General features: G+C 62.6%; 48 protein-coding genes and 1 pseudogene (1 of these 49 running past the window's edge). 17 read left to right on the top strand and 32 right to left on the bottom strand.

Annotated features, from left to right (window positions below; all coding sequences use genetic code 11):
* The 4 genes from BFP99_RS24715 to BFP99_RS24700 all read left to right on the top strand — a co-directional run.
* Positions 1–658: lipocalin family protein (locus BFP99_RS24715; protein WP_305118801.1), on the top strand; the 658-nt coding region annotated here is incomplete at its 5' end.
* Between the two features lie 137 nt (positions 659–795).
* The gene (locus BFP99_RS24710) at positions 796–1791 is read left to right on the top strand and encodes a hypothetical protein (RefSeq protein ID WP_065948443.1); all 996 of its coding nucleotides are present in this window, start codon (positions 796–798) and stop codon (positions 1789–1791) included.
* A 2-nt stretch (positions 1792–1793) separates the two neighbouring features.
* Complete coding sequence (locus BFP99_RS24705) at positions 1794–2171, top strand: hypothetical protein (RefSeq protein ID WP_065948442.1); 378 nt, start codon at positions 1794–1796, stop codon at positions 2169–2171.
* A gap of 117 nt (positions 2172–2288) precedes the next feature.
* Positions 2289–3800: a hypothetical protein gene (locus BFP99_RS24700; RefSeq protein ID WP_065948441.1), complete on the top strand. Its 1512-nt coding sequence runs from the start codon at positions 2289–2291 to the stop codon at positions 3798–3800.
* A gap of 60 nt (positions 3801–3860) precedes the next feature.
* Here the strand turns inward: BFP99_RS24700 and BFP99_RS24695 are convergent, their stop codons facing one another.
* The 16 genes from BFP99_RS24695 to BFP99_RS24620 all read right to left on the bottom strand — a co-directional run bounded on the left by BFP99_RS24695 (position 3861) and on the right by BFP99_RS24620 (position 20972).
* The gene (locus BFP99_RS24695; protein WP_065948440.1) at positions 3861–4958 is read right to left on the bottom strand and encodes an SMP-30/gluconolactonase/LRE family protein; all 1098 of its coding nucleotides are present in this window, start codon (positions 4956–4958) and stop codon (positions 3861–3863) included.
* Positions 4955–5632, bottom strand: a complete 678-nt coding sequence (locus BFP99_RS24690) for a sterol desaturase family protein (RefSeq protein WP_065948439.1) — start codon at positions 5630–5632, stop codon at positions 4955–4957. The genes BFP99_RS24695 and BFP99_RS24690 overlap by 4 nt, the downstream gene beginning before the upstream one ends.
* Positions 5633–5721: 89 nt before the next feature.
* A complete protein-coding gene (locus tag BFP99_RS24685) occupies positions 5722–6585 on the bottom strand; it encodes a LysR family transcriptional regulator (RefSeq protein WP_027606159.1) in 864 nt (287 codons plus the stop codon).
* Between the two features lie 127 nt (positions 6586–6712).
* Complete coding sequence (locus BFP99_RS24680; protein ID WP_051429361.1) at positions 6713–7192, bottom strand: DUF2846 domain-containing protein; 480 nt, start codon at positions 7190–7192, stop codon at positions 6713–6715.
* Between the two features lie 118 nt (positions 7193–7310).
* A complete protein-coding gene (locus BFP99_RS24675) occupies positions 7311–8705 on the bottom strand; it encodes an amidase (RefSeq protein WP_065948438.1) in 1395 nt (464 codons plus the stop codon).
* The gene (locus BFP99_RS24670; protein WP_065948437.1) at positions 8698–9969 is read right to left on the bottom strand and encodes a Zn-dependent hydrolase; all 1272 of its coding nucleotides are present in this window, start codon (positions 9967–9969) and stop codon (positions 8698–8700) included. The genes BFP99_RS24675 and BFP99_RS24670 overlap by 8 nt, the downstream gene beginning before the upstream one ends.
* A 13-nt stretch (positions 9970–9982) precedes the next feature.
* A complete protein-coding gene (locus tag BFP99_RS24665; protein WP_065923779.1) occupies positions 9983–10678 on the bottom strand; it encodes an ABC transporter ATP-binding protein in 696 nt (231 codons plus the stop codon).
* Positions 10678–11427: an ABC transporter ATP-binding protein gene (locus BFP99_RS24660; protein ID WP_065923780.1), complete on the bottom strand. Its 750-nt coding sequence runs from the start codon at positions 11425–11427 to the stop codon at positions 10678–10680. Before BFP99_RS24660 ends, BFP99_RS24665 begins: the two co-directional genes overlap by 1 nt.
* Positions 11424–12434, bottom strand: a complete 1011-nt coding sequence (locus BFP99_RS24655) for a branched-chain amino acid ABC transporter permease (RefSeq protein WP_065923781.1) — start codon at positions 12432–12434, stop codon at positions 11424–11426. The genes BFP99_RS24660 and BFP99_RS24655 overlap by 4 nt, the downstream gene beginning before the upstream one ends.
* A 1-nt stretch (position 12435) precedes the next feature.
* Positions 12436–13296, bottom strand: a complete 861-nt coding sequence (locus BFP99_RS24650; protein WP_065923782.1) for a branched-chain amino acid ABC transporter permease — start codon at positions 13294–13296, stop codon at positions 12436–12438.
* Between the two features lie 67 nt (positions 13297–13363).
* Positions 13364–14566 carry an ABC transporter substrate-binding protein gene (locus BFP99_RS24645; RefSeq protein WP_065923783.1) on the bottom strand — a complete coding sequence of 401 codons (1203 nt, stop codon included), beginning with the start codon at positions 14564–14566 and terminating at the stop codon, positions 13364–13366.
* 123 nt (positions 14567–14689) lie between these two features.
* Positions 14690–15460 (bottom strand): FadR/GntR family transcriptional regulator, encoded by a 771-nt coding sequence (locus BFP99_RS24640; RefSeq protein WP_065948436.1) that lies wholly within the window; start codon positions 15458–15460, stop codon positions 14690–14692.
* Positions 15461–15567: 107 nt separating this feature from the next.
* The gene (locus BFP99_RS24635; protein ID WP_065948435.1) at positions 15568–16317 is read right to left on the bottom strand and encodes an alpha/beta fold hydrolase; all 750 of its coding nucleotides are present in this window, start codon (positions 16315–16317) and stop codon (positions 15568–15570) included.
* Between the two features lie 108 nt (positions 16318–16425).
* Entirely contained in the window at positions 16426–17838 is a 1413-nt protein-coding gene (locus BFP99_RS24630; protein ID WP_065948434.1) for an efflux transporter outer membrane subunit, read from the bottom strand.
* Positions 17831–19801: a MacB family efflux pump subunit gene (locus BFP99_RS24625; RefSeq protein ID WP_065948433.1), complete on the bottom strand. Its 1971-nt coding sequence runs from the start codon at positions 19799–19801 to the stop codon at positions 17831–17833. The genes BFP99_RS24630 and BFP99_RS24625 overlap by 8 nt, the downstream gene beginning before the upstream one ends.
* A gap of 1 nt (position 19802) precedes the next feature.
* The gene (locus BFP99_RS24620) at positions 19803–20972 is read right to left on the bottom strand and encodes an efflux RND transporter periplasmic adaptor subunit (RefSeq protein ID WP_065923788.1); all 1170 of its coding nucleotides are present in this window, start codon (positions 20970–20972) and stop codon (positions 19803–19805) included.
* 346 nt (positions 20973–21318) lie between these two features.
* Here BFP99_RS24620 and BFP99_RS24615 point away from each other — a divergent pair, with 346 nt between their 5' ends.
* The 4 genes from BFP99_RS24615 to BFP99_RS24600 all read left to right on the top strand — a co-directional run bounded on the left by BFP99_RS24615 (position 21319) and on the right by BFP99_RS24600 (position 25493).
* A complete protein-coding gene (locus BFP99_RS24615) occupies positions 21319–21801 on the top strand; it encodes a sigma-70 family RNA polymerase sigma factor (RefSeq protein WP_065923789.1) in 483 nt (160 codons plus the stop codon).
* 119 nt (positions 21802–21920) lie between these two features.
* Positions 21921–23258 carry a lysine N(6)-hydroxylase/L-ornithine N(5)-oxygenase family protein gene (locus BFP99_RS24610; protein ID WP_065948432.1) on the top strand — a complete coding sequence of 446 codons (1338 nt, stop codon included), beginning with the start codon at positions 21921–21923 and terminating at the stop codon, positions 23256–23258.
* A gap of 184 nt (positions 23259–23442) precedes the next feature.
* Positions 23443–24663 carry a putative DNA modification/repair radical SAM protein gene (locus tag BFP99_RS24605; protein WP_027606175.1) on the top strand — a complete coding sequence of 407 codons (1221 nt, stop codon included), beginning with the start codon at positions 23443–23445 and terminating at the stop codon, positions 24661–24663.
* On the top strand, positions 24660–25493 hold the full coding sequence (locus BFP99_RS24600; RefSeq protein WP_065923791.1) for a TIGR03915 family putative DNA repair protein: 834 nt from the start codon (positions 24660–24662) through the stop codon (positions 25491–25493). Before BFP99_RS24605 ends, BFP99_RS24600 begins: the two co-directional genes overlap by 4 nt.
* Before the next feature lie 52 nt (positions 25494–25545).
* Here BFP99_RS24600 and BFP99_RS24595 read toward each other — a convergent pair whose 3' ends face one another.
* From BFP99_RS24595 to ctlX, 7 genes are all read right to left on the bottom strand, one after another.
* The gene (locus BFP99_RS24595) at positions 25546–26043 is read right to left on the bottom strand and encodes an Lrp/AsnC family transcriptional regulator (protein WP_053138651.1); all 498 of its coding nucleotides are present in this window, start codon (positions 26041–26043) and stop codon (positions 25546–25548) included.
* Positions 26044–26048: 5 nt separating this feature from the next.
* Positions 26049–26879: an ABC transporter ATP-binding protein gene (locus BFP99_RS24590; protein ID WP_065948431.1), complete on the bottom strand. Its 831-nt coding sequence runs from the start codon at positions 26877–26879 to the stop codon at positions 26049–26051.
* A gap of 3 nt (positions 26880–26882) precedes the next feature.
* Positions 26883–27596 (bottom strand): ABC transporter permease, encoded by a 714-nt coding sequence (locus BFP99_RS24585; RefSeq protein ID WP_065923793.1) that lies wholly within the window; start codon positions 27594–27596, stop codon positions 26883–26885.
* Entirely contained in the window at positions 27593–28294 is a 702-nt protein-coding gene (locus BFP99_RS24580; RefSeq protein WP_027606180.1) for an ABC transporter permease, read from the bottom strand. The genes BFP99_RS24585 and BFP99_RS24580 overlap by 4 nt, the downstream gene beginning before the upstream one ends.
* A 137-nt stretch (positions 28295–28431) precedes the next feature.
* Positions 28432–29211 (bottom strand): ABC transporter substrate-binding protein, encoded by a 780-nt coding sequence (locus tag BFP99_RS24575; RefSeq protein WP_065923794.1) that lies wholly within the window; start codon positions 29209–29211, stop codon positions 28432–28434.
* A 257-nt stretch (positions 29212–29468) separates the two neighbouring features.
* Entirely contained in the window at positions 29469–30515 is a 1047-nt protein-coding gene (locus tag BFP99_RS24570; RefSeq protein WP_065948430.1) for an ornithine cyclodeaminase, read from the bottom strand.
* Between the two features lie 11 nt (positions 30516–30526).
* Complete coding sequence (ctlX, locus tag BFP99_RS24565) at positions 30527–31453, bottom strand: citrulline utilization hydrolase CtlX (RefSeq protein ID WP_065948429.1); 927 nt, start codon at positions 31451–31453, stop codon at positions 30527–30529.
* Between the two features lie 288 nt (positions 31454–31741).
* Between ctlX and BFP99_RS32420 the strand changes: the two genes are divergently transcribed.
* Positions 31742–32635, top strand: coding sequence for a GNAT family acetyltransferase (locus BFP99_RS32420; RefSeq protein ID WP_074847240.1), 894 nt, complete (start codon positions 31742–31744; stop codon positions 32633–32635).
* A 62-nt stretch (positions 32636–32697) separates the two neighbouring features.
* Here BFP99_RS32420 and BFP99_RS24555 read toward each other — a convergent pair whose 3' ends face one another.
* A complete protein-coding gene (locus BFP99_RS24555) occupies positions 32698–33717 on the bottom strand; it encodes a branched-chain amino acid aminotransferase (RefSeq protein WP_065948428.1) in 1020 nt (339 codons plus the stop codon).
* Positions 33718–33820: 103 nt separating this feature from the next.
* On the opposite strand from BFP99_RS24555, the pseudogene BFP99_RS33785 reads away from it, so the two are divergent.
* A pseudogene (locus BFP99_RS33785) lies at positions 33821–33907 on the top strand (outer membrane lipoprotein carrier protein LolA); the annotation flags it as partial.
* Between the two features lie 12 nt (positions 33908–33919).
* Here BFP99_RS33785 and lpdA read toward each other — a convergent pair.
* From lpdA to BFP99_RS24535, 4 genes are read right to left on the bottom strand one after another with little or no spacing between them, the layout of a single operon-like run.
* A complete protein-coding gene (lpdA, locus tag BFP99_RS24550) occupies positions 33920–35299 on the bottom strand; it encodes a dihydrolipoyl dehydrogenase (RefSeq protein ID WP_065948427.1) in 1380 nt (459 codons plus the stop codon).
* Between the two features lie 4 nt (positions 35300–35303).
* A complete protein-coding gene (locus tag BFP99_RS24545) occupies positions 35304–36560 on the bottom strand; it encodes a dihydrolipoamide acetyltransferase family protein (RefSeq protein ID WP_065948426.1) in 1257 nt (418 codons plus the stop codon).
* Positions 36561–37619, bottom strand: coding sequence for an alpha-ketoacid dehydrogenase subunit beta (locus BFP99_RS24540; RefSeq protein WP_065884833.1), 1059 nt, complete (start codon positions 37617–37619; stop codon positions 36561–36563).
* A gap of 1 nt (position 37620) precedes the next feature.
* Positions 37621–38856 (bottom strand): 3-methyl-2-oxobutanoate dehydrogenase (2-methylpropanoyl-transferring) subunit alpha, encoded by a 1236-nt coding sequence (locus BFP99_RS24535; RefSeq protein WP_065948425.1) that lies wholly within the window; start codon positions 38854–38856, stop codon positions 37621–37623.
* 195 nt (positions 38857–39051) lie between these two features.
* Between BFP99_RS24535 and BFP99_RS24530 the strand changes: the two genes are divergently transcribed.
* Together BFP99_RS24530 and BFP99_RS24525 are read left to right on the top strand one after the other, a co-directional pair.
* Positions 39052–39534 carry an Lrp/AsnC family transcriptional regulator gene (locus BFP99_RS24530; protein WP_027606189.1) on the top strand — a complete coding sequence of 161 codons (483 nt, stop codon included), beginning with the start codon at positions 39052–39054 and terminating at the stop codon, positions 39532–39534.
* Between the two features lie 179 nt (positions 39535–39713).
* On the top strand, positions 39714–41339 hold the full coding sequence (locus BFP99_RS24525) for a methyl-accepting chemotaxis protein (RefSeq protein WP_065948424.1): 1626 nt from the start codon (positions 39714–39716) through the stop codon (positions 41337–41339).
* A gap of 58 nt (positions 41340–41397) precedes the next feature.
* Here the strand turns inward: BFP99_RS24525 and BFP99_RS24520 are convergent, their stop codons facing one another.
* Positions 41398–42261: an MBL fold metallo-hydrolase gene (locus BFP99_RS24520; RefSeq protein ID WP_065948423.1), complete on the bottom strand. Its 864-nt coding sequence runs from the start codon at positions 42259–42261 to the stop codon at positions 41398–41400.
* A 94-nt stretch (positions 42262–42355) separates the two neighbouring features.
* On the opposite strand from BFP99_RS24520, the gene BFP99_RS24515 reads away from it, so the two are divergent.
* The 5 genes from BFP99_RS24515 to BFP99_RS24495 all read left to right on the top strand — a co-directional run bounded on the left by BFP99_RS24515 (position 42356) and on the right by BFP99_RS24495 (position 47961).
* Positions 42356–42691: an ArsR/SmtB family transcription factor gene (locus tag BFP99_RS24515; protein ID WP_017527038.1), complete on the top strand. Its 336-nt coding sequence runs from the start codon at positions 42356–42358 to the stop codon at positions 42689–42691.
* 51 nt (positions 42692–42742) lie between these two features.
* A complete protein-coding gene (locus BFP99_RS24510) occupies positions 42743–43987 on the top strand; it encodes an NAD(P)/FAD-dependent oxidoreductase (protein ID WP_065948422.1) in 1245 nt (414 codons plus the stop codon).
* Positions 43988–44794 (top strand): sulfite exporter TauE/SafE family protein, encoded by an 807-nt coding sequence (locus tag BFP99_RS24505; protein WP_065948421.1) that lies wholly within the window; start codon positions 43988–43990, stop codon positions 44792–44794.
* 139 nt (positions 44795–44933) lie between these two features.
* The gene (gene nosP, locus BFP99_RS24500; protein ID WP_065948420.1) at positions 44934–46079 is read left to right on the top strand and encodes a nitric oxide-sensing protein NosP; all 1146 of its coding nucleotides are present in this window, start codon (positions 44934–44936) and stop codon (positions 46077–46079) included.
* The gene (locus tag BFP99_RS24495) at positions 46021–47961 is read left to right on the top strand and encodes a PAS domain-containing hybrid sensor histidine kinase/response regulator (RefSeq protein ID WP_065948419.1); all 1941 of its coding nucleotides are present in this window, start codon (positions 46021–46023) and stop codon (positions 47959–47961) included. The genes nosP and BFP99_RS24495 overlap by 59 nt, the downstream gene beginning before the upstream one ends.
* Before the next feature lie 340 nt (positions 47962–48301).
* Here BFP99_RS24495 and BFP99_RS24490 read toward each other — a convergent pair whose 3' ends face one another.
* The 3 genes from BFP99_RS24490 to BFP99_RS24480 form a co-directional block, all read right to left on the bottom strand.
* Positions 48302–48967 (bottom strand): response regulator transcription factor, encoded by a 666-nt coding sequence (locus tag BFP99_RS24490; protein WP_010209341.1) that lies wholly within the window; start codon positions 48965–48967, stop codon positions 48302–48304.
* A 15-nt stretch (positions 48968–48982) separates the two neighbouring features.
* Complete coding sequence (locus tag BFP99_RS24485) at positions 48983–49531, bottom strand: PQQ-dependent catabolism-associated CXXCW motif protein (protein ID WP_065948418.1); 549 nt, start codon at positions 49529–49531, stop codon at positions 48983–48985.
* A gap of 107 nt (positions 49532–49638) precedes the next feature.
* Positions 49639–50079, bottom strand: the 3' portion of a protein-coding gene (locus BFP99_RS24480) for an ABC transporter permease (RefSeq protein WP_065926984.1). 351 nt of this gene lie beyond the right edge of the window; 441 of the gene's 792 nt are visible here — the last part of the coding sequence; the start codon falls outside the window, past its right edge; it ends in the stop codon at positions 49639–49641.

The raw sequence follows: 50079 nt of genomic DNA, 5'->3' as shown, positions 1-50079 counted from the left end.
CAACGCCTGGATCGACGACTGGAATTTCGCCAGCCAGCCCGGCGCCGCGAGCGCCTTGGCGGACATGCAACTCAAGGCCAGCGGGGCGCAATTTGCCTACGACCTGCGCCTCACCTCCAGCCGGCCATTGGTGTTGCAAGGCGACCATGGCTACAGCCGCAAGTCCGATCAGGGCCAGGCGTCGTACTACTACAGCCAGCCGTTTTTTACCGCCGAGGGCAGTGTCAGCATCGACGGTAAGACGTATCAGGTCAGCGGCCCGGCGTGGCTCGACCGCGAATGGAGCAGCCAACCGCTGACCGCCAGCCAGACCGGCTGGGACTGGTTCTCCCTGCACCTGGACCGAGGCGAGCAACTGATGCTGTTTCGGGTGCGGCAAACCGACGGCGCGTCCTACCTGACCGGCACCTGGATCGACCGCGAAGGCCACACCCAGACCCTGCACAACGCCGACATCCAACTGGCACCGCTGGACACAACAGTCATCGACGGACGCCACATTCCCACACGCTGGTCGTTGAAGATTCCCAGCAAGCAACTGGATATCACCACCCAGGCTGTCAACCCGAACGCCTGGATGAACCTGAGTATTCCGTACTGGGAAGGACCGGTGCGGTTTGACGGTGGGGTGGGTTACCTGGAGATGACCGGTTATTAGGGTTGTTTCTGTAGGCGCTGTTTCTTCGTGAAGTAGGCAACTTCCCAAATGCAATTCGACCCACCTGCGCTTGTGTTCGGGGCGTAGGTGCTTGCTTATATTTCGACGCCATCTTCTTTGCATCTCGGATGTAGGGCATGGCGCAGAGCTATATCAACGACCGCACAACGGACTACACCCATTTGAAATCCCGCCTCATGGGCGGCGCCCCGAGCCAGCAGCGCTCCGATCATTTTGATGTGCTCAACCGGCACCTGCGCCCCGGTCTGGTCGCGCCGGGTCAATTGGTGATTATTCCCGATCCGTACAGCGTGAGCTGTTCGAGCGAGGAAGCCTGGTTGATGCGCCATGCCGAAACAGTTCGGCGCAATCTGGAAATGGATACCTCGGCGGGCAGGGAGTTGATCGGCAACTATGACTTGCTGCAGAGCTTCATGGCCTACGGATCGATTGGTATCGGCAGTGCGACATCGGCCTGGTCGCGGCATCTGAATGAGGTGGCGCAGACCCTGGAGGACATCGAGGGGTTGCATCAGCGCTTGAAGGACGGTGCGTTGGACCGGGATGGCTTTATCAAACAGCGCCAGGCTTTGTTCCGGCGCTTGGATCTGCAACTGCAAGGCGCGGCACGGTTCGGCACGGGGTTGCAGGGCAATGAGTCGTTGAAGAAGGTGCTGGGGATTTCGACCAAAAGCTATCTGCATAAAGGCGAGATTGCGGGGTATGCACGGCGCATGCGCGAGATTGCGCAGATGTCCAAGTGGTTGGGAAACGGGACTTTCATTGGGATCGCGCTGGATGTGGGCGTGACCGGGCTGGAGATCAAGGAGGCGTGTGTGACGGGACGGGAGGCTCAGTGCAGGAGGGCTAAGTATGTGGAGACGGGGAGGTTGATGGGGGGAGTGGCTGGGGCTGCTGTCGGGGGAAAGTATGGTGCAGCCTTTGCTCTTCGTGCTTGTCACCTATTTTTGGGTATTTCGATGAAGGGACAAGGTGCGCTTGCGTGCGCAGTCATCGGCGGCGCTGCGGGTGGGCAGGCGGTAGGCTCTGGTCTAGGTGATGAAGGTGCGTTATTGGGTGGCAAGATCCTGGAGGTCAACGGTGATTTGATCTTCGAACCAGAGGGGGCTTAATCGTGTCGTTTTTTCTTGCCTTCACCATTGTGCATTTTGTGGGGGCGTTTGTCGTTTTGGGGCTGGCGCTGTTTGCCGAATATACAAAACTCGACGAGGTAGAAGGTTATTTCAGTCATAACGAAAGGGTCCGCGCCAATAAGCGATTTTGGAGACGAAACCGATGGCTCGACAGGCAATACCGCATGCTGTTGATGTTTGATTTCCTGTCTGACTCAGCACGCTATGTGAAAGCAGGCGTTGTGACCGAGGCCGAGCTGGCGTCTGTTCCATTAGGGCTGAAGCGTTGGGTGTTATGGCCCTATTACGTCGGCTTTATTTGGGTTATCGCAACAGTCGTTTGGACTGTTTGGCGTAGATGGGCCGACATTCTCATTTGAAAGAGCCTGAATTTTTCCATAAAAAATACTGTACATTCATCCAGTCTTCTCCTACATTCCATCCCAGGTGACCGGATGTCACCTGACCTTCAGTTTTTAACTATGGATGGATAAAAAATGAAATCGAAAAAAGCCTTTATGCTCGGTGCGGCCATGGCGGCCACCTGCTTTGTCTCGGCCTTTGCCCTCGCTGAACAATACCCTCACCTGGCTGCGCAAGCGGCGCCTCCTGCGGTCAAGCAAGGCTTGAAAAGCGCTGCGAAGGTCAAGGCCAACAAGGCGACGGCTGCCCTCAAACAGCAATTGCTGGCGGGTGCCCAGCAGAAGAAAACCCTGTTTGCCCCCAAGGCGAAGGCTGACTCGGTGGTGGAAGACAACACTGCGCCGGCCAGGGTGGCCAAGGTACAAAAAGCCACGGCCCAGTCGGCGCCCGCCGTGCAGGCTGCGCTGGTCCAGGGCTGTGAGCAGACGCTGGACATCAACTCGCTCTATACGATTGATGGCGTGCAAACCGGCGACCTGCTGTGCTACCACTTCAACCTGCCGCAGAAGGCGCGGATCAATGTTCTGCTGGTCAACCAGACCGCAGGCACCGACATGTCGTTGTCGCTGTTCCAGGACGACGGCCAGGGCAATCCGCTGCCCCTGGGCACCTCCAATAACCCCGGCACGGGCGATGAAAGCCTTGGCGGCGTGGTGCCGGCCGGCGATTACTACTGGTTCATGGAGGCCAACGCGGCGGTCCAGGGCTCGAGCTTTCAGTTCGGCGTCGCGGTCGATACCAACCTTGATGCGTTCGAACCCAATGACACCCCGGACACGGCCTTCCAACTGCCGGACACCCTCAACTACATCAACGGCAATGCCGACAGCCTGGATGATGTCGATTACTTCGATTTCACCGCCGTTCGTGGCCAGAGTGTGGGTATTGCGCTGACGGCCGATGCGACCAGTGGCAGCACGCGCAACAAGTGGATCCTCGAGCGTTTCGATGGCGCCCAGTGGGTCACCGTGGGGGCCAACGTCGTGTCGACCTCGATCCCGAGCCCGGGTGTCGGTGGCGTGGTCAAGGTACGTGTGCGGCCGAACCAGCACCCGAACGAGCCGTGGAGCGCGACCGGCAAGTACAACTTGTCGTTTGGTTCCAACCCGCGGGTCAACAGCCCGGATGTGAAGGGCGAGGCGAACGTGTTGCGCATTCCGTATTCGGCTTCCGACGTGGGCTACGGCTACATGACCACCCAAGCCTATCGCGACCTGACCTGGACCATGGGCCTGTCGGACAGCACCGGTGCACCGCTGGTGGGCCTGCACCCGATCGTCTATCTCGACCAGCGGATCGACCCGGCCAACGGCGATATCGTCTACAAGGCGTATTCGGCGGCGACCGACAGTGCGGGCCAAGCGGCGGGCACGATCAACGTGGGCACCTGCTTCGGTGATTTCCAGACCACCTTTGTCGACTATGCCCAGGGCTACAACAACACCTGGCGTACCGACTTCAACTACGGCGTGTGGCGCATGGAAGTACTGGAATACCCGGGTATCGGCGTCGGTGGTGACAACACCGAGTTCGTCAGCTTCGGCCACCTGTGCAAACAGACCTTGCTGAGCAGCACCAAGAGCTGAACATGAGTGACCCGTAGTACCCAGGGCATACAGGCCAGGCGCCTGTATGCCCTGTTTGCGTTATTGCGCCAACGCCAGCTTCAACGGCAAGCGCGCCATGCTCGTATTCTTCAATGAGCCCAGGTACAGCCAGTCGCCATATTCCCGGGCCGTGGTGATGGGCGAGTAATTGCCGGCGCTGCCATCCTGCAAGTTGGCGATGACCTTGCCGTCGGTGTCCAGCCCCAGCACGAAGGCTTTGCGCTCAATGGGCTTGGGCACCACCATCAGCGCGCGCACCATCACCTTGCGCAGCAATGGGTAGCCGGCAAAACTGTCCAGCAGCGGGTTGCGCGGTGAGTACAGTGCTACCCAGAAACGGTCCTGGCCGTTGAAACTGAGGTTGTCCGGCAGGCCGGGCAGGTTGTCGATAAACAAGTCGTGGTTGCCCGCACGTTCGCCCTTGAGCCAGTAGCGGCTGATGCGATACGCCCCGGTTTCATTGACCAGCAGGTAATTTTCATCGGGGCCGAGGGCCACGCCGTTGGCGAATTGCAGTTGGTCCAGCAACACCTCGGTGGTGCCGTTGCGAAAGTCATAGCGCAGCAGGCGACCATCGCCGCCATGCTCGATCACCGCCTCGCCATCCTGGCCATAACCCCAGCGGCTCGAAGCATCGCTGAAGTAGGCATAGCGCCCGCCGGCATCGATGGTCACGTCATTGGTAAAGCCAAAGGGGACGCCATTGGCGCTGGCGCTCAGGACGGTCAGTTGGCGCTGGGGATCCAGCGCGAGTAAGCCCTTGACCCCGTCGGCAATGATCAAGCGCCCGTCCGGGTGCAGTGCCATGCCCAGCGGCCGCCCACCGGTGTTGGCCAGTACTTCCAGGGTGGGGCTGTCGGGCGACGTGCGGATGATGCGGCCGTCATGCAGCCCGCTGATCAGAAGCCCCTGGGCATCGAGCAGCAAGGCCTCGGGGCCGGCGATGCCCTGGGCGCCGATTTTCTGCACAGCCTTGAGGCGCTGGTTGTCGGCATAGGCACCTTCCTTCATCGATGGCGCCTTGGGCGGAGCCCAGTTCACCGGTTGCACTTTGGTCGGCATCAACAGCAGGAAAGCGATCACCGCCAGCAGCAGCACAAACAGCAGATGACGCATTTTCTTTCGACGGGTACTCATGACGATTCCTGGTTGTCGTTGGGGTTCGGTTCCCAGTACAGGGTGCCGAACAGGTAATCCATCAGCGGGAGGACGATATTGAAATTGCGCCCCTGCATCAGCTCGCGGCGGTGATGCAGGGCGTGCAGTCGGTGCATCTGGCGAATCCACGGCAGGCGCGCCAGCGGGTGGTCGGCGGGCAAGTGCTCGCAGGCGTGGAACACTTCGTAGAGCAGGTAACCGAGGATCATGCTCCCGGCGAACAGCCCGGCGACATTGGCGTTCAGGTGCTGGAGCAACCACCAGGCGGGGAGGGTGATGACCAGGCTGTGCAGCACGATCAGCCACGCCGGGAAGAGAATGACGCGCCAGTCTCGCGGGCTGTCGTAGGTCATGTGGCCGGGGGTAAAGAAGCTGTGGTGATCACCGGTGTGGCGCGCATAGAACAGGCGGGCCAAGGCGTGCTTGTGATGGCCGAGGTGGCGATGCACCAGGTAGATACAGAGGTTGAAGAGCACCAGGGTCAGCGGCACGGTCAGCCACTCGAACGGCGTAACTCGGTGGGTGGAGGCCCCGGCCAGGCCGATGCAGCACACGCCATAGCCGAGCACAAAGCCGGCGTGCAGCCAGGGGTTGTAATGGGGGCTGACCTCGGCGCGGTAGCGGCTGCGAAACGTCTCGGTGGGATGGACCATGGCGGGCTGCTCAGGTTTTTTTGTTGGAGACTGAGCTTAGTTGGTACACGGGAATCTGCGAGTTTTGCGCGCTGCGCCGGGGAAGGGATTCAGATCAACGGGTCCCAGCGCTGTGACCAGTCACTCTCGGCCTTGACCACTTCACGCAGCAGCCCCAGGGCCTGTTGCAACACCGCCGAATCCCGTGCCCGCGAGTACACCAGGAACGTCGGGAAGCTGAACTCCGGGGCCTTGGGCACGCGCTGCATCACGCCGCTGTCCAGGTAGCTCTGTACCACCCGCGTGCGGAAATAGCCGGCGCCGCCGTTCTCGAGGATGTACTGCAATGCCAGCGGCCCGAGGTTGAAACTTACCGCCGCGCGAGCCCTGTCGGGCAGGGCCGCGTCGTGCTGCTGGCGGAAACCAGGGCCCCAGTCGATGTAGACGTACGGGGCCGGTTTGCTCGTCAATTGCACCAGGATCAGTTTTTCTTCCAGCACCTGCTCCACCTGCAACCCCGGCCAGTACTGCGGCTGGAACACCAGCGCCGCATCAAGTACGCCGAGCTCCAGCTGCCGCAGCAGGTATTCACCTTCACGCACTTCGGTGCGCAGGGCATGCCCGGGGATCTGTTCGCGCAGGGCCCGGGCCCAACCGAGCATCAGCGGGTTGCACAGGCTGACTTCACCGCCGATATGCAGCACATTGCGGTAGCCATCGGGCAACGGCAGGTCGCGCCGCGCGGCTTCCCAGGTTTGCAGCAACTGGTTGGCGTACACCACAAACGCCTCGCCGTCGGCGGTCAGGCGTGCACCGGCGCGGTTGCGCACGAACAGCGTACTGCCCAGCTGGCTTTCCAGGTTTTTAACGCGTGCGGTGATGGCGGTCTGGGTGACGTGCAGTTTCTCGGCTGCGGCGGCCAGGCTGCCGCAGCGGGTGATTTCCAGGAAAGTGCGTGCCAGTTCGATGTCCATGAAGCCCCCGGGGATGAATGGGGGACATTGTAGAGGCAGGGGATTGGAGTGCGCTCAGAAAATGTGCGAGGGGGCTTGCCTCCGAAGACGCCTTCTGGGATGCCCAGGGTGTTCAAAAGGAATAGATTTATTTGGATTTGGCCAAGCGGTACTTGGGCATGAACTTCACGGCAGTATCGGCAGGCAGTAGCGCCCACCGGAAATAGTGCATGGAGCCTCGATAGATATTGTTGTTCATGTCGCCCAGGGTCAAACCGTCCTTGGGTTCTGCCCACAAATCCTGATCCACCACGAAGTAGCTCTGGCCAGCCTTGACGGACAAGTCAAACTGGCGCGTGGCTTCGTCCGTGAGGATTGAGGTTTTGTTGGAGCTGACGCGGTGCACGCCGGCTGGCAAGTCCACCTTGAAGTAGCCGCCGGTAGGCAGCCCCCCAAGGCTCTGGCCATCGACGTGGACTTCGGTGATGAATTGCGGGCTCATGAGGCGATACTCGCGCACGAAGTAAACGGTGGCCTTGTCGCTGGCTGTCTGGGCTGGCGTTGTGAAGTAAGGCTGACCCAGCAGTGGGTCGGTATGCGCGCAGCCTTGCAAGCAGGCAAGCGCCAAGAAAAGACCTGTCCATGTGAGTATTCTTGGCATTGCGTAAAACTCCTGAAAACATTGAGGGCGCGAGAATAGCACTGAGTCAGGCGTCAACGCATTCCGCAGGCACAGTGGCTATTTATCAGACCGGGGCATGCAAGTGTCGGGTTGGAAATGCTCGCGCATACACCTGGCATACCCTCAACACCTGCTCATCGGCAAACCGCGCCGCCACCACATGCAACCCCACCGGCAAGCCATTCGCCGCCAAGCCGCACGGCACCGACGCCGCCGGTTGCTGGGTGAGGTTGAAGGGGTAGGTGAACGGTGTCCACTCGGTCCATTCCTGCATCCCGGAACCGGGCGGTACGTTGTGTCCGGCCTCGAACGCGGTGATCGGCATCATCGGCGAGACCAGCACGTCGTAATGCTCGTGGAACGCCGCCATCCGGGCCACCAGCGCGGCGCGGGCTTCGAGGGCTGCGTTGAAGTCATCCAGGCTCAACTGCTCGCCACGCCGGGCAATGCGCAGCAGCCCAGGGTCCAGCAGTTGTTTCTGCGCGTCGCTCATGGACCCGGTCAGGCGTGCCGCGCCCGCCGCCCACAAGGTGCTGAACACTTCCAGCGGGTCGCTGAAACCGGGGTCGATCTGCTCGACATGGGCGCCCAACTGCACCAGGCCCTCGACCGCCTGGGCAACCACCTTGGCCACCTGCGGGTCGACATCCACGTATCCAAACGTGGGGCTGTAGGCCACGCGCAGGCCGTTCAAATCCGTGTGCGGCGTGAGCCATGGCGTGGTCCTTGGCGCGCCGATCAGGCCATCCCGCGCATCCGGCTGTGCCACGGCCTGCAGCATCAGCACGCTGTCTTCCACGGTGCGGGTCATCGGCCCCAGGTGCGACAGGATGGTCATCGAACTGGCCGGCCACTGCGGCACATAGCCGAACGTTGGCTTGATGCCGAAGGTGCCGGTAAACGCGCAGGGGATGCGGATCGAGCCGCCGGCATCGCTGCCTTGGTGCAGCACGCCCAGGTTCAATGCAGCTGCCGCGCCCGCGCCGCCAGACGAGCCGCCCGCCGTGGTGCGGGTGTCCCACGGGTTGCGCGTGATGCCGTACAGCGGGTTATCGGTGACGCCTTTCCAGCCGAATTCCGGGGTGGTGGTCTTGCCCAGCAGCACCGCGCCGGCCTTGCGCATAAAGGCCGGGAAGGGCGCGTCGACGTCCCACGGCCCCTCGGCCGACGAGGTGCGCGAGCCCTTGCGGGTGGGCATGCCGAGCGTCAGTGTGAGGTCCTTGATCGAGGCGGGCACGCCATCCAGGGCACCGCAGGGCTCACCCTTCAACCAGCGGTGCTCCGAGGCCCGCGCGGCGCGCAGCGCGCCCTCGGGGTCCACATGGCAGTAGGCGTTGACCATCGGGTTGTAGCGTTCGATGCGCAGCAATGCATCCTCGGTGACCTCCACCGGCGACAGGGTCTTGTCGCGAAAATGCGCCAGCAGTTGTACGGCCGTCAGTTCACCTATGTCACTCATGGCTATTCCCCTGTGCCGCGTTGACCATGGCGCGTAACAACACGGCGCACCCGGCCGCCAGGTCATCCGGCGCGGCGTTTTCGATTTCGTTATGGCTGATGCCGCCTTCGCACGGCACAAAGATCATCCCGGCCGGGCCCAGTTCGGCGACGAAAATCGCGTCATGCCCGGCGCCGCTGACGATGTCCATATGGCTCAGGCCTAAGGCACTCGCCGCATCACGCACGGCGTTGACGCAGGCCGGGTGGAAGTCCAGCGGCGGGAAGTCGGCGGTGGGCGTCAGTTCGAAGGTCAACCCGTGCCGGGCTGCTGTGGCTTCGATCACGCCACGTACTTCATCGACCATGGCCTGCAGCTTGTCGGCATGCAGGTGGCGCAGGTCGAGGGTCATGTGCACCTGGCCGGGAATCACATTGCGCGACCCCGGGTGCAGGCTCAGGCAGCCGACCGTGCCGCAGGCGTGAGGTTGCTGCTGGTGGGCGATACGGTTGACCGCGCTGACCACCTCGGCGGCGCCCACCAGGGCATCCTTGCGCAGGTGCATCGGCGTCGGCCCGGCGTGGGCTTCGACGCCGGTGAGGGTCAGGTCGAACCACTTCTGGCCCAGGCAGCCCATGACCACGCCAATGGTGGTGGCCTGGTCTTCCAGCACCGGGCCTTGCTCGATATGCGCTTCGAAATACGCGCCGACCGGGTGGCCCAACACCGCGCGGGCACCGGCATAGCCGATGCGCTGCAACTCGGCGCCCACCGACAGGCCTTGCTCGTCCTGTTTGGCGAGGGTGTCCTGCAAGTCGAACTTACCGGCAAATACCCCGGAGCCCATCATGCACGGCGGGAAGCGCGAGCCTTCTTCATTGGTCCATACCACCACTTCGAGCGGCGCCTGGGTCTCGATGTTCAAATCGTTGAGGGTGCGGATCACTTCCAGCCCGGCCATCACCCCGTAGCAACCATCGAACTTGCCGCCGGTGGGTTGGGTGTCGATATGGCTGCCGGTCATCACCGGCGGCAGTGCCGGATTACGCCCAGGGCGGCGGGCGAAGATATTGCCGATGGCGTCGACACTGACGCTGCACCCGGCGGCCTCGCACCACTGCACAAACAAGTCACGGGCCTGGCGGTCCAGGTCGGTGAGGGCCAGGCGGCACACGCCGCCCTTGACCGTGGCGCCCAGTTGCGCCAGGTCCATCAGCGATTGCCACAGGCGGTCGCGGTTGATCAGCGGGGCGTTGCCCTGGAGCGGTTGCGCAAAACTGTTCATCTGCATTCTCCCGTCAGGCGCTCAGCGCCAGGTAGCGGTTCTTGATCGTCGGGTCGGCGCGGAAGGCGGCGGCACTGCCTTCGTAGACCACGCGGCCCTGTTCGAGGACGTAATGGCGGTCGGCGAGCTTGTCGCAGACCATCAGGTTCTGTTCCACCAGCAGCACTGGCAGGCCGTCGTCCTTGACCTTGCGCAGGATCTTCACCAGTTCGTCGACGATCACCGGGGCCAGGCCTTCGGTGGGTTCGTCGAGGATCAGCAGCTTCGGATCGTTGAGCAGGGCGCGGGCGATCGCGAGCATCTGTTGCTCGCCGCCGGAGAGCGCATGGCCGGCGTTCCTGCGCCGCTCCTTGAGGCGCGGGAACATGCCGTACACGTCTTCAAGCTGCCAGCGGCTGCTCTTGCGGACGGCAATGCGCAGGTTTTCCTCGACGGTCAGCAGGCGGAAGATCCCGCGATTCTCCGGCACCAGCGCCAGGCCCTGGCGCGCGATTTCAAAGATTTTCTGCCCCACCAGCGCCTGGCCGTTGAAGTGGATCTGGCCCTGTCGTGGGCAGATGATGCCGAGGATGCTGCGCAGGGTGGTGGTCTTGCCGGCACCGTTGCGCCCGAGCAGGGTCACCAGTTCGCCGGGGTTGACCCTCAGCGACACGCCTTCGAGCACGTGGCTCTTGTCATAGTAGGAATGGATATTCTCGACGATCAACATCAGGCAGCCTCCCCAAGGTAAGCACTGCGCACGCGTTCATCGGCACGCACGAACTCCGGCGTGCCTTCCACCAGGATCTGCCCGTGGCTCATCACGGTGATACGTTGGCTGATGGACATGACGATGCTCATGTTGTGTTCGATCAACAGCACCGTGTGGTCGCGGCCGAGGTCGCTGATCAACTGGGTCATGATCGGGATGTCATCGATGCCCATGCCCGAGGTGGGCTCGTCGAGCATCAACAGTTTGGGCTTGGAGCAGATCGACATGCCCACCTCCAGCACCCGTTGCTGGCCGTGGGACAACTCGCCGGCCAGGGTCTCGGCGCGGGCGCTGAGTTGCAGGCGTTCGAGCACCTGGTCGGCCATCTCCAGGTGTTCGCGCTTGCTGTCCACGCGGCGCCAGAAATTCAACGCACGTGCACCGTCGCGGCCCTGGGCGGCGAGGCGCAGGTTTTCGCGCACGCTGAGGTTCTGGAACAGGCTGGTGAGCTGGAACGAGCGCGCCATGCCCAGGCCGACGCGCGTGTGGGCGGGCTTGCGCATCAGGTTCTTGCCGTTGAAATGAATCGCCCCGGCCGTGGCCTGGCGTTCACCGGTCAGGCAGTGGAACAGGCTGGTCTTGCCCGCACCGTTGGGGCCGATGATGGTGTGGATGGTGCCGGCTTCGACCTTGAGGTTCACGCCGTTCACCGCACGGAACGCGCCATAGGCCAGTTCCAGGTCCTGGGTTTCCAACAAGATGCTCATAGCCCTTCCTCCTTGGCGACGACGACGGCCTTGCGACGGCCGCGCACGCGCTCGAACAACGCGGCCAGGCCGCCCCACAAACCGCCGCGCATGAAGATCACCACCAGGATCAGGATCACCCCCAGCAGCATCAGCCAACGGGGCCACAGGTCGGAGAGAAAATCCCCCAGCAGCACGATGGACCCGGCGCCCAGCAACGAACCGAACAGCGAGCCGGTGCCGCCGATAATGGTCATGATCAGGATGTTTTCGGACATCGCCAGGTCGATATTCGACAGCGGCACAAAGTGCAGCAGCATGGCGTACAGCGCCCCGGCAATTCCGGTGACTGCGCCGGACAGCACGAACACCAGGATCTTGAAGTGCCGCGTGTCGTAGCCGATGGCCGAGGCGCGGGTTTCGTTTTCGCGGATCGCCATCAGCGTGCTGCCGAACGGCGAGGCGATCACCCGGCGTGCGCCGATAAAGATCAACAGGAACAGCACCGCGACAAAACCATAGAACGCGCGGGCGTCGGCCAGGGACAAAAGTACGGCGTCGCCGATGCGGATTTCCGGGCGTGGCACGCTGAGCAGGCCGTTATCGCCGCCGGTCCAGTCGCTCAAGGTGTAGGCGACAAAGTACGCCATCTGGCTGAAGGCCAATGTGAGCATCACGAAGTAGATGCCGGTGCGCCGGATCGCCAGGGCACCCACCAGCAAGGCCAGGAAACCACCGGCGATGGCGGCGCCCAGCAGCGCGGTGAACAGGCCCAGTTGCAGGTGGATCATCAGCAGCGCCGCGCAGTAGGCACCGGCACCAAAGAAGATGCCTTGGCCGAATGACAGCAGCCCGGTGTAGCCCAGCAACAGGTTGCAGGCCAGGGCCGCCATGGCAAAGATCAGGATCTCGCTGGCCAGGGTCGCCGAGGGCAATAGCACGGGCAGGCCGATCAGCACCGCCACGACCCACAGCAACATGGCGCGTGATTGGGTTTTGGCAAACGGCAGGGGATTTTTCTCGCTCATGTCAGGCTCTCCCAAACAGGCCGTAAGGCCGCACCAGAATCACCACGGCCATGGCGCCGTAGATCATCAGGCTCGCGCCTTGGGGCCAGAGTGTGGTCATCAGGCTTTGCACCACGCCGACCAGCAAACCGCCGACCAACGCACCGCTGAACGAGCCCATGCCGCCGATCACCACCACCACGAAGGCGATGCCGAGAATCTCCGGGCCAACGAACGGCTGCGCACCGCGCAACGGCGCGAACAGCACCCCGGCCATGCCGGCCAGGCCCACGCCGAGGGCGAAGGTCATGGAGAACAGGCGGAAGATATTCGTGCCGAGCAGCGACACGGTCTCGGTGCTTTCACTGCCGGCGCGCACCAGGGCGCCGAAGCGCGTGCGCTCCAGCAGCAGCCACAGGCCCAGGCCCACCAGCCCGGAAAACACGATGAGGAACAGGCGGTAGTAGGGGTAGACGAAATCACCCACCACCAGCACGCCGCGCAGCAGTTCCGGCACGGCGACGCTTTTGCCCACCGGGCCCCAGATCATTACGCTGGCTTCCTGGATGATCAGTGCGATGCCCAGGGTGACCAGGATCTGGAACATGTGCGGCAAGTGATAGATCCGCTGGATCAACAGCCGCTCGATCACCCAGGCCAACGCGGCCACCACCAGCGGCGCAATCAACAGCGCCAGCCAGAAGTTGCCGGTGAGGCTCACGGCGGTGTAGCAGATGTAGGCGCCCAGCAGGAAGAACGCGCCGTGGGCGAAGTTGACGAAGTTGAGCAGGCCGAAAATGATCGTCAGCCCGACCGCGATCAGGAAGTAGATCATTCCCAATCCAAGGCCGTTGAGTATCTGGAACAGGTAAAGATTAAGCATGCAGAAACCCTCGAACAGGTGGCCGCCCGGGCGGCCCTGCCGTGTACAACGGTGGTGTTTTAGCGGATCAGGCGAGCGTGCAGCCCGTGGCTTCCACCGGCGGGAAGGACTGGCCGGCGCTGAGCACCTTGGCCAGGTCATCCTTGTCGGCCATCTCGCCGGCGGCCTTGCCGACCAGCAGGTAGTAGTCCTTGATCACCTGGTGGTCGCCGGCGCGGATCGACTCCTTGCCGGTGGGGCCTTCGAAACTCAGGCCCTGCATGGCCTTGGCCACGGTCGGCCCGTCGAAGCTGGCGGTGGCGATGATGGTGTCGAGCATGACTTTGGTGCTGATGTAGTCGGCGGCCAACGGGTAGGTGGGGTTGATGCCGTACTTGGCCTGGGTCAGCTTGACCAGTTCGCGGTTGAGCGGGGTGTCGACCTGATGCCAGTACTGCGCGCCGAGGTACACGCCGTCGAGGATATCGCTGCCCAGTTCCTGGAACTGGTCGAGGCCGGCGGACCACACCAGCAGCACTTTCATGCGCTCCTTGATGCCGAAGTTCACCGCCTGGCGCAGGGTGTTGGACGATTGGCTGCCGAAATTCAGCAACACCAGCACGTCGGGTTTGGTGGAGATGGCGTTGGTCAGGTAGCCGGAGAATTCCTGCTCCTGCAGCGAGTGGTAGCTGTTGCCGACATGCTCCAGGCCATGTTCCTTGAGTACGTTTCTGGCGCCTTCGAGCAGCGCTTCGCCGAACACATATTGCGGCGTGATGGTGTACCAGCGCTTGGCATCCGGCAGCAGCTTGATCAGCGGCACCATGGTTTCGCGGATCGCGCCGTAGGTAGGTACCGACCAGCGGAACGTGGCGTGGTTGCAGTCTTTGCCGGTGACTTCATCGGCACCGACCGGGGTCATGAATACACCGCCGACCTTGTCGACTTCCTTGGCCACCGCGAGTGCCGACGACGACAGCGTGCAGCCCTGGAAGAAGCGCGCGCCGTCCTGCTGGATCGCCTCCTGCACCTTGCGCACGGCCTTGCCGGCGTTGCCCTCGGTGTCGATGACCTTGTAGTTCAAGGGGCGGCCCAGTAGCTCGGTGTGTTGTGCCACCGCCAGGCGCGAACCCATGTCGGCAAACTTGCCATAGCTGGCAAAGGCGCCGGACATGGACTTGAGGCCGTAAAAGGTAAAGGGCTCGGCGGCGAATGCCGAACGCACGCTCAGTGGAAGACTGAGGGCGGCGGCGGCGGTAAGACTGGCTTTCAATAACGTACGACGCTGCATGGGGTGACTCCCTGGTTTAGTTATTGGCAGGAGTAGCAAGGGCGATACGGTGGAGCAGGGCCTGTGGGCAGGCCTGTTATTGGGATAACGCAGTGAATGCAGTCAACTGTGGGAGGGGTGTTTTCAGTGGTTGTGGTCGAACTCCAGTAGAAAGTGCGGGCTGACCTGGCCTTCCAGCGCGGTCATATGGTGTTCGGCGTCGCACATATGTTCATGCATCAGGCTGCGTACCGCGCTTTCATCCCCGGCGCGAAAGGCGTTCAGCAGCTGTTTGTGATAGTCGAGGTTGGCCGCGTCGAACTGCTTGCGCTTGGGTTTGTAGGCTTTTTTCAGTACCACCAGGTCGCGCAGCAGGTCGTTGAGAAATTGCGCCATAAAGCTCAGCAACGGGTTGGGGCAGGCCTTGGCCAGCAAATTGTGGAACTCCAGTTCCGCCAGGCGTTGCTCACGCTGGCCGGCTTCGCTGTCTTCGGGGGCGCTGCAGAAATCCACGTTGTCCTGCAATGCCCGGTAGTCGTCCTCACTCAGGCGCCCGAGCACCGACACCGCCAGTTCCACTTCGATGACCTTGCGCAACTGGTACACCTGCTCGCCGTCCAGGTGCTGGAAGTGCAGGTAGTTACGCAGCGCGCGGCTGGCGGGTTCAGTGCCGGCCTGGTTCAGGTACGCACCGCCGCTGGGGCCGGTGCGCGTACTCACCAGCCCCTCGACCTCCAGGGCCTTGAGCGCTTCACGGGCCGAGCCCTTGGAGCACTGGAAGCTCTCCATCAGCTCACGCTCGGTGGGCAGGCGGTCGCCGGGCTTCAAGGCGTCGGTGACGATGGAGCGCTTGACCGACTCGACAATCACGTCGGACAGCTTCTGGCGTTTGCGGCGTAGCGGGCGACTCAGCATGGGTTCGATTTATCGTATTAATGCGGATAAATAGCACTTAATAACGATTGCGACGGAGCGTCAACGCAGGGTGTCGTTTTCGGCGGCAACAGGTCGTAAACGACGCGCTACTGCCTGCCTGCCACGTCAAGGCAGCGAGTCGACGGTGGCGGCTGTTTGCCATAGGCGAGGAAGTCACCCACCCATCGGTTGATACAGCCGCCGGCGTCCGGTTTGGCGGGCTCCTTGAGGCGCAGTTGTTCGACCCCAAGCCTACCCGCCATGGTGTGTTCGGCGTTGACCAGCACCATGCGTGCGACGCGCTCGGGAAACACTGCGGCATAGCGGCTGCCCAGGCGCGTGGCGATGGTGTCCCCCAGGTAATGCAGTTGGGCGTCGCCCAACTGGGCGCGGACGTACTCCATGTCCCGTACGGCCTGTTCGACGCCATGCTCCTGAGTGAGGTCGCGGGGGCTGAGTTCGATCATGTCGTAGCGGTTGAGCAGCGTGCGATAGGCTTGTGTGGAATACGTGTCCCAGCGGCTGGCGAGGTGAATGGCGAAGGTGCTTCCGTAGTTTTTTTGCGCGGTGTCGCCGGCCTGGGTGAAGACCACGCCCTTGCGGTTCAGGGGATCGCGGGCGCCGACACGGGTCAGGTAGAGGCGCTGGTGGCCTTGCCAGGGGGCGGCATGGTTGCGCGGTACGGTGACGATGCCGCACTGGGTGCGCGACAGCACCTCGGGGTCAAGCCGTTCGGTGGTGGGGAGGGGGCAATCGAGCAGCCAATCAATGGCGGTGGGTTTGATCAGTGGCTCTGCCTGGCCAAGGGTTGCCATCAACCAGAGACAGCCGCACGCGAGGTATTTTGCAACATTCATCCAGTGTTCCCTGGCAGCCGTGTGATAGCGGCATTTTTTACCAAGGAACCTGAGTCGAAGAATGTAGGGGCGGTAGACGACTTATGTACGAAACTGGAGTTTCGTTTATCAGATGCTGGTTTTCCAACCGCCGCCCAATGCCTTGTACAGCGCAATGCTGGCCTGCAGGCGTGACAGTCGCAATTGCACGTTCAAGTCCTGGGCGGCATACAGGGTGCGCTGGGTTTCCAGTACCGTCAGCAAGTCCTCGGCACCCGCCTGGTAGCGGCTTTCGGCGATCTGGAAGGCGGTTTGGGCCTGTTGCAGTTCTTCCGTTTGCCAGTGGCGCTGCTGGTCCAGGCGCGTGATGCTGCTGAGGGCTTTTTCCACATCGGCAAAGCCGTTGATGATCGCGCCGCGGTAGGTTTGCAACAGCTCATCCTGGCGCGCGCGCGCCTTGTCGCGCTCGGCGCTTAAACGGCCGTTGTTGAAGATCGGCCCGACCAGGCCGGCCGTCAGCGTGTAGTAGGGGCTGCGCAGGACGTCCACGGCCTTGTAGGCATCGGAGCCGAGCGTGGCGCCGAGGGTCAGGGCCGGCAGCATGGCGGCGCGGGCCACGGTGACGTCCGCCTGGGCTGCCGCCAGTTCGGCCTCGGCCTTGGCAATGTCCGGCCGGCGGCTGAGCAGCTGGCTGGGCATGCCGGCGCCGATGGTTGGCCAGGTCAGCTCCAGGAAGGGTTCGGCGCCCAGGTCCAGGGCCTGGACCGGTTGGCCGAGGAGGGCGGCAAGGGTGATCTGGGATTCTTCGGCCAGTTGTTGAATCAACGGCAGCTGGCGTTGCTGGCTGGCCACCAGGCTTTTCTGCTGGGCCAGTTCCAGGGCCGTAGCGGAGCCTGCGTCGTAACGGGTCTGCACCAGGTCGAGGACGTTACGCGCATTGGTCAGGTTCAACTCGGCGATCTGCTGGCGCTGGCGCGCCGCGAGGGTTTGCGCGTAGCGGTCGGCGACGTTGCTGAGCAAGGTCAGTTCCACGGTGGCCTGGTCGAACTCGCTGGCGCGCAGACTGTGCAGGGCACTGTCACGGGCAGCGGCGCGGCCACCCCAGAAATCCACTTCGTAGCTGGCGGTGAAGTTGGCGCCGAAATTATCGACGGCGTCATCGCTTTGTGAGGCGTCAAGGTCCGGCCCGCCCGTGCCGTGCAACAACTTCTGGTGGCTGGCGGCAAGGTTGAACTTCACCTCGGGCAACAGTGGCGCCCCGGCAATCACCGCCGTGGCCTGGGCCTGGCGCACGCGGGCCATGGCGGCGGCCACGTCGAAGCTGTCACGCCGGGCCTGGTCGACCAGGCGGTTCAACTGCGGGCTGCCGAACTGCGTCCACCAGCGCTGGTTAGTGGCCTGGGCGGCGTCGCGTTCAGCGAACTGCCAGGCAGCCGGCGGCGCAATAGCGCTGTCCACGGCGGGCGGGTCACCGGCGCAGGCCGTGAGCAGCAGGCACAGGCCAAGTGCGGGCAGGTACGGGGGAATGGTTCGTTTATTCACTGGTCAACGCCTTAACCGGATCGAGCCGGGCAGCTTTACGGGCCGGCATGAAGCCGAATACGACGCCGGTGACCAGTGCGCAAGCGAATGCGCCAAACACCGCCACCAGGGAGAACTGCACCGCCACCTTGGCCAGCACCAGCACGCCACCCACCAGCAGGGCCAGGGCAATGCCACACAGGCCGCCGACCACCGACAGCATCACCGCCTCGGTCAGGAACTGGCGCAGGATGTCGCGCTGGCGCGCGCCGGTGGCCATGCGAATGCCGATCTCGCGGGTGCGTTCGCGCACGGTCATCAGCATGATGTTCATCACGCCAATGCCGCCTACCAGCAGGGAAATCGCGGCAATCGAGCCGAGCATCAGCGACAGGGTATTCTGGGTGCGCGCCTCGGCCTGGATCATCGCCGCGTTGTTGGTCAGCTCGTAGTCGCGCTTGCCGTTGTGCAGCTTTTGCATCAACTGATCGATGGCCACTTCGGCCTCGTGGACTTTGCGCGCATCGGCGGCGGCAATCACCACGTATTCGGGGTTGTAGCTGCCGAACAGGCGCACGCTGGCGGCGGTGTAGGGGATGGCGATACGGTCATCACTGTCTTTGTTGCCGGAGCTGGCGCCTTTCTCCGCCAGCACGCCGATCACCTGGAACGGTACGTTTTCGATCAGGATGTACTGGCCGATGGGGTCGACCTCTCCCTTGAACAGCTTTTCCCGCACGCGATGGCCGATCACCGCCACGGTGGCGGCCGCATGCTCGTCGGCCGCCGTGAAGTAACTGCCCTCGACCACCGGCCAGTTGAAAATGTCCGGGAAATTGGTGTCATTGCCGCCCACATAGGCCATGTAGTCGACGTTGCCATAGCGCACGCCGGCTTCGGTGCCGTTGACCGGCATGATGCGCTTGATCTGGGGCAGCGCCGCCAGCGCCGCGACGTCATTGAGGGTGACGATACCCAGCGGCGTGCGCGGGTTGGGCGATGAGCCGCTGAGGTAGAGGATGTTGGAACCGAACGCGCCCATCTGCGCCATGACCTGGCGTTTGCTGCCTTCGCCCACGGCCAGCATCACCACCACCGAGGCTACGCCGATGATGATCCCCAGCAGGGTCAGCGCGGTGCGAAAACGGTTGATCCACATCACCCGCCAGGCGGCCTGGACCGCGTCCAGCAGTTCGGCCTTCCAGGCGCCATTGTGTTCGGCGCCGTCAGCCAGGCGCTGGCGCAGGTCCACGGCTTGCAGCGCGCCGCGGGTGGCGGGTGGGGGCGCGGCGTCGTCATCGGCCGAGTCACTGATGATCAGGCCATCGCGAATCTCGATGATGCGGTTGGCCCGCGCCGCGACTTCACGGTCGTGGGTGATCAGGATCACCACATGGCCCTGGCTGGCCAGTTCGTCCAGCAGGGTCATTACCTCGGCGCCGCTGTGGCTGTCGAGGGCGCCGGTGGGTTCATCGGCAAGGATGATGTGGCCGCCGTTCATCAGCGCCCGAGCGATCGAGACACGCTGTTGCTGACCGCCGGACAGCTGGTGCGGACGGTTACCGGTGCGCTCGGCCAGGCCCAGGCGTGTGAGCAGCGCGTGGGCGCGGGCATGGCGTTCGGCGGCGCTGATGCCGGCGTAGATCGCCGGCATCTCGACGTTCTCCTGGGCCGAGCCCGAGGGGATCAAATGGTAGCCCTGGAACACAAAGCCGAACGCCTCGCGGCGCAGCCAGGCCAGTTCGTCGCTGTCCAGGTGGGCGACGTTTTCCCCCGCGAACAGGTACTCGCCCAGGCTTGGGCGGTCGAGGCAACCGAGGATATTCATCAACGTGGACTTGCCGGAACCGGAAGCCCCGACGATGGCGACGAATTCCCCGGCGTGGATCGACAGGTCGATGCCGCGCAACACGTCGACCTGCGGGCTGTCGCCACCGCCGTAGGATTTGCGGATGTTCTTGAGTTCGATCAGGGGCGTGGTCACCTCAACCCCCGTTGCCGTCGGCCGGGCCGATCAGCAGATGATCGCCTTCGTGCAGGCCGTCGAGCACTTCGACCCGCAGACGATCGCTGATGCCCAGGTGCACTTCACGTTCTTCGATGCGGCCGTTGGTGGCGACCACGCGGGCGATCTGCTTGTCGGCACTTGAGGTGCCCAGCAGCGCGGCCACCGGTGCGGTGAGGACATCCTTGACCTGGCTGGCGACGAAAAATACCTGGGCGGTCATTTCGGCCATCAGCGCGTTGTCGCTGTTGTCCACGTCCAGCAGCACGGTGTACAGCACCACGCGACCGCTGCCGCTCTTGCTGGAACTGTTGGGGCTGCCGCTGCCCTGGGTTTCATTCAGCGGCTTGGGCGGGATCGGCAGGATCTGCCGCACGGTACTGGTCCAGCGCCGGTTGCCGCCGCTGAGGGTGGTGAAGTAGGCGGTCATGCCCGGTTTGACGTGGCCGATGTCGGCTTCCGAGACTTCCGCCCACACGGTCATCGGCGACAACTTGGCGATCCGCAGGATCAGCGGCGTCTGCTGCTGGGCATTGAGGGTCTGGCCGACGCGCGCGTCCACCGCGACCACGGTGCCGGTCATCGGTGCGTAGATGCGCGTATAGCCCAGTTCCGCTTCATCGCTGCGCAGGCTGGCCTGGGCCTGGAGAATCTGCGCCTGGAACATGTCCATCCGGGCCTGGGTGGCACTCAGTTCGGCCTTGGCGGTTTGCACGTCTTCCTCGCGGGTGGCGTTGCCGGCGGCCAGGCGCTGCTGGCGCTGGTACTTCTGGCGGGCCAGGGCGTGCTGGGCCTTTTGCTCCTGCAACTGGGCCTTGAGGTTTTCGATGGCGTAGCGGCTGGCATCGAGCTTGGCTTTTTGCGTCGAGGGGTCGATCTCCACCAGCAATTGGCCCTCCTGCACCCGGTCGCCGGCTTCAACGTGGATCTTGCGAATCTGCCCGGACGCCTGGGCGCCCACGTCGACATACCGGCGCGGTTGCAGGGTGCCCAGGGCCGTGACGCTGTTTTCGATAGTGCCGCGGGTGACGGTGACGGTGGTCAGGTTGTCACGCCCCGGCGGCAACACCTGCCAGGCGGCGACGGCGATGATGGGAATCAGGCACGCGATAGCGAGCAAGGCGCGTCGGGCAGGTCGAGGGCGTTTCATGCTTAGGTTCCAGCCGGGAAAGTTCGGAGCGCAGTTGCGCAGAGCTGACAGTTAAACGAGAGAATTGGCCGAGGATTTAGGTTGTTACATAAGTGGTTACAGGTCTTGTGGAGAAAAAAAACGGCCTGTAGGTGCAAGTCTTGTTTAAAAGTAGATGAGAATTACTATAAATTGCACCTACCCAAACTGCCATTACTGAATGGCCTGTATTTGTGTAGGAGCGAGCTTGCTCGCGAAGAGCTCAATGACGCCGCGTTCACTCTGGTTTCCCGCGTTATCGTTGACGTACTTCGCGAGCAAGCTCGCTCCTACAGGACCTAATGCCGCCACCCGGTGGCCGGGAGTCATGTTGGAAAACTACTATCGCGAGCTGGTGTGTTTCCTCAACGCCAAGCTGGGCAACCGTCAGGTGGCCGAGGATGTGGTGCATGACGCTTATGTCCGGGTGCTGGAACGTTCCAGCGAGACGCCCATCGAACAGCCGCGTGCCTTTTTGTATCGCACCGCGCTGAACCTGGTGATCGATGGCCACCGGCGTAATGCCCTGCGCCAGGTCGAACCCCTGGAGGTGCTCGACAGCGAGGAGCGCTTTGCCGCCTGTTCGCCCCATGCCACCCACGACTACGGCCAACGCCTGGCCTTGCTCGAACGCGCCCTGGCCGAGCTGCCGGCGGCCTGTCGCGACAGCTTCCTGCTGCGCAAACTCGAGGGCCTGAGCCACCTGCAAATCGCCGAGCGCCTGGGTATTTCCCGCACCCTGGTGGAAAAACACATCGTCAACGCCATGAAGCACTGCCGGGTGCGGATGCGCGAGTGGGACGCGCACTGATCACTGTTCGGTTAAATTTTTTTTCACTGTCCTCGTTTCCTATCAACACATGACCTGTTGTGCAGGTCTCGAAGGTATTCCCGCCCCACCGCCAAGGGGCTTATCCAGAGGACACTGGAATGACACAGGCAATTGCTTCGCCCGCGGTTCATGACCTGATCGGTATCGGTTTCGGCCCTTCGAACCTGGCGCTGGCCATCGCCCTGCAGGAGCGTGAAAAGGCGCAGGGCAAACTGGACGTACTGTTTCTTGACAAACAGGCCGATTACCGCTGGCACGGCAATACCCTGGTGACCCAGAGCGAATTGCAGATTTCGTTCCTCAAGGACTTGGTGACCCTGCGCAACCCCACCAGCCCGTACTCCTTCGTCAATTACCTGAAAGCCCACGACCGCCTGGTGGACTTCATCAATCTGGGCACCTTCTACCCGTGCCGCATGGAGTACAACGACTACCTGCGCTGGGTCGCGGGGCAGTTCCAGGCCCAGGCCCGCTACGGCGAGGAAGTGCTGGCCATCGAGCCGATCCTGCACCAGCAACAGGTCGAGGCATTGCGCGTGATCTCTCGCGATGCCCTGGGCGAGCAGCATGTGCGCACCACCCGTTCGGTGGTGGTCAGCGCCGGCGGCACCCCGCGCATTCCCGAAACCTTCAAGGCCCTCAAGGGCGACAGCCGGGTGTTCCACCATTCCCAATACCTGGAGCGCATGGCCACCCAGCCTTGCGTGGACGGCAAGGCGATGCGCATCGCCATCATCGGTGGTGGCCAGAGCGCGGCCGAAGCCTTTATCGACCTGAACGACAGCTTCCCATCGGTACAGGTCGACATGATCCTGCGCGGTTCGGCGCTCAAGCCTGCCGATGACAGCCCGTTCGTCAACGAAGTGTTCTCGCCGGCTTTCACCGACCTGGTGTTCCAGCAAGTCGGTGCCGAGCGCGAGCGCCTGGTCGCCGAGTACCAGAACACCAACTATTCGGTGGTCGACCTCGACCTGATCGAGCGCATCTACGGGATTTTCTACCGCCAGAAAGTCTCCGGCATCGCCCGCCAGGCCTTCCGCACCATGACCGTGGTCGAGAAGGCCACCCCCGGCCCCCTGGGCATCGAACTGGCCCTACGCAACAACGCCAGCGGCGAAACCAGCGTCAACCATTACGACGCGGTGATCCTCGCCACCGGCTACGAGCGCGAGACCCACCGCGCATTGCTGGCGCCGCTGGAGGAGTATCTGGGTGATTTTGAAGTGGCGCGCGACTACCGCATCGTCACCGATGAGCGCTGCAAGGCCGGCATCTACATCCAGGGCTTCAGCCAGGCCAGCCATGGCTTGAGCGATACGTTGCTGTCGGTACTGCCGATTCGCGCGGATGAGATTGCGGCGTCGCTGTTCGAGCATGATCGTCACCGTGGCCAGGGCCGCTCGGTGCAGGATTTGCTGCTCGCCACTGCCAGCTGACCGCCCTTGTAGGAGCGAGCTTGCTCGCGAAAATCGTCAACGATACGCGGGCATTCTGGATTAACGCGTTGTTCTTGCGTTCTTCGCGAGCAAGAACTAGGCGTCCCCCTCGCTCCTACAGGTGGTACTAGCAACACTGTTGGGCTACTGGTACTGTACAAAAAACCAGTATCGGTAGCCTTCCATGCAGTTGATCGAAAAACTCAGCATCCTCGCCGACGCCGCCAAGTACGACGCCTCCTGCGCCAGCAGCGGCGCGCCCAAGCGCAGTTCCGAAGGCAAGGCGGGGCTGGGCTCCACCGATGGCATGGGCATCTGCCACAGCTACACGCCGGACGGTCGCTGCGTATCCTTGCTCAAGGTGTTGCTCACCAACTTCTGCCTCTACGACTGCCAATACTGCGTCAACCGCCGCTCCAGCGACGTGCCCCGTGCACGCTTCAGCCCGGAGGAGGTGGTCACCCTGACCCTGGATTTCTACAAGCGCAACTGCGTCAGCGGGCTGTTCCTCAGCTCCGGCATCATTCGTTCGGCCGACTACACCATGGAGCAGTTGGTGCGGGTGGCCAAACTGCTGCGCGAAGAGCATGACTTTCGCGGTTACATCCACCTCAAGACCATCCCCGAAGCCGACCCGGCGCTGATTGCCGAGGCGGGGCGCTATGCCGACCGCCTCAGCGTGAATATCGAACTGCCCACCGATGCCAGCCTGCAAACCCTGGCGCCGGAAAAACAGATCGTCTCGATCAAGCAGGCCATGCAGACCATCTACACCGGCGAGCAGACGGTCCTGAACGAACCCCGCGCACCGCGTTTCGCCCCGGCCGGGCAGAGCACCCAGATGATCGTCGGCGCCGACGAGACCGACGACAGCACCATCCTCCACAGTGCCGAGGCGCTGTATGGCAACTTCAAGCTGCGCCGCGTGTATTACTCGGCCTTCAGCCCCATCCCCAACAGCCCGAAAAGCGTGCCACTGGCCGCGCCGCCGTTGATGCGCGAGCATCGCTTGTACCAGGCGGATTTCCTGCTGCGCAGCTACGGCTTCAGTGCCAACGAACTGTTCGAAGGCCCCGGTCACCTGGCCCTGGACATCGACCCCAAGCTGGCCTGGGCCCTGGAGCACCGCGAGGTATTCCCCCTGGACCTGAATCGCGCCGAGCCGACCTTGATCGCCCGCATCCCAGGGATCGGCCTGCGCACCACCCAGCGCCTGGTGGACCTGCGCCGCGAACGCAAGATCCGCTTTGAAGACCTGGCGCGCATGCGCTGTGTGCTGGCCAAGGCCAAGCCGTTTTTCATCACCAGTGACTACCACCCGCAACAGGCGGACAGCACCAGCGTGCTGCTGCGCGAGCAACTGCGCGACCGCCCGCAGCCGCAGCAGATGGGGTTGTGGGGATGATCAGCCTGGAATGCGACAACCTTTTCAGCACCTGGCGCGAACAGGCGCGCTGGCTGCTCAGCCATCAGGTCGACCCCAGCCAGGTCAGCTGGGGCGAGATGCAGGCGGCGGATCTGTTTGCGACCGATGAGCCGATCCCCGCAGGCTTGGGGCCGTTCCAGGCGCGCATTCCCAAGGCGCTGCTGGAGTTGCTGGAGTCGGCCGCCTGCTACCACGGCGACCAGCGTTGGAGCCTGTTGTACGAAGTGCTCTGGCGCGTCAGCCATGGCGACCGCACCGCGATGCTGGCGGGGGATAAACTCGGCACTGAGCTGCAGCGGCGCATCAAGCAGGTCAGCCGCGAGGCCCATCATCTGCATGCGTTTGTGCGCTTTATCGCCTTGCCGGCAGGGGCAGGGCCCGAGTTGCCGGAGTACGTGGCCTGGCATGAGCCGGCCCATGACATTCTCAAGAGCGCCAGCCAGCATTTTGTCGGGCGCATGGGGCGCCATCGCTGGATGATCGCCACGCCGTTGGATGGGGTTTATTACGATGGCGAACAGTTGATTCATCAACGCCAATGCCCTGAGGCCTGGCAGCAGCTGGCGCAGAATGTCGAGGATCCCCACAGTGCAATGTGGCTGACGTACTACAGCCACATTTTCAACCCGGCGCGGTTGAACCCCAAGGTGATGGAAGGGCACTTGCCGAGTCGGTTCTGGAAGAATCTGCCGGAGGGCAAGTTGATCCCGGGGTTGATCAGCGAGGCACGTACGGGGAAGCAGAAGGATGGGCAGGCGAAGATGATTGGTACCAAGCTCGGCAAGCGTATTTCAAGCGGGCGCGGTTAAAAATCTGGGAGGGGCAAAACCCTCCCACATTGGATTTCCAGTGTTTGAGGATCTAGGCCAGTTCGATGGCGGTATTTTTCACCACCGCCAACTCCGGATGTGCCACCAACTTATCGATGTGCAACTCATCATTGTTCAGCCAGATCTCCGATACCACCCGGTAGTGCTCCATGTCCCGGCAGCGCATGCGCAGGCTGTAGTCGAACGGCCCGCTGATCAGCTGGCATTCGAACACCTGGGGGCACGCCTTCATACAGGCTTCGAAGGCCTTTTGCGCCGAGCGCCCGCTCTGGTTGGACAAGGCCACCAGCACCAGCAGCGACAGTCCGGGCGAGACCATCTGTACATCGATGATCGCGCCGTACCCGCGAATCACCCCGCGTCGCTCCAGCTTGCGCACCCGCTCCAGGCAGGGCCTGGGGGTGAGGTGCACCAGTGACGAGAGCTTTTCATAGGTGATACGCCCCTGGTGGCGCAGCACTTCGATGATCGCCTCATCGATGCGATCCAGCGCAGGGGAGGTATGGGGTCCGTTGGCCTTGGTATCCATGGGTTTCACTTCAAACGGTTGGAAAGAAATTGCTGCAAGCGCTCGCTGTTGGGGTGGTCGAGGATCTCGGCGCCGCCTTGTTCCTCGACTCGGCCCTGATGCAGGAACAGCACTTGGCTGGACACCTGGCGGGCAAAGCCCATTTCGTGGGTGACCATCAGCATGGTACGACCTTCCTCAGCCAACGTCTGTATGACTTTGAGGACTTCTCCTACAAGTTCGGGGTCGAGGGCGGAGGTGGGTTCATCGAACAGAATGATTTCCGGCTCCATCGCCAGGGCCCGCGCGATGGCCACGCGCTGTTGCTGGCCGCCGGACAGGAACGCCGGGTACTGATCGGCCACGCGGCCCGGCAGGCCGACCTTGTCGAGGTACATGCGCGCGCGTTTTTCCGCTTCGGCGGCACTTACCCCCAGCACCCGGCGCGGGGCTATGGTGATGTTTTCCAGCACGGTCATGTGGCTCCACAGGTTGAAGTGCTGGAACACCATGGCCAGGCGCGTACGCAGGTTCTGCAATTGTTCCTGGTGCGGCGCACGGGCGCCGGCGCGGCCCTGGCGCATTTCGATGCTGATGCCGTCCAGGGTGATGACGCCGGCGTCCGGCTGTTCGAGAAAATTGATGCAGCGCAGCATCGTGCTTTTGCCCGAGCCGCTGGCGCCGATCAGGCTGATCACGTCGCCATTGCGGGCGTTGAGGGACACGCCCTTGAGCACTTCGTGTTCGCCGTAGCGTTTATGGATGCCTTCGACCTGCAGCTTGACGGCAGCAGTTGCCGCCTGGGTAACGGGTACATCGACAGGATAAGTGGCCAGGGCCTGCGCGGACTGATTCATGGGTTAGCCTCGGGTAGGAACAAGAAAACGCATCCAGCGACGTTCGGCCAGTCGGAACAGGCCCACCAGTGCAAAGGACAGCAGCATGTAGAGCAGGGCAGCGATGCCGAAGGCCTGGAACGTCAGGAACGTCTCGGCATTGGCATCGCGCGCCACCTTGAGGATGTCGGCGACGGTGGCGGTAAACGCCAGCGACGTGGCGTGCAGCATCAGGATCATTTCATTGCTGTAGGCCGGCAGCGCGCGGCGCAGTGCGGCAGGCACCACCACAAACAGGTTGAGGCGCCAGCCGTGCAGGCCATAGGCGCGGGCCGCTTCGAGTTCGCCGTGGGGAATGTTGCGGATCGCCCCGGCGAAGATTTCCACGGTGTAGGCGCAGGTGTTGAGCACAAAGGCCAGCAAGGTGCAGTTGAGGGCATTGCGGAAAAACTGGTTGAGCAGGGCGTTGTCCTGCACCACCTCCAGGCTGTACAGCCCGGTGTAGCAGATCAACAGTTGGATATACAACGGCGTGCCGCGGAACAGGTAGGTGTAGACCTCCACCGGCCAGCGCAGCCAGAAGTGTTCCGACACGCGGGCCAGCGCCAGGGGGATCGAGAGGAAAAACCCCAGCACCACTGAGATAATGAACAGCCACAAGGTCATGGCAACGCCGGACAACCCGGTGCCATCGCTGAACAGGTAGGCCAGGCCGTATTGCTGGAACAGTTCGATCATCGCGCCATCCCCTTGATGCCGAGGTTGTAGCGCCGTTCGAGGCGCTTGAAGATGCGGTTGGAGAGGGTGGTGATCACCAGGTACACCAGGCCCGCGAGGATCAGGAAGTACAACGGCTCGTTGGTGGTCTTGCCGGCGTTCTGCGCGGCCTTGACCAGGTCCGACAGGCCGATGATCGACACCAGCGCCGTGGACTTGAGCAGCACCAGCCAGTTATTGCCCAGGCCCGGCAGGGCAAAGCGCATCAGCTGCGGGAACAGCACCAGGTGAAAACGCTGCCAGCGGCTCAGGCCGTAGGCGGTGGCGGCTTCGAGTTGGCCGACCGGCACACTGAGGATCGCGCCACGGAAGTTCTCGGTGAAATACGCGCCGTAGATAAACCCCAGGGTGATGACCCCAGCGGTAAACGGGTCGATTTCAAAGTAGTCCCAGCCGAACACTTCGCTCAGGTCGTTGAGCCACAGTTGCAGGCTGTAGAAAATCAGCAGGATCAGCACCAGGTCCGGCACGCTGCGGATCAGCGTGGTGTACAGCGTGGCCGGCACCCGCAGCCATTGGGCGCTGGAAAGTTTGGCGCCGGCGGCGATCAGGCCCAGGGCGAGGCTCAGGGCCAGCGCCAGGAGCGCCAGCTTGACCGTCATCCAGGCACCCTGGGCGAGCATCGGGCCGTAGCCTTGCAGGTTGAGGAGTTCGTTCATGGGGAGATCTCTAAGGGGCGCAGACATACCCCTGTGGGAGGGGGCTTGCTCCCGATGAGGGCGTGCCAGTCGACACCTGTATTGACTGACCCACCGCTATCGGGAGCAAGCCCCTTCCCACAAGGGATTGTGTTGGCTTATTCGTTGTAGATGTCTTGATCGCCGAAGTATTTCTTCTGGATCTGTGCGTAGGTGCCATCGGCCTGGACGGCGGCGATGCCCTTGTTGATCAGCGCACGCAAGTCCTGGTCGTTCTTGCGCAGGCCCATGGCGATGTCCAGGGGCAGGGTCGGGTCCTTGAAGGCCGGGCCGGTCTTGAAGTCGGCGCCTTCAGGCTTGGACAGGAAGTTGAGCTGGGCTTCGAGCTTGTCGGTCAGGGTGGCATCGAGGCGGCCGTTCTGCAGGTCGGCGTAGTTCTGTTCCTGGGACTGGTACGCCTTGATCTGCGCGCCCAGCCTGGCCAGGTGTGCACGGGCATAAGCTTCCTGCAACGAACCTTGCAGCACGCCGACCTGTTTGCCTTTCAACGATTCCGGGGTGCCGCCGAAGTCGGCGTTTTTGCGCGTGATCACCGACGTGGGGCTGAGGAACAGGCGGTCGGTGAAGTCGATGACTTTCTCGCGCGCCGGGGTTACAGCCATGGACGACATGATCGCGTCGAACTTGCGCGCGCGCAGGGCCGGGATCATGCCGTCGAATTCGTTGTGCACCCAGGTGCATTTGACCTCGAGCTTGGCGCAGATCGCGTTGCCCAACTCGATATCGAAGCCTTGCAGGCTGCCGTCGGCGGCCACGGATTCAAACGGGGGGTACTCGGGGAATACGCCGAAGCGGATTTCTTTCCAATCCTGGGCGTGGGCGGCGCTGGCGCACAGTGGCAACAGCAACGCAGCGAAGAGTGATCGCAGTGGAGTCATGTGTCGGTCCCTATATTTTGTAATTGATGTCAGGGCAGTAAAAAGGGTGCAGCGGGCATTCATTCTGTGACGCTTTGGTCGGGCTCAGAATGCTTCATGATGGTGCGTTTTTTGTGTCGTTTACCCCGTGCTCAAAGCGCAAATTGCGCTGTTAAAACACGCAATGCAGCGGAATCGGCTGTAGCACCCTATGAATCGGCTTTTCAGTCCTGGAAATCCGGCCTGCCCTTGGCGCAAAGGGGCAGGCCAGAGCGGTCTCAGGCGCGCTTTTTGTGCTGTGCACGAGGCTGTTGGGCCAGGCGTGCGAACAAGTCCTTGGGGTCGGCCAGGTCCGGCACCAGTTCCAGTTCGCTGCCGACATCCAGGGCCTTGGCCACGTCCAGCACATAGCGCAGGGCCGAGTAGTCTTCGATGGCAAAGCCCACCGAGTCGAACAGGGTGACCTGGCGCTCATGCTCGCGGCCGGCGACCTGGCCGTTGATGACCTGCCACAACTCGATCACCGGCGAGTCTTCCGGCATGTGCTGGATTTCACCTTCGATGCGGCTTTGCGGTTCGTACTCGACGATCACACGGGCGCGCTCGACGATGCGGCGGTCCAGTTCGGTCTTGCCCGGGCAGTCGCCGCCCACGGCGTTGAGGTGCATGCCGGGCTCGATCATGTCGTCGGTGAGGATCGTCGCGTAGGCCTTGTCGGCGGTGACGGTGGTGACGATGTCCGCGCCTTTGACCGCTTCGGCCACGCTGCCGGCCAGGATCACCTTGATTGCCGGGAACGCCTTGAGGTTGGCTGCCAGCTTGGCGGTGGCCTTGGCGTCGATGTCGAACAGGCGGATCTCGTTGATGCCGAGCATGGCGTGGAAGGCCAGGGCCTGGAATTCGCTCTGGGAGCCGTTGCCGATCAACGCCATGCTGCGGCTGTTGGCGCGGGCCAGGTAGCGGGCCACCAGGGCCGACGTGGCGGCGGTACGAATGGCAGTGGTCAGGGTCATTTCCGCCAGCAGCACCGGTTTGCCGGTGTCGACGTCACCGAGGGCACCAAAGGCCATTACGGTGAGCATGCCGGCCAAGGTGTTCTTCGGGTGGCCGTTGACGTACTTGAAGGCGTACAGCGAGGCGTCGGACACCGGCATCAACTCGATCACGCCATCCGGCGAGTGGTTGGCCAGGCGTGCGCATTTCTCAAAGTCCTGCCAGCGCAGGTAGTCGGCGCGGATGTACTCGGCCATCTCGGTGATGCAGGTGTGCAGGCCTTTTTGCGAAACCAGATAGCTGAGGTCGTTGACGTCGATATAGCGGGTCATGGCAAGACTCCTTATTGAAATGAGGGACGGGCGGGCAGATGCACTTCTGCCAGCATGCAGCGGGCACTGCCGCCGCCGATGCGTTCGATGTTGTCGATGTTCACCACCACCGGCCGGGTGTGGCGCTCCACATGCCGGCGCTGGGCCGGTTGCAGCGCGCCCCAGGCACTGGCAGACATCACCAGCAGCGGCTGGCCGTCGCGGTCGTGGACTTCGAGCATGTTGCCGGCGAAGGCTTCGAGCTGGTCGAAGTCGAGGCCGAGGATGTCTTTGCCGGTGTCGCGCAGCGAGCGTTCCAGGGCCTGGCGTTCGTCGGCGTCGGGCAGCGCTTGCAGGCACACCACCGAGAGGTCGCGGCCGACGCTCATCATCACGTTGCTGTGGTAGATCGGTGCGTGGTGGCGGTCGACGGCGTGGAAGACGCAGAGCCGGTAGTCGAGGCGTTCGGCAAACTGGCGCAGCGCGTCGTGGTGGGTGCGCCCGGAGTGACAGGCGTAGCTGATGCGGTGCTGGCGGTCGAGCACCATGCTGCCGGTGCCTTCGAGGAAGATGTTCTGTTGTTCGAGGTGGCTGAGGTCGATGGTGTCCTTGATCGCAAAGCGCTGCTCCAGCACTTGCAGCACGCCTTTGTTACGTTCCAGTCGGCGGTTCTGGCCTTCCATCGGGTACAGCACCAGGCTGCCGTCGGCGTGGCTGCTCCACCAGTTGTTGGGGAAGATCGAGTCGGGTGTGTGGGGCGCCGGAGTGTCTTGCACCACCAGCACTTCCACGCCGTGCCGGCGCAGGGTGTCGACATAGCCGTCGAACTCTTCCAGCGCTTTCTGCTGTGCACTGAGCGGGTCGAGGGGTGGGCGTTGGAAACGGTTGTTGATCGCGGTATCCGGGTTGAAGGCAAAGCGCGCCGGGCGAATCATCAGGACGGTGTTGGTGGTTTGCATGGGTGCACGAATCCATGGGGTTGAGCAGTGGGGCTATTTTGTTCGCTGTGGCAGGGGAATCCCGGCTGAAACCAAGGGGCGGCTCAGCCGGGAAAGCTGAAAAGGGGGGTGAGGCAGCCGAATCGGCGGTGGGAGCTGGAGCGCGGTCAAAATGTGGGAGGGTGGCTTGCCCCCGATTGCGGTATATCAGTCACTCAATCCATCAACTGGCACACCGCCATCGGGAGCAAGCCCCCTCCCACATTGGTACAGTGGCGACTGTAATAACGCCGTCAGCCAGGAGGAATCATGTCTACCGTCGTACGTCTTGCCCAATCCGACGATGCCGAAGGGATCAGCCTGGTCATCCTGGCGGCCTTGCACAGCAGCAATGCGCGGGACTATCCGGCGGATGTGATTGCCCGGGTGGCCAGCAACTTCACCCCGGACGCGGTGCTCGACCTGCTCAAGCGCCGTGTGGTGCTGGTGGCGGTCCAGGACCGGGTGATCGTCGCCACGGCGGCCCTGGATGCCAATGTGGTGCGTTCGGTGTTCGTCAACCCGACGCTGCAAGGGCAGGGCATTGGCCGGTTGCTGATGATTGAAATCGAACTGCGGGCGCGGGAAGCGGGGGTGACGACGCTGAGTGTGCCGTCCTCGCTGACCGCCGAGCCGTTCTACACCAAGCTGGGTTTTCACACGGTACGTGACGTCTACCACGGCAATGAGCGCACGTTGGTGATGGAAAAAGCGCTGTTGTCGCGCCATCCCATCGGTCCGTATCGCGACCGCCAGCACCGTGGGCAAGTGGTGGCGTTATGGCAGGAGGCGTTTGGGTATGACACGGCGCATAACCTGCCGACCCTGGCGATCGATAAGAAACTGGCGGTCAATGACGGGCTGTTTTTTGTGGCGACGGACAAAAAGACTGTTATCGGGACGGTGCTTGCCGGCTACGACGGTCATCGCGGCTGGTTGTACTCGGTGGCCGTGCACCCGGGCTATCGGCGTCATGGCCTCGGTTCCTCGCTGGTGCGGCATGCGGAACAGGTACTGACGGCCCTGGGCTGCATGAAGATCAACCTGCAGATCACCGGTGGCAATGAGGCGGTGGTGGGGTTCTATGAGGCGCTGGGGTATGGGGTGGAGCCGAGGATCAGCATGGGCAAGAAGATTGACGAGAATATCCCGAAAGAATCTTGAATACACCGGAGAGCAAATGTGGGAGGGGGCCCCCTCCCACAGGGTTTTACGGTGTTACTGGCTTAGACTTTTACGATCCAACCCGCTGGCGCTTCGACGTCGCCGGTCTGCACGCCGGTCAGCTCTTTGTAGAGCTTCTGGGTGATCGGGCCGACTTCGGTCTCGCTGTGGAACACATGCAACTGGCCGTTGTACTGGATACCGCCGATCGGCGAGATCACTGCCGCAGTCCCGCAGGCACCGGCTTCCTTGAACTGATCCAGCTTGTCGATAAATACCTCGCCTTCGACCACTTCCAGGCCCAGGCGGGTCTGGGCCAGTTCGATCAGCGACAGGCGGGTGATGCCTGGCAGCACCGAAGGTGACTTCGGTGTGATGAACTGGTTGTCGTGGGTGATCCCGAAGAAGTTGGCCGAGCCGACCTCTTCGATTTTCGAGTGGGTCATCGGGTCCAGGTAGATCGCATCGGCGAAACCGGATTTCTTCGCTTCCGAGCCCGGCATCAGGCTGGCGGCGTAGTTGCCACCGACCTTGGCGGCACCGGTGCCCTGTGGCGCGGCGCGGTCGAAGGTGGAGATCTGGAAGTTGTGGGGCACCAGGCCGCCCTTGAAGTAGGCGCCGACCGGGATGCAGAACACCGAGAAGATGAACTCCGGCGCGGTGCGCACGCCGATGTTGTCACCGGTGCCGATCACGAACGGGCGCAGGTACAGCGCGCCGCCGCTGCCGTACGGCGGGATGAACCGCTCGTTGGCCTTGACCACTTGTTTGCAGGCTTCAATGAAGTCTTCAGTCGACACATGCGGCATCAGCAGGCGCGCGCAGCTGCGCTGCATGCGCGCGGCGTTCTGGTCCGGACGGAACAGGTTGATCGAACCGTCCTTGCAGCGGTAGGCCTTGAGGCCTTCGAAGCACTGCTGGCCGTAGTGCAGGGCGGTAGAGCCCTCGCTGATGTGCAGCACGTTGTCGTCGGTCAGGGTGCCGGTTTGCCATTCGCCGTTTTTCCAGACCTGGAGAAACCGCTTGTCGGTCTTGATGTAGTCAAAACCCAGCTTGTCCCAATTGATGCTTTCGTTACCCATGACACCCTCTATCTTTGGTCAAGTCGGTTTTTTTCTGAATGGGCGCAACAATACTTCATTCGCAGGCCCATTCGCATCCCCCGCGTCCCTTGTAGGAGCGAGCTTGCTCGCGAAAATCGTCAACGATAACGCGTCAAACCAGAATGAACGCGGCGCCCTCAGGTTCTTCGCGAGCAAGCTCGCTCCTACAGGGGGTGTTTATTTACAGGTGCAACGCGTGGCCCAGCGCACGCAACGCCGCTTCCTGCACCGCCTCGCCGAGCGTCGGATGGGCGTGGATGGTGCCGGCCACGTCTTCCAGGCGCGCGCCCATTTCCAGGCTCAGGCCGAAGGCGGTGGACAGCTCGGACACGCCGGCGCCGACTGCTTGCCAGCCGACAATCAGGTGATTGTCCCGTCGCGCCACCACCCGCACGAAGCCGGTTTTCGACTCCAGGGTCATCGCGCGGCCGTTGGCGGCAAACGGGAAGCTCGACACGATGCAGTCCAGGCCGGCGGCCTTGGCTTCATCGGGCGTCTTGCCGACCACCACCAGTTCCGGGTCGGTGAAGCACACCGCCGGGATCGCCGCCGGGTTGAATTCGCGGTGTTGACCGCTGATCAGTTCGGCAACCATTTCACCCTGGGCCATCGCTCGGTGGGCGAGCATCGGCTCGCCGCTCAGGTCGCCGATGGCATACACATTGCGCATGCTGGTCTGGCAGCGGCTGTCGATCCTGATCGCCGCGCCGTTCATCTCCAGGTTCAGCGCCTCAAGGTTCCAACCCTGGGTGTTGGGTTTGCGACCAACGGCCACCAACACCTGGTCCGTCGCCAGCGACAACGTGTCGCCATTCGGATCGCGCACTTGCAGGCTGTTGTGCTCGAAACCCGTCACGCTGTGCTTGAGGTACAGCTTCACGCCCAACTGCTTGAGCGATTCGTGCACCGGTTGCGTCAGCTCGGCGTCGTAGGCCGGCAGGATACGATCCTGAGCTTCGACCACACTCACGTCGGCGCCGAGCTTGCGATACGCAATCCCCAGCTCCAGGCCGATGTAGCCTCCGCCCACCACAATCAGGCGCTTGGGCAGGCGGGTTGGCGCCAGGGCTTCGGTGGAGGAGATGATCGGCCCGCCGATCGGCAGCATCGGCAGGTTGACGCTTTTCGATCCGGTGGCCAGCAACAGGTGTTCGCACTGGATGCGCTGGTCGCCGACGTCGACGGTCTTGCCGTCTACCACCTTGGCCCAGCCATGGATCACCTGCACTTTGTGCTTTTTAAGCAGCGCAGCGACACCGGTGGTCAGGCGGTCGACGATGCCGTCTTTCCATTCCACGCTTTTGCGGATGTCCAGGGTCGGCACATCCACCTCGATTCCCAACCGGGAACCCTGGCTGTGGTGCACGGTTTGCTGGAACTGCTCGGCCACGTGAATCAAGGCCTTGGACGGAATGCAGCCGATGTTCAGGCAGGTGCCGCCCAACGCCTGGCCTTCCACCAGGATGGTCGGGATGCCCAGCTGGCCGGCACGAATGGCGGCCACATAACCGCCAGGGCCGCCGCCGATAATCAGCAGCGTGGTATGCAATGTCTGGGTCATGCCCTTACTCCAGGAACAGGCTGGCGGGTTGTTCGAGCAGGCCGCGAATGGCCTGGATGAATTGCGCCGCGTCCATGCCATCGACCACGCGGTGATCGAAGGAGCTGGAGAGGTTCATCATCTTGCGGATCACGATCTGGCCCTTGATCACCATCGGCCGCTCAACGATGCGGTTGACGCCGACAATGGCCACCTCCGGCAGGTTCAGCACCGGGGTGCTGACGATACCGCCCAAGGCGCCCAGGCTGGTCAGGGTAATGCTCGAACCGGACAGCTCATCGCGACTGGCCTTGCCGTTGCGCGCGGCGCTGGCCAGACGCGCGATTTCCTCGGCGTTGCCCCACAGGCTGCGGGCTTCGGCGTGACGCACCACCGGCACCATCAGGCCCATGTCGCTCTGGGTGGCGACGCCCACATGCACCGCGCCGAGGCGGGTGATGACCTGGGCTTCGTCGTCGTAGCGCGCGTTGATCTGCGGGAAATCCCGCAACGCCACGACCATGGCGCGCACGATAAACGGCAGCAACGTCAGCTTGCCGCGCGTGGCGCCGTGCTTCTCGTTGAGGTGCACGCGCAGCTCGTCGAGGGCGGTGACGTCGATCTCTTCCACATAGCTGAAATGCGCGGCGCGCCGGGTGGCGTCCTGCATGCGCTGGGCGATCTTGCGGCGCATGCCGATCACCGGGATCTGTTCTTCGTCGTTGCGTTCGGCGTAAGGATTGGCGGCCGTCGAAGCTTTTGACGCGCCTTGTTGCAGATAGGCCTCGAGGTCTTCGTGCAGGATCCGCCCGGCGGGGCCGGAGCCCTGTACCAGACGCAGTTGAATCCCGGCATCCAGCGCATGCTTGCGCACGGCGGGGGAGGCCAGGGGGCGTTCGTCGGCATCGCGGGCCACGGGGGCCTGTGCGGCTGCCACCGGTGCGGGCTTGCTTTCGACCACCGGTGCCGGCTTGGCCTCGACAACGGCAGCCGCTTTCACCGGCTCCGCCACCACGGGCACGTCCTTGGCATTGCCCGCACCTTCTACTTCAATGCTGATCAGGATACTGCCCACCGCCATGACTTCACCCGGCTCGCCGCCGAGGGCAATCACCTTGCCATGGACCGGCGAGGGAATGTCCACCATCGCCTTGTCGGTCATCACATCCGCCAGCACCTGGTCTTCGACGACCATGTCGCCAACCTTCACATGCCACTGCGACAATTCAACTTCCGCGATGCCTTCGCCAATGTCCGGCATCTTGATAACGTGCGTGCCCATTCAGACCTCCATGACCCGTTTCAACGCCGCGCCCACTCGGGACGGGCCTGGGAAATACGCCCACTCCTGCGCGTGCGGGTAGGGGGTGTCCCAACCGGTGACGCGTTCGATCGGCGCTTCCAGGTGGTGGAAGCAATGCTCCTGCACCAGCGCCACCAACTCGGCACCAAAGCCGCAGGTGCGGGTGGCTTCGTGCACCACCACGCAACGGCCGGTCTTCTTCACGGATTTGACGATGGTGTCCAGGTCCAGCGGCCACAGGCTGCGCAGGTCGATGACTTCGGCGTCGATGCCGGTTTCTTCGGCGGCGACCTGCGACACATACACAGTGGTGCCGTAGGTCAGCACAGTGACAGCCGAGCCAGGGCGCACGATGGCGGCCACGTCCAGCGGCACCGTGTAGTAACCGTCCGGCACCTGGGCTTGCGGGTGTTTCGACCACGGTGTTACCGGGCGGTCGTGGTGGCCGTCGAACGGGCCGTTGTACAGGCGTTTAGGTTCAAGGAAGATCACCGGGTCATCGTTTTCGATGGAGGCGATCAGGAGGCCCTTGGCGTCATAGGGATTGGACGGCATCACCGTACGCAGGCCGCAGACCTGGGTGAAGACCGCTTCGATGCTCTGGCTGTGGGTCTGGCCGCCGTAGATGCCGCCGCCGCAGGGCATGCGCATGGTCAAGGGCGCGGTGAACTGGCCGGCCGAGCGATAACGCAGGCGCGCCGCTTCGGAGATGATCTGGTCAGTGGCGGGGTAGACGTAGTCGGCGAACTGGATTTCGGCCACAGGGCGCAGGCCATAGGCACCCATGCCCACGGCCACGCCGATGATGCCGCTTTCCGAGATCGGTGCGTCGAACACCCGCGAGCTGCCGTACTTGGTCTGCAAGCCTTCGGTGCAGCGGAATACACCGCCGAAGTAACCGACGTCCTGGCCGAACACCACCACGTTGTCATCACGTTCAAGCATCACATCCATGGCCGAGCGCAGGGCCTGGATCATGGTCATGGTGGTGGTGGTCATGGCGGTTTCCAATTCGATGCTGTTGTTGTGATCGTTCATGTCAGATCCCCAACTCCTGACGCTGGCGCTTCAAGTGCTCCGGCATCTCTTTATAGACGTCTTCGAACATGGTCGCGGCGCTTGGGATCTGGCCACCGGCCAGGGTGCCGTACTGTTCGGCCTGTTTCTGCGCGGCGATCACCTCGGCTTCCAGTTCGGCATTGACCGCCGCGTGTTCCTCTTCGGACCACTGGCCAATCCTGATCAGGTGCTGCTTGAGGCGGGCAATCGGGTCGCCCAGCGGGAAGTGGCTCCAGTCGTCGGCGGGGCGGTATTTGGACGGATCGTCCGAGGTGGAGTGCGGACCGGCACGGTAGGTGACCCATTCGATCAGGGTTGGGCCGAGGTTGCGGCGCGCACGCTCGGCGGCCCAGGCGGAGGCGGCGTACACCGCGATAAAGTCGTTGCCGTCCACGCGCAGGGAGGCGATGCCGCAGCCGACGCCGCGTCCGGCGAAGGTGGTGGCTTCACCACCGGCGATGGCCTGGAAGGTGGAGATGGCCCATTGGTTGTTGACCACGTTGAGAATCACCGGGGCGCGGTACACGTGGGCGAAGGTGAGGGCGGTGTGGAAGTCGGATTCGGCGGTGGCGCCGTCGCCGATCCAGGCCGAGGCGATCTTGGTATCGCCCTTGATCGCCGAGGCCATGCCCCAGCCCACACCCTGTACGAATTGGGTGGCGAGGTTGCCGGAGATGGTGAAGAAGCCTGCATCCTTGACCGAGTACATGATCGGCAACTGGCGGCCCTTGAGCGGGTCGCGCTCGTTGGACAGCAGCTGGCAGATCAGGTCCACCAGCGGCACGTCGCGGGCCATCAGGATGCTTTGCTGGCGGTAGGTGGGGAAGCACATGTCGTCGATGTTCAAGGCCAGGGCCTGGGCGCTGCCGATGGCTTCTTCGCCAAGGCTTTGCATGTAGAACGACATTTTTTTCTGACGCTGGGCGACCACCATGCGGTTGTCGAAGATCCGCGTCTTGAGCATGGCGCGCATGCCTTTGCGCAGGACTTCAACGGGAACCCCTTCGGCCCATGGCCCCAAGGCCTGGCCCTGGTCGTCGAGCACGCGGATCAGGCCCTTGGCCAGGTCGGCGGTGTCGGCGGGTTCTACGTCGATGGCGGGTTTGCGCACGGTGCCTGCGTCGGTCAGGCGCAGGTAGGTAAAGTCGGTCTTGCAGCCTGGGCGGCCCGAGGGTTCGGGAACGTGCAGGCGCAGTGGGGCATACGGCTGATTCATGGCTTTCTACGCTCGATCTTGTGAATTTCTTGTAGTGGGCGCGCTAGCTGACAGTCAGTCTCCGGGTAAGAGAAATCTTGTCCTACAACAATCATAGGCGTGGCGTAGAAGAATATTTATCTGTGTTTTATTGCGCCTGCGATCATTTGCGGATAAAAAACCTGCATAAACATAATAAACAGGTGATTTTGTCTCATGCGCAAACTGGACCGTACCGATATCGGCATTCTCAACGCCCTGCAGGAGAATGCGCGGATTACCAACGCCGACCTGGCCCGCTCGGTCAACCTGTCGCCCACACCCTGTTTCAACCGGGTCAAGGCGATGGAGGAACTGGGCCTGATTCGCGAGCAAGTCACCCTGCTCGACGCCGATTTGCTGGGGCTGCACGTCAACGTGTTTATCCATGTGAGCCTGGAAAAGCAGAACGAGCTGGCGTTGCAGCAGTTCGAAGGCGCGATTTCCGACCGGCCCGAGGTGATGGAGTGCTACTTGATGGCCGGCGACCCGGACTATTTGATCCGGGTGTTGGTGCCGACGATCCAGTCGCTGGAGCGTTTCATGATGGACTTTCTGACCAAGGTGCCGGGTGTCGCCAACATCCGCTCAAGCTTTGCCCTCAAGCAAGTGCGCTACAAGACGGCGCTGCCATTGCCGCCGGGTGGATTAATGGTTTGATCTCAATAGGGGGGCTGCACCGCTGATCCTGATAGTTAGCCAAGTAATAATCAGGGCGGGCTTTTTATTTTTGGTTAATGAAAAATTGCATCAGCGGTCACGTATTTTTCACACGTATTTCAACACATTGGCCTCCATCAGGCCGTGAAGTTCGCGGCCCAGGAAAGGGGTAAGCCGCGATGTCCATGAGAGCCTTGAAGTTGAACTTCCGTACCACACTGTGTTTTGGCCTGGTGTGCCTTTTGCTGCTGATACAAGGCGCAATGACCGTGGTAAAAGTCGATAAGGTCTATTCGTCGACGGTTGAAATCGAAACTAACTGGCTCCCCAGTATTCGTTTGGCGGGTGAAATAGATTCGGCGTTTTATAAACTTCGTCTCGATCTACGTCGTTATGCCATGGATATCAGCCGCCAGGATCCGGCCTCCCTGGAAAAACTCAAGGCGACCCGTACGGAAGCCCTCGATGTTGCCGAGCGTTATGGGCCTTTAGTCTCGAGCCCCGAAGAACAGGCCAAGTACAACGACGCGTTAACCGGCATAAAGAACTACAGCCAGAAGATGGACGAATTTCTTGCGCAAGCCTCCACCCTGTCCGCTGAACAGATGTCGACCTACCTGCGCGAAGTCAACGGGCCGATTGCCCTGGATGTGCAGCGTTCCATCAGCGAGTTGATCGCGTTGAATGAACGGGGCTCCAAGGCGGCGGTGCAGGTGGCTTCCAGCGAATATGACGCGGCGCGTCTGTTCACCTGGATATTGATGGCCGCCTCCTTGCTGATCACCGTCGTGGTAGCAAGCCTATTTACTCGCAGCATCATTACTCCGGTGCGTGAATTGCTGGTATCGACCGGCAAGATTGCCGACGGCGATCTGCGCGTGGCGATTGCCATCAATGGCAATGACGAGTTGACCGCGTTGCAACGGTCCACGGCGTCCATGCAAATGAACCTGAAAAGTACCTTGCAGCACATCTCCGAGGCGTCCGGGCAATTGGCGGCGGCGGCGGAGGAGATGAGCGCCATCACCCGCGAGTCCAGTGCCGGTATTGAACGCCAAAGCATGGAAACCGATCAGGCCGCCACGGCGGTTAACCAAATGACGGCAGCAGTTGAAGAAGTGGCGCGCAATGCGGTGTCAGCGTCCCAGTCCACCCAGGACTCCCAACGCTCGGCCAAAGTGGGCCAGGAGCGTGTGACGCAAACCATCGCCTCCATCGAGAAACTCAGCGCCACGGTGCAGCAGACCGGCGTCGAAGTCGAAGGGCTGGCCAGGCAGGCCCAGGATATTGCCCGGGTGGTTGAAGTGATCCGCTCGATTGCCGAGCAAACCAACCTGCTGGCCTTGAACGCCGCCATTGAAGCCGCCAGGGCAGGGGAGCAGGGCCGGGGCTTTGCGGTGGTGGCCGACGAGGTGCGGGCCCTGGCCCACAGAACGCAGACCTCGACCCAGGAAATCGAGCAGATGATCGCGAAAATCCAGACGTGCTCCAGCGAAGCGGTGTCTTCCATGGCCCTCAACCGCAACGAAGCGGTGGACTCCTTGAAGATTGCCCATGAAGCGGGCCTGGCGATTACTCAGATCACCGAAGCCATTACCGATATCAATGACCGCAACCTGTTGATCGCCACGGCCTCCGAGGAACAGGCCCACGTGGCCCGTTCGGTGGACCAGAACCTGATCAGCATCCGTGATCTTTCCATCCAGAGTTCTTCGGCGGCCGGCCAGACCTCGATCGCCAGCCAGGAACTGTCGAGGCTGGCGGTGGACCTCAAGCAGATCGTGTCGAAATTTGCCGTAGCCTGATCACACCTGCGCACCACCCCCGGAGCATGGAATGGCATGGACGCCAGGCAGGACGGCTTTAGAGCTGGTTCAACGGAATCTTCAAGTACACCACCCCGTTCTCCTCCGCTGGCGGCATATGACCGGCCCGCACATTCACCTGGATCGCCGGCAACAACAGCGTGGGCATCCCCAGCCCGGCATCGCGCTGGGTGCGCATCGCCACGAACGCCGCTTCATCCACTCCGTCATGCACATGGATATTGCCCGCGCGCTGCTCCGCCACAGTGGTCAGGCATTTGGCCTCGCGGCCTTCGGGCGGGTAGTCGTGGCACACGTACAGTTGGGTATCGGGGGCAAAGGCCAAGAGCTTGCGCATCGACGCATACAGCTGGCGCGCATCGCCGCCGGGGAAGTCGCAGCGGGCGGTGCCGACATCGGGCATGAACAGGGTGTCGCCCACCAGGATCAAGCGGTCGTCGATCAGGTAGGCCATGTCCGCCGGGGTATGCCCGGGCACGTGCAGGGCCTGGGCCTTGATGGTGCCGATGTGGAAGATTTCATCCGGCGCGAACAGGTGGTCGAACTGCGAGCCATCGACGCGAAACTCCGGCTCCAGGTTGAAAAGATGCTTGAACACGTCCTGCACCTTGCTGATGCTTTGGCCGATGGCGATCTTGCCGCCCAGGGTGCGGCGCAGGTACGGCGCGGCCGACAGGTGGTCGGCATGGGCGTGGGTTTCCAGCAGCCATTGCACCTGCAAGCCGTGCTCACGCACAAAGGCAATGACCTTGTCGGCCTGAACGGTGTCGGTGCGCCCGGAGGCCGGGTCGTAGTTGAGCACCGAATCGACGATGGCACACGGGCCGCCGTGCGTTTCATAGACGACGTAGGTGTAGGTCGACGACGCCTCGTCCAGAAAGGAATGAATCAACGCTGACATGACGGCTGCCCCTGATGTTGAAAAAAGTGATTACAATCACTTTACATTTACACATAATGTTTTGAGCTTAAGTGACGCAAAGGACCCGAGGCAAATGGAATCTACTCTGAGTGAAGGCGAAGTCGCCCAATTGCGCGCGTCGGCGTCCAAGGCCTGTGCCTTGCTCAAGGCCCTGGCCAATGAGGATCGTTTGTTGATCCTGTGCCAGTTGACCCAGGGCGAGCGCAACGTCGGCGAGCTGGAAACCATGACCGGCGTACGCCAGCCCACGCTGTCACAGCAGTTGGGCATCCTGCGTGACGAAGGGCTGGTCGCCACCCGTCGCGAAGGTAAGTACATCTTCTACGGGCTGGCCAGCCATGAAGTGATCCAAGTGATGAAGACACTGTCCGGTCTTTACTGCGGCGCGGTGATAAAAAGCTGGGCGTGACGCCATACGGCAGCGACCCTTGTGTGCATTGACGATAAAAGGCAATAGACCATGACCGACCAACACTGGGGGCCAACCATCAGTGGCGATATCGTCGTCATCGGCGGCGGTTCGGCAGGCATCGGCCTGCTGGCCAGCCTGCTCAAGCGCGACTCCGACCTCAACATCACCCTTATCGAACCCAGCGATCATCACTGCTACCAGCCGGCCTGGACCCTGGTCGGCGGCGGCGCCTACGACCTGGAAAAGACCCGGCGTCCCCTGGCCGACGTGCTGCCCAATGGCGTCACCTGGGTGCAGGCTGCCGTTACCGAGTTGCTGCCGGATGAGCACACCCTGGTGCTCGACAGCGGCCAGCGCGTCACTTGGAACAACCTGATCGTCTGCCCCGGCCTGCGCCTGGCCTGGGAGAAAGTCGAGGGCCTGGAAGACACGTTGGGCCGCAACGGGGTCACGTCCAACTACAGCTATGAGCACGCCGCGTATACCTGGCAGCTGGTGCAGCAGTTGAAGCGCGGCAAGGCGATCTTTACCCAGCCGGCCATGCCGATCAAATGCGCGGGTGCGCCGCAAAAGGCCATGTACCTGTCCTGCGATCACTGGCTCAGGCACGGCGACCTCAAGCACATCGACGTCGAATTCAACCTGGCCGGCGCGGCGCTGTTCGGCGTGGCGACCTTTGTGCCGCCGTTGATGAAGTACGTGGAGAAATACCATGCGCGCCTGGCGTTCAACGCCAATCTGGTCAAGGTCGATGGCCCGGCGCGCAAGGCCTGGTTCGAGGTGAAGGACGCCGAGGGCAACGTCACGCTGGAGGAAAAAACCTTTGACCTGCTGCACGTGGTGCCGCCGCAAGTCGCGCCGGATTTCATCCGCCACAGCCCGTTGGCCGACGCTGCCGGCTGGTGCGAGGTAAACCCCCACAGCCTGCAACACCTGCGCTACCCGCACATCTTCGGCCTGGGCGATGTGTGCGGCACCCCCAACGCCAAGACCGCCGCCGCCGTGCGCAAGCAAATCGTGGTGGTCGCCGAAAACCTGCTGGCCCTGCGCAAACAGGCGCCGCTGCCACTCAAGTACGACGGCTACGGTTCGTGCCCGCTGACGGTGGAGAAGGGCAAGGTGGTGCTGGCCGAGTTCGGCTACGGCGGCAAGCTGCTGCCGACCTTTCCCCTCGACCCGACCCTGGCGCGGCGTTCTATGTGGTTCCTCAAAGCCACATTGCTGCCGTGGTTCTACTGGAACGGCATGCTCAAGGGCCGCGAGTGGCTGACCCGTCTGAGCAAGGTGGACTGAATGCTGCTGGCAAGCGTTTTAGGCGTGTTGATGGGCCTGGTCATGGGCCTGACCGGCGCGGGCGGCGGCATCCTCGGGGTGCCGGCGCTGGTGCTGGGGCTGGGCTTGACGATGACCCAGGCCGCGCCGGTGTCGTTGCTGGCGGTGGGGGCGGCAGCGGCCGTCGGGGCGATTGACGGGTTACGCCACGGCCTGGTGCGTTACCGCGCCGCGCTGTTGATCGCGTTGCTCGGCGCGCTGTTTTCGCCGCTGGGGGTGTTTCTCGCCCACCAGTTGCCGGAGCCGGTGCTGATGGGCCTGTTCAGTGCGCTGATGGTGCTGGTGGCCTGGCGCATGTTGCAGCGCGAAAAGCTTGAGGCCGGGCCGAGTGACCATGGCGCGGCGTCCTGGGGCCAGAAGAACTGCATGCTCAACCAGCAGACCGGGCGCCTGGCCTGGACCGCCAAATGCAGCGCCACCCTGGCCGCACTGGGCGCGGTGACGGGGGCAGTCTCGGGGTTGCTCGGGGTGGGCGGCGGCTTTTTGATCGTGCCGGCGTTCAAGCAACTCACCGACGTGCAGATGCGCGGCATCGTCGCCACGTCGCTGATGGTGATCAGCCTGATTTCGCTGATCGGCGTGGCCGGCGCGTTCCATGCCGGTGTGCGCATCGAACCCGTGGGCTGGGTGTTTATCGTGGCGAGCATCGTCGGCATGCTGATCGGCCGGCGCCTGTGCTCGGTGATTGCCGCACGCACCTTGCAGGTGGGGTTTGCCAGCCTGTGTGTAGTGGTTGCAGCTGGAATGCTTGTGAACGCTTTGCTGTGAATTTGAAATGCAGTCCAACATTTGAATCTCCCTTGTTTTTGAGCGATTCATCCCATCGCATCCCCCCACCCAGTACCCAAGTAGCATAGGTCCCACCCTCCGCCCTTCGTACACTCATGCCTCAGAGGGGGAGGCAACGATGCATAACAGCGAAGGCGTAGTCAGCGCGATGTCCCAGGCGAGCGATGCCGGGCAGGCCGCCGAGGAGTTGGCGCAGCAACTGTTGCATCCATACCTGGGCTTCGTGCTGTTTTTCTGCTCGGCGTCCTACGATTTGCAGGCCCTGGGCCAAGCGTTGCAAGAGTGCCTGGGCAATGTGCGCGTGGTGGGCTGCACCAGCGCCGGCGAGATCACGCCCCAAGGCTATGGCCGCAATTGCATTACGGCGATGGGCTTCAACCACGCGCACTTTTCCATCGCCACGGAGCTGATCGACCAGGTGGAACACTTCAGCCTGATCGACGCCCAGCAGATGGTCGAACGTCTGGTCGGCGGTTGCCGCAGCAACACCCTGGCGCCGATCAAGGGCAACACCTTCGCCCTGACCCTGCTCGATGGCCTGTCCAGCCGCGAAGAAGTGGTGCTCGCCGCCCTCAGCGCGGCGCTCGGCGACATTCCGCATTTCGGCGGTTCGGCCGGCGACGACAACTTCCTCACCCACACCCACGTGTACTTCAACGGCGCCTTCCACAGCGGCGCGGCGGTGGTGGTGCTGGTCAATACCTGGCTGGATTTCGAGGTGTTCACCACCCACCACATCCTGCCGCGCAGTGAAAAGCTGGTGGTGACCGGCGCCGACAGTCCGTCACGCCGGGTCTTCGAGCTTAACGCCGAACCCGCCGCCGAAGAGTACGCGCGGCATATCGGCGTGGCCGTGGCCGACCTCGACCACCGCGTCTTCGCGGCGCACCCGTTGGCGGTGCGCATCCACGACCAGTACTACGTGCGCGCGATCCAGCAAGTGCACGACGACCTCAGCCTGAGTTTCTACTGCGCGGTGGAAAACGGCATCGTCCTTACCGTGATGAAGCCCGGACCGATCCTGCCCAACCTGCAAACCCTGTTCGACGGCCTGCAAGCGCGCCTTGGCGACCTGCTGTTGACCATCGGCTGCGACTGCTTCCTGCGCCGCCTGGAGTTGGAAGACTCAGGCAATCTGGAACAGATCGGCGGTTTCCTGCGCGACCAACGGGTGATGGGTTTCAACACCTACGGAGAACAGTTCAATGGCATGCATATCAACCAGACCTTCACCGGGGTCGCCATTGCCCGAGGCCGGCGCTGAACTGCTCGCCCAGGTTGCCCAGCTGCAACAGGACAACCACAAGCTGGCACGGATCAACGCGGCGCTGATCGAGCGCATCGAGTCCGGCATGGCCCAGGGTAATAACCCGTACACCACCTTTCAGCATTCGGTGGTGCTGGCCGAGCAGGTGCGCGAACGCACCGACGCGCTGAACCAGGCGATGGCCGAACTCAAGGCCAGCAACCACTTGCTGATCAACGCCCGGCTGCGCGCCGAAACCCTGCGCGGCGAACAGGCGGCGGCGCAAAAGGCCCAGGAAAGCGAACGCTGGATTCGCCTGATCACCGATAACGTCCCGGCCCTGATCGGCTACCTGAATGCTGACCTGGTCTATGAGTTCACCAACAAAGTCTATGAAGAGTGGTATTGCTGGCCGCGCGGCATGATGCTCGGCCAGAGCCTGCGCGAAGTCCACAGCGAGCAGCACTGCCAGCGCCTGGATGCCTACGTCGCCCGCGCCCTGGCGGGGGATAGCGTGACCTTTGAATTCGCCGAGACCAACATCAATAACCAGGAGCGCTACATGCTGCGCTCCTATGTGCCGAATATGCTGGCCAGCGGCGAAGTGGTGGGGATCTTTGTGCTGATCCGCGACATCACCGAACGCCGCCGTACCGCCGAAGCCCTGCACCAGGCCTATCAGCACCTGGAACAACGCGTCGCCCAGCGCACCTCGGAACTGACCGCGCTCAACGACCAGTTATTGCAGGAGATTGACGAGCGTCGGCGTGTGGAGTCGCGCCTGCGTGAAGCCAAACTGGAGGCGGAACAGGCCAACCTGTCGAAAACCAAATTCCTCGCCGCCGTCAGCCATGACCTGCTGCAACCTTTGAACGCGGCGCGCCTGTTTACCAGCGCACTGCTGGAGCGGCCCAGCGAAACGTTGGTGCGCAACGTGAGCAACTCCCTGGAAGACGTGGAAAACCTGTTGGGCACACTGGTGGATATTTCCAAGCTGGATGCCGGGGTGATCAAGGCCGACATCGCGCCGTTTGCCCTGAGTGAACTGCTCGACAACCTGGCCACCGAGTACACCGAATTGGCCCGCAGCGAGGGCCTGGAGTTGCATTTTGTCGGCTGCTCGGCGCTGGTGCGCAGCGATATTCAGTTGCTGGCGCGGATTCTGCGCAACCTGCTGAGCAATGCGATTCGCTACACCTACAAGGGGCGTGTGGTGCTGGGCTGTCGCCGCCAGCAGCAGCGTTTGTTGATCCAGGTGTGGGACAGCGGCATGGGCATCGCGGAGGAGCGGTTGGAGGAGATTTTCCAGGAATTCAAGCGTGGCGATGTGCAGCGGCCCGATCAGGACCGGGGGTTGGGCCTGGGACTGGCGATCGTGGAGAAAATCGCCGGGATTCTGGGTCATCGCATCAGCGTCAAATCCTGGCCGGGCAAGGGCTCGATGTTCTCGGTGGAGGTGCCGTTGAGCGCCACGGCGCCCAAGTCGCTGCCAATGCTGGCCATGAGCGAACCGATGCTCGAACGCCTGCAAGGCGCACGGGTGTGGGTGCTGGATAACGACGCGGCGATCTGCGCAGGCATGCGCACCTTACTGGAAGGCTGGGGCTGCCAGGTGATCACGGCGTTGTCGGAGCAGGACCTGGCGCGGCAGGTGGACAACTACCATGCCGAAGCCGATTTGCTGATCGCCGACTACCACCTCGACGACGACCAGAACGGCGTCGACGCCGTCGCCCGTATCAATGGGCGCCGCGGCCGCGCGATACCGGCGCTGATGATCACCGCCAACTACAGCAATGAACTCAAGCTGCAAATTCGCGAGTTGGGGCACACGCTGATGCACAAGCCGGTACGCCCGATGAAACTCAAGACCGCCATGAGCCACCTGCTCGGCAAATGAACGGCGAAATACCCACAAGTGGAGATCAAAATGTGGGAGGGGCTTGCCCCGATAGCGGTGGGTCAGTCGACATCATGACTGACTGATGCACCGCCATCGGGAGCAAGCCCCCTCCCACATTTGAGCAGTGTTGTGCCTGGAAGATTGGCGGCGCAGGTACGTCCGATGAAGCTCAAGACTGCCATGAGCCACCTGCTCGGCGGGCCCTGACAAACGGAGAACCAATGTGGGAGGGGGCTTGCTCCCGATAGCGGTGGGTCAGTCGACATCATAACGGACTGATACACCGCCATGGGGAGCAAGCCCCCTCCCACCTTTGATTTGTGTTGTGTCAGACGGGTCAGCGGCGCAGGTACGAGCCGAAATCGATATCCCCGGCACTGAGGATCGCCTGCACCCGGTTATGCACATTCAATTTGCGCAGGATCGCCGACACATGGGCCTTCACCGTGGTCTCGGCAATCTCCAGGGTGTAGGCGATCTGCTTGTTCGACTCGCCCTTGGTCATGCGCTCCAGCACCAGCAACTGCTTGCGCGTCAGGGCTTGCAGCAGCTCGGGGGCGAAGCCGGGGTTTTCGTTGAGGCGCCGGTGGGTGCCGGGCTTCTGGGTGCGGATGATGTCCGGCGGCAGGTACACGTTGCCGTTGAGAATCTGCTGGATCGCCTCGGTCATTTGCAGGCGGGGCGAGGACTTGGTGATAAAGCCCACGGCGCCGTAAGTGATGGCTTGCAGCACGACCTGCTTGTCCTGCTCGGCCGAGACGATCACCACCGGAATGGTCGGCGCCTCGTTGCGCAGGTTGATCAGGCCATTGAGGCCATGCATGCCGGGCATGTTCAGGTCGAGCAGGATCAGGTCGAGGTCGTCGTGTTCCTGGGTCAATGCCAGGGCGCTGTCGAGGTCGGCGGTTTCCATCACTTCGCTGCCGGGGAAGCCGTCGCTGATGACGTTATGGATCGCTTCGCGAAACAGTGGGTGATCGTCGGCAATCAGGATTTTGTACATGGCCGTTCACCTTTCTTATTGTGAGGTTTGAAATGGCTCGGGTTGGGCGACCGTCACCGGCAGCTTCGCCGCTTCCCAGGCATCCAGGCCGTCGCGATACCAGTACACAGAGGTATAGCCGAGGTTGGCGGCACGTTTTACCGCGTTCCAACTCAGCCAGCAATCGGAGCGGCAATAGAAGACCAACGGTCGCTTGAGGTCGCCGCCGCTGTAGGCATACAAGTGGCGCACGAAATAGCTTTGCCACTCCGGCGTCAGGTCGCCGTCGCCGGTATTGGCCAGCCAGTGGCTGCCGGGCAGGTTGGCGTGGGGCTGGTCTTCGATGAAGCGGCCTTGCAGCCACTGGCGGCGGTACACATCGATCAGCACTGGCGCCGGGCTTTGATTGAGCAGGGTTTGCAGGGCCGCGGTGTCGACAATCGTGGCGCCTGGCAGGTGGTCGGGTGTAGGGCTGCGGTACAGGCTGATGCGGTAGCCGTCGGCGGAAAACAGCGGGGTGTCGGCCTGGACGTGGGCGACGAACAGGCACAGCAGCGCCAATAGAGGCAGTCGAGCGTACAGCATGGCAGGGCAATCCTTATCGTTATGCGCGCATTACACGTGAGTCCCGAGCCCTTGGGAATGCGACGATAGACAGGAAAACCAGTACCAAAGTAGTAGTTTTGCCGCCTTCAGCCCTTTTTGCGCAACGCCGCATGCTGGGGATTGAAGGTCAGCACCGCCAACACCGCGAACAGCACGGTCAAGCCCAGGCACACCGCCAGGGCCAGGCCGGCGAAGCGTTCGTACAGGGCAAAGCGCACCAGCTCCACGGCGTGGGTAAACGGGTTGATCGCGCACAGCCAGTACAGCCATTCACTGGAGTCGCGCATCTTCCACAGCGGGTACAGCGCCGATGACAGGAAAAACAGCGGGAAGATCACGAAGTTCATCACCCCGGCAAAGTTCTCCAGCTGGCGAATCGCATTCGACAGCAGCAGGCCCAGGGCACTCAACATCAAGGCCACCAGCAGCAACGCCGGCAGGGCGACGACCAGCCCCATGGCCGGCGGTTGCACGCCGTACACCCAGGCGATCGCCAGGAACCCATACACCTGCAACAGCGAAATCAG

The sequence above is a fragment of the Pseudomonas sp. 1 R 17 genome (assembly GCF_900067035.1).
Taxonomy (GTDB): domain Bacteria; phylum Pseudomonadota; class Gammaproteobacteria; order Pseudomonadales; family Pseudomonadaceae; genus Aquipseudomonas; species Aquipseudomonas marginalis.
This window is presented reverse-complemented; position numbering and strand designations above follow the sequence as displayed.

Bases quoted from the DNA above. Each gene is read 5' to 3' on its own strand.
- BFP99_RS24710 (WP_065948443.1), top strand. From the start codon at position 796: ATGGCGCAGAGCTATATCAACGACCGCACAACGGACTACACCCATTTG.
- BFP99_RS24700 (WP_065948441.1), top strand. From the start codon at position 2,289: ATGAAATCGAAAAAAGCCTTTATGCTCGGTGCGGCCATGGCGGCCACC.
- BFP99_RS24695 (WP_065948440.1), bottom strand. From the start codon at position 4,958: ATGAGTACCCGTCGAAAGAAAATGCGTCATCTGCTGTTTGTGCTGCTG.
- BFP99_RS24690 (WP_065948439.1), bottom strand. From the start codon at position 5,632: ATGGTCCATCCCACCGAGACGTTTCGCAGCCGCTACCGCGCCGAGGTC.
- BFP99_RS24685 (WP_027606159.1), bottom strand. From the start codon at position 6,585: ATGGACATCGAACTGGCACGCACTTTCCTGGAAATCACCCGCTGCGGC.
- BFP99_RS24675 (WP_065948438.1), bottom strand. From the start codon at position 8,705: ATGAGTGACATAGGTGAACTGACGGCCGTACAACTGCTGGCGCATTTT.
- BFP99_RS24670 (WP_065948437.1), bottom strand. From the start codon at position 9,969: ATGAACAGTTTTGCGCAACCGCTCCAGGGCAACGCCCCGCTGATCAAC.
- BFP99_RS24665 (WP_065923779.1), bottom strand. From the start codon at position 10,678: ATGTTGATCGTCGAGAATATCCATTCCTACTATGACAAGAGCCACGTG.
- BFP99_RS24660 (WP_065923780.1), bottom strand. From the start codon at position 11,427: ATGAGCATCTTGTTGGAAACCCAGGACCTGGAACTGGCCTATGGCGCG.
- BFP99_RS24655 (WP_065923781.1), bottom strand. From the start codon at position 12,434: ATGAGCGAGAAAAATCCCCTGCCGTTTGCCAAAACCCAATCACGCGCC.
- BFP99_RS24650 (WP_065923782.1), bottom strand. From the start codon at position 13,296: ATGCTTAATCTTTACCTGTTCCAGATACTCAACGGCCTTGGATTGGGA.
- BFP99_RS24645 (WP_065923783.1), bottom strand. From the start codon at position 14,566: ATGCAGCGTCGTACGTTATTGAAAGCCAGTCTTACCGCCGCCGCCGCC.
- BFP99_RS24640 (WP_065948436.1), bottom strand. From the start codon at position 15,460: ATGCTGAGTCGCCCGCTACGCCGCAAACGCCAGAAGCTGTCCGACGTG.
- BFP99_RS24635 (WP_065948435.1), bottom strand. From the start codon at position 16,317: ATGAATGTTGCAAAATACCTCGCGTGCGGCTGTCTCTGGTTGATGGCA.
- BFP99_RS24620 (WP_065923788.1), bottom strand. From the start codon at position 20,972: ATGAAACGCCCTCGACCTGCCCGACGCGCCTTGCTCGCTATCGCGTGC.
- BFP99_RS24615 (WP_065923789.1), top strand. From the start codon at position 21,319: ATGTTGGAAAACTACTATCGCGAGCTGGTGTGTTTCCTCAACGCCAAG.
- BFP99_RS24610 (WP_065948432.1), top strand. From the start codon at position 21,921: ATGACACAGGCAATTGCTTCGCCCGCGGTTCATGACCTGATCGGTATC.
- BFP99_RS24605 (WP_027606175.1), top strand. From the start codon at position 23,443: ATGCAGTTGATCGAAAAACTCAGCATCCTCGCCGACGCCGCCAAGTAC.
- BFP99_RS24600 (WP_065923791.1), top strand. From the start codon at position 24,660: ATGATCAGCCTGGAATGCGACAACCTTTTCAGCACCTGGCGCGAACAG.
- BFP99_RS24595 (WP_053138651.1), bottom strand. From the start codon at position 26,043: ATGGATACCAAGGCCAACGGACCCCATACCTCCCCTGCGCTGGATCGC.
- BFP99_RS24590 (WP_065948431.1), bottom strand. From the start codon at position 26,879: ATGAATCAGTCCGCGCAGGCCCTGGCCACTTATCCTGTCGATGTACCC.
- BFP99_RS24585 (WP_065923793.1), bottom strand. From the start codon at position 27,596: ATGATCGAACTGTTCCAGCAATACGGCCTGGCCTACCTGTTCAGCGAT.
- BFP99_RS24580 (WP_027606180.1), bottom strand. From the start codon at position 28,294: ATGAACGAACTCCTCAACCTGCAAGGCTACGGCCCGATGCTCGCCCAG.
- BFP99_RS24575 (WP_065923794.1), bottom strand. From the start codon at position 29,211: ATGACTCCACTGCGATCACTCTTCGCTGCGTTGCTGTTGCCACTGTGC.
- BFP99_RS24570 (WP_065948430.1), bottom strand. From the start codon at position 30,515: ATGACCCGCTATATCGACGTCAACGACCTCAGCTATCTGGTTTCGCAA.
- ctlX (WP_065948429.1), bottom strand. From the start codon at position 31,453: ATGCAAACCACCAACACCGTCCTGATGATTCGCCCGGCGCGCTTTGCC.
- BFP99_RS32420 (WP_074847240.1), top strand. From the start codon at position 31,742: ATGTCTACCGTCGTACGTCTTGCCCAATCCGACGATGCCGAAGGGATC.
- BFP99_RS24555 (WP_065948428.1), bottom strand. From the start codon at position 33,717: ATGGGTAACGAAAGCATCAATTGGGACAAGCTGGGTTTTGACTACATC.
- lpdA (WP_065948427.1), bottom strand. From the start codon at position 35,299: ATGACCCAGACATTGCATACCACGCTGCTGATTATCGGCGGCGGCCCT.
- BFP99_RS24545 (WP_065948426.1), bottom strand. From the start codon at position 36,560: ATGGGCACGCACGTTATCAAGATGCCGGACATTGGCGAAGGCATCGCG.
- BFP99_RS24540 (WP_065884833.1), bottom strand. From the start codon at position 37,619: ATGAACGATCACAACAACAGCATCGAATTGGAAACCGCCATGACCACC.
- BFP99_RS24535 (WP_065948425.1), bottom strand. From the start codon at position 38,856: ATGAATCAGCCGTATGCCCCACTGCGCCTGCACGTTCCCGAACCCTCG.
- BFP99_RS24530 (WP_027606189.1), top strand. From the start codon at position 39,052: ATGCGCAAACTGGACCGTACCGATATCGGCATTCTCAACGCCCTGCAG.
- BFP99_RS24525 (WP_065948424.1), top strand. From the start codon at position 39,714: ATGTCCATGAGAGCCTTGAAGTTGAACTTCCGTACCACACTGTGTTTT.
- BFP99_RS24520 (WP_065948423.1), bottom strand. From the start codon at position 42,261: ATGTCAGCGTTGATTCATTCCTTTCTGGACGAGGCGTCGTCGACCTAC.
- BFP99_RS24515 (WP_017527038.1), top strand. From the start codon at position 42,356: ATGGAATCTACTCTGAGTGAAGGCGAAGTCGCCCAATTGCGCGCGTCG.
- BFP99_RS24510 (WP_065948422.1), top strand. From the start codon at position 42,743: ATGACCGACCAACACTGGGGGCCAACCATCAGTGGCGATATCGTCGTC.
- BFP99_RS24505 (WP_065948421.1), top strand. From the start codon at position 43,988: ATGCTGCTGGCAAGCGTTTTAGGCGTGTTGATGGGCCTGGTCATGGGC.
- nosP (WP_065948420.1), top strand. From the start codon at position 44,934: ATGCATAACAGCGAAGGCGTAGTCAGCGCGATGTCCCAGGCGAGCGAT.
- BFP99_RS24495 (WP_065948419.1), top strand. From the start codon at position 46,021: ATGGCATGCATATCAACCAGACCTTCACCGGGGTCGCCATTGCCCGAG.
- BFP99_RS24490 (WP_010209341.1), bottom strand. From the start codon at position 48,967: ATGTACAAAATCCTGATTGCCGACGATCACCCACTGTTTCGCGAAGCG.
- BFP99_RS24485 (WP_065948418.1), bottom strand. From the start codon at position 49,531: ATGCTGTACGCTCGACTGCCTCTATTGGCGCTGCTGTGCCTGTTCGTC.